The sequence below is a fragment of the Mesorhizobium sp. M1078 genome (genome assembly GCF_040318615.1).
In the GTDB taxonomy this organism is placed as follows: Bacteria; Pseudomonadota; Alphaproteobacteria; order Rhizobiales; family Rhizobiaceae; genus Mesorhizobium.
The window spans coordinates 108199-164306 of record NZ_JAMYMP010000014.1 but is presented as its reverse complement, the minus strand read 5'-3'; the positions used below and the strand labels follow the sequence as shown (position 1 = coordinate 164306).

52 protein-coding genes and 1 tRNA gene (2 of these 53 only partly in view) are annotated in these 56108 nt (G+C 62.9%); 25 read left to right on the top strand and 28 right to left on the bottom strand.

From position 1 onward, the window contains the following. On the top strand, positions 1-1356 hold the 3' portion of the coding sequence (locus NKH38_RS19775) for a SpoVR family protein (protein WP_023670670.1). The gene continues 195 nt to the left of window position 1, outside the view; the window shows 1356 of its 1551 coding nt (coding positions 196-1551); the start codon falls outside the window, past its left edge; it ends in the stop codon at positions 1354-1356. A 40-nt stretch (positions 1357-1396) separates the two neighbouring features. Here NKH38_RS19775 and NKH38_RS19770 read toward each other — a convergent pair whose 3' ends face one another. Genes NKH38_RS19770 through NKH38_RS19760 form a run of 3 tightly spaced genes read right to left on the bottom strand, consistent with a single transcriptional unit; the run spans position 1397 to position 4031 of the window. Next, positions 1397-2293, bottom strand: coding sequence for an HlyC/CorC family transporter (locus NKH38_RS19770; RefSeq protein WP_023731087.1), 897 nt, complete (start codon positions 2291-2293; stop codon positions 1397-1399). Then, on the bottom strand, positions 2290-3423 hold the full coding sequence (gene aroB / locus NKH38_RS19765) for a 3-dehydroquinate synthase (protein WP_023731088.1): 1134 nt from the start codon (positions 3421-3423) through the stop codon (positions 2290-2292). Before aroB ends, NKH38_RS19770 begins: the two co-directional genes overlap by 4 nt. Then, entirely contained in the window at positions 3420-4031 is a 612-nt protein-coding gene (locus tag NKH38_RS19760; RefSeq protein ID WP_023670667.1) for a shikimate kinase, read from the bottom strand. Before NKH38_RS19760 ends, aroB begins: the two co-directional genes overlap by 4 nt. A gap of 172 nt (positions 4032-4203) precedes the next feature. Here NKH38_RS19760 and NKH38_RS19755 point away from each other — a divergent pair, with 172 nt between their 5' ends. The 5 genes from NKH38_RS19755 to NKH38_RS19735 all read left to right on the top strand — a co-directional run bounded on the left by NKH38_RS19755 (position 4204) and on the right by NKH38_RS19735 (position 8166). Beyond that, positions 4204-4356, top strand: coding sequence for a hypothetical protein (locus NKH38_RS19755; protein WP_023670666.1), 153 nt, complete (start codon positions 4204-4206; stop codon positions 4354-4356). A 21-nt stretch (positions 4357-4377) separates the two neighbouring features. Further along, entirely contained in the window at positions 4378-5289 is a 912-nt protein-coding gene (locus tag NKH38_RS19750) for a site-specific tyrosine recombinase XerD (RefSeq protein ID WP_286458628.1), read from the top strand. Positions 5290-5377: 88 nt separating this feature from the next. Beyond that, on the top strand, positions 5378-6328 hold the full coding sequence (locus NKH38_RS19745) for an acetyl-CoA carboxylase carboxyltransferase subunit alpha (RefSeq protein WP_023685389.1): 951 nt from the start codon (positions 5378-5380) through the stop codon (positions 6326-6328). A 233-nt stretch (positions 6329-6561) separates the two neighbouring features. Further along, the gene (locus tag NKH38_RS19740; protein WP_023714988.1) at positions 6562-7857 is read left to right on the top strand and encodes a L,D-transpeptidase family protein; all 1296 of its coding nucleotides are present in this window, start codon (positions 6562-6564) and stop codon (positions 7855-7857) included. Positions 7858-7917: 60 nt separating this feature from the next. Beyond that, on the top strand, positions 7918-8166 hold the full coding sequence (locus NKH38_RS19735) for a sulfurtransferase TusA family protein (protein ID WP_027050749.1): 249 nt from the start codon (positions 7918-7920) through the stop codon (positions 8164-8166). 12 nt (positions 8167-8178) lie between these two features. On the opposite strand, the gene NKH38_RS19730 is transcribed toward NKH38_RS19735, so the two are convergent. Then, on the bottom strand, positions 8179-9276 hold the full coding sequence (locus NKH38_RS19730) for a CobW family GTP-binding protein (RefSeq protein WP_352762194.1): 1098 nt from the start codon (positions 9274-9276) through the stop codon (positions 8179-8181). 3 nt (positions 9277-9279) lie between these two features. Further along, positions 9280-10458 (bottom strand): D-alanyl-D-alanine carboxypeptidase family protein, encoded by a 1179-nt coding sequence (locus NKH38_RS19725; protein ID WP_352762205.1) that lies wholly within the window; start codon positions 10456-10458, stop codon positions 9280-9282. Positions 10459-10691: 233 nt separating this feature from the next. Here NKH38_RS19725 and NKH38_RS19720 point away from each other — a divergent pair, with 233 nt between their 5' ends. Continuing rightward, positions 10692-11855, top strand: a complete 1164-nt coding sequence (locus tag NKH38_RS19720; protein ID WP_023699100.1) for a M20 aminoacylase family protein — start codon at positions 10692-10694, stop codon at positions 11853-11855. Positions 11856-11961: 106 nt separating this feature from the next. After that, positions 11962-12038 (top strand) — tRNA-Arg (locus NKH38_RS19715). Between the two features lie 279 nt (positions 12039-12317). Here the strand turns inward: NKH38_RS19715 and NKH38_RS19710 are convergent. From NKH38_RS19710 to NKH38_RS19675, 8 genes are all read right to left on the bottom strand, one after another. Further along, positions 12318-12728 (bottom strand): TadE/TadG family type IV pilus assembly protein, encoded by a 411-nt coding sequence (locus NKH38_RS19710; RefSeq protein WP_023708223.1) that lies wholly within the window; start codon positions 12726-12728, stop codon positions 12318-12320. Further along, positions 12718-13149: a TadE/TadG family type IV pilus assembly protein gene (locus NKH38_RS19705; protein ID WP_023690708.1), complete on the bottom strand. Its 432-nt coding sequence runs from the start codon at positions 13147-13149 to the stop codon at positions 12718-12720. Before NKH38_RS19705 ends, NKH38_RS19710 begins: the two co-directional genes overlap by 11 nt. A gap of 4 nt (positions 13150-13153) precedes the next feature. After that, positions 13154-14359 carry a pilus assembly protein TadG-related protein gene (locus NKH38_RS19700; RefSeq protein WP_348524259.1) on the bottom strand — a complete coding sequence of 402 codons (1206 nt, stop codon included), beginning with the start codon at positions 14357-14359 and terminating at the stop codon, positions 13154-13156. Positions 14360-14738: 379 nt separating this feature from the next. Further along, positions 14739-15725: a methyltransferase gene (locus tag NKH38_RS19695; protein ID WP_023727273.1), complete on the bottom strand. Its 987-nt coding sequence runs from the start codon at positions 15723-15725 to the stop codon at positions 14739-14741. A gap of 236 nt (positions 15726-15961) precedes the next feature. Next, a complete protein-coding gene (chrA, locus tag NKH38_RS19690) occupies positions 15962-17353 on the bottom strand; it encodes a chromate efflux transporter (RefSeq protein ID WP_023683940.1) in 1392 nt (463 codons plus the stop codon). Continuing rightward, positions 17350-18168 (bottom strand): chromate resistance protein ChrB domain-containing protein, encoded by an 819-nt coding sequence (locus NKH38_RS19685; protein WP_352762192.1) that lies wholly within the window; start codon positions 18166-18168, stop codon positions 17350-17352. Before NKH38_RS19685 ends, chrA begins: the two co-directional genes overlap by 4 nt. A 140-nt stretch (positions 18169-18308) precedes the next feature. Continuing rightward, positions 18309-19097: a 3-hydroxybutyrate dehydrogenase gene (locus tag NKH38_RS19680; protein ID WP_352762191.1), complete on the bottom strand. Its 789-nt coding sequence runs from the start codon at positions 19095-19097 to the stop codon at positions 18309-18311. Positions 19098-19429: 332 nt separating this feature from the next. Then, entirely contained in the window at positions 19430-19966 is a 537-nt protein-coding gene (locus NKH38_RS19675) for a TetR/AcrR family transcriptional regulator (protein ID WP_023693712.1), read from the bottom strand. Between the two features lie 149 nt (positions 19967-20115). On the opposite strand from NKH38_RS19675, the gene NKH38_RS19670 reads away from it, so the two are divergent. Both NKH38_RS19670 and NKH38_RS19665 read left to right on the top strand, forming a co-directional pair. Further along, positions 20116-21420, top strand: a complete 1305-nt coding sequence (locus NKH38_RS19670) for an efflux RND transporter periplasmic adaptor subunit (RefSeq protein ID WP_023670058.1) — start codon at positions 20116-20118, stop codon at positions 21418-21420. After that, on the top strand, positions 21417-24500 hold the full coding sequence (locus NKH38_RS19665) for an efflux RND transporter permease subunit (protein WP_023696405.1): 3084 nt from the start codon (positions 21417-21419) through the stop codon (positions 24498-24500). The genes NKH38_RS19670 and NKH38_RS19665 overlap by 4 nt, the downstream gene beginning before the upstream one ends. A 165-nt stretch (positions 24501-24665) precedes the next feature. Here the strand turns inward: NKH38_RS19665 and NKH38_RS19660 are convergent, their stop codons facing one another. After that, positions 24666-25127, bottom strand: a complete 462-nt coding sequence (locus NKH38_RS19660; protein WP_352762190.1) for a L,D-transpeptidase — start codon at positions 25125-25127, stop codon at positions 24666-24668. A gap of 330 nt (positions 25128-25457) precedes the next feature. Here NKH38_RS19660 and NKH38_RS19655 point away from each other — a divergent pair, with 330 nt between their 5' ends. Both NKH38_RS19655 and NKH38_RS19650 read left to right on the top strand, forming a co-directional pair. Beyond that, positions 25458-25790: a hypothetical protein gene (locus tag NKH38_RS19655; protein ID WP_023670061.1), complete on the top strand. Its 333-nt coding sequence runs from the start codon at positions 25458-25460 to the stop codon at positions 25788-25790. A 34-nt stretch (positions 25791-25824) separates the two neighbouring features. Continuing rightward, positions 25825-25995: a hypothetical protein gene (locus NKH38_RS19650; protein WP_023670062.1), complete on the top strand. Its 171-nt coding sequence runs from the start codon at positions 25825-25827 to the stop codon at positions 25993-25995. Positions 25996-26066: 71 nt separating this feature from the next. Here the strand turns inward: NKH38_RS19650 and NKH38_RS19645 are convergent, their stop codons facing one another. Then, positions 26067-26771: a response regulator transcription factor gene (locus NKH38_RS19645; RefSeq protein ID WP_023670063.1), complete on the bottom strand. Its 705-nt coding sequence runs from the start codon at positions 26769-26771 to the stop codon at positions 26067-26069. Positions 26772-26865: 94 nt separating this feature from the next. On the opposite strand from NKH38_RS19645, the gene NKH38_RS19640 reads away from it, so the two are divergent. Both NKH38_RS19640 and NKH38_RS19635 read left to right on the top strand, forming a co-directional pair. Then, complete coding sequence (locus tag NKH38_RS19640; protein ID WP_023701369.1) at positions 26866-27594, top strand: response regulator transcription factor; 729 nt, start codon at positions 26866-26868, stop codon at positions 27592-27594. 225 nt (positions 27595-27819) lie between these two features. Further along, the gene (locus tag NKH38_RS19635; RefSeq protein WP_352511850.1) at positions 27820-29910 is read left to right on the top strand and encodes a PAS domain S-box protein; all 2091 of its coding nucleotides are present in this window, start codon (positions 27820-27822) and stop codon (positions 29908-29910) included. 234 nt (positions 29911-30144) lie between these two features. Here NKH38_RS19635 and NKH38_RS19630 read toward each other — a convergent pair whose 3' ends face one another. Next, entirely contained in the window at positions 30145-30525 is a 381-nt protein-coding gene (locus NKH38_RS19630; protein ID WP_352762189.1) for a hypothetical protein, read from the bottom strand. 504 nt (positions 30526-31029) lie between these two features. Between NKH38_RS19630 and NKH38_RS19625 the strand changes: the two genes are divergently transcribed. Further along, positions 31030-32232 carry an aromatic ring-hydroxylating oxygenase subunit alpha gene (locus NKH38_RS19625; protein ID WP_352762188.1) on the top strand — a complete coding sequence of 401 codons (1203 nt, stop codon included), beginning with the start codon at positions 31030-31032 and terminating at the stop codon, positions 32230-32232. A 15-nt stretch (positions 32233-32247) separates the two neighbouring features. Here the strand turns inward: NKH38_RS19625 and NKH38_RS19620 are convergent, their stop codons facing one another. Continuing rightward, the gene (locus NKH38_RS19620; RefSeq protein ID WP_023670068.1) at positions 32248-33660 is read right to left on the bottom strand and encodes an aminotransferase; all 1413 of its coding nucleotides are present in this window, start codon (positions 33658-33660) and stop codon (positions 32248-32250) included. Positions 33661-33952: 292 nt separating this feature from the next. Between NKH38_RS19620 and NKH38_RS19615 the strand changes: the two genes are divergently transcribed. From NKH38_RS19615 to NKH38_RS19605, 3 genes are all read left to right on the top strand, one after another. Beyond that, the gene (locus NKH38_RS19615) at positions 33953-34870 is read left to right on the top strand and encodes an ABC transporter permease (RefSeq protein ID WP_352762187.1); all 918 of its coding nucleotides are present in this window, start codon (positions 33953-33955) and stop codon (positions 34868-34870) included. Then, positions 34867-35691, top strand: a complete 825-nt coding sequence (locus NKH38_RS19610; protein ID WP_023690125.1) for an ABC transporter permease — start codon at positions 34867-34869, stop codon at positions 35689-35691. Before NKH38_RS19615 ends, NKH38_RS19610 begins: the two co-directional genes overlap by 4 nt. Before the next feature lie 91 nt (positions 35692-35782). After that, positions 35783-36856: an ABC transporter ATP-binding protein gene (locus NKH38_RS19605; protein WP_023748366.1), complete on the top strand. Its 1074-nt coding sequence runs from the start codon at positions 35783-35785 to the stop codon at positions 36854-36856. A 46-nt stretch (positions 36857-36902) separates the two neighbouring features. On the opposite strand, the gene NKH38_RS19600 is transcribed toward NKH38_RS19605, so the two are convergent. The 5 genes from NKH38_RS19600 to NKH38_RS19580 form a co-directional block, all read right to left on the bottom strand. Next, on the bottom strand, positions 36903-38192 hold the full coding sequence (locus tag NKH38_RS19600; protein ID WP_352762186.1) for a flavin monoamine oxidase family protein: 1290 nt from the start codon (positions 38190-38192) through the stop codon (positions 36903-36905). After that, on the bottom strand, positions 38189-39265 hold the full coding sequence (locus NKH38_RS19595) for an extracellular solute-binding protein (RefSeq protein WP_023730782.1): 1077 nt from the start codon (positions 39263-39265) through the stop codon (positions 38189-38191). The genes NKH38_RS19600 and NKH38_RS19595 overlap by 4 nt, the downstream gene beginning before the upstream one ends. 116 nt (positions 39266-39381) lie before the next feature. Further along, the gene (locus tag NKH38_RS19590) at positions 39382-40464 is read right to left on the bottom strand and encodes an ABC transporter substrate-binding protein (protein WP_023748364.1); all 1083 of its coding nucleotides are present in this window, start codon (positions 40462-40464) and stop codon (positions 39382-39384) included. A gap of 53 nt (positions 40465-40517) precedes the next feature. Next, entirely contained in the window at positions 40518-41180 is a 663-nt protein-coding gene (betI, locus tag NKH38_RS19585; RefSeq protein WP_023711681.1) for a transcriptional regulator BetI, read from the bottom strand. Positions 41181-41207: 27 nt separating this feature from the next. After that, a complete protein-coding gene (locus NKH38_RS19580; protein ID WP_352638698.1) occupies positions 41208-42008 on the bottom strand; it encodes a class I SAM-dependent methyltransferase in 801 nt (266 codons plus the stop codon). Positions 42009-42209: 201 nt separating this feature from the next. On the opposite strand from NKH38_RS19580, the gene NKH38_RS19575 reads away from it, so the two are divergent. The 4 genes from NKH38_RS19575 to NKH38_RS19560 are packed head-to-tail and all read left to right on the top strand — an operon-like array spanning position 42210 to position 46907. Next, on the top strand, positions 42210-43829 hold the full coding sequence (locus NKH38_RS19575) for a phytoene desaturase family protein (RefSeq protein ID WP_023670078.1): 1620 nt from the start codon (positions 42210-42212) through the stop codon (positions 43827-43829). After that, a complete protein-coding gene (locus NKH38_RS19570; RefSeq protein ID WP_352762185.1) occupies positions 43816-45381 on the top strand; it encodes a phytoene desaturase family protein in 1566 nt (521 codons plus the stop codon). Before NKH38_RS19575 ends, NKH38_RS19570 begins: the two co-directional genes overlap by 14 nt. Before the next feature lie 51 nt (positions 45382-45432). Further along, a complete protein-coding gene (locus tag NKH38_RS19565; protein ID WP_352904450.1) occupies positions 45433-46659 on the top strand; it encodes an aminomethyl transferase family protein in 1227 nt (408 codons plus the stop codon). Positions 46660-46661: 2 nt separating this feature from the next. Beyond that, positions 46662-46907: a hypothetical protein gene (locus NKH38_RS19560; RefSeq protein WP_352762183.1), complete on the top strand. Its 246-nt coding sequence runs from the start codon at positions 46662-46664 to the stop codon at positions 46905-46907. A 3-nt stretch (positions 46908-46910) separates the two neighbouring features. Here the strand turns inward: NKH38_RS19560 and NKH38_RS19555 are convergent, their stop codons facing one another. The 4 genes from NKH38_RS19555 to NKH38_RS19540 all read right to left on the bottom strand — a co-directional run bounded on the left by NKH38_RS19555 (position 46911) and on the right by NKH38_RS19540 (position 50080). Continuing rightward, entirely contained in the window at positions 46911-47969 is a 1059-nt protein-coding gene (locus NKH38_RS19555; RefSeq protein WP_352762182.1) for a dipeptidase, read from the bottom strand. A 249-nt stretch (positions 47970-48218) separates the two neighbouring features. After that, positions 48219-48518: a GNAT family N-acetyltransferase gene (locus NKH38_RS19550; RefSeq protein WP_023683956.1), complete on the bottom strand. Its 300-nt coding sequence runs from the start codon at positions 48516-48518 to the stop codon at positions 48219-48221. Next, entirely contained in the window at positions 48511-49143 is a 633-nt protein-coding gene (locus NKH38_RS19545; RefSeq protein WP_352762181.1) for an alpha/beta hydrolase, read from the bottom strand. The genes NKH38_RS19550 and NKH38_RS19545 overlap by 8 nt, the downstream gene beginning before the upstream one ends. A gap of 4 nt (positions 49144-49147) precedes the next feature. Continuing rightward, positions 49148-50080 carry a VOC family protein gene (locus NKH38_RS19540; RefSeq protein WP_023670085.1) on the bottom strand — a complete coding sequence of 311 codons (933 nt, stop codon included), beginning with the start codon at positions 50078-50080 and terminating at the stop codon, positions 49148-49150. Positions 50081-50298: 218 nt separating this feature from the next. Between NKH38_RS19540 and NKH38_RS19535 the strand changes: the two genes are divergently transcribed. After that, positions 50299-51846, top strand: a complete 1548-nt coding sequence (locus NKH38_RS19535; protein ID WP_352762180.1) for an alkaline phosphatase family protein — start codon at positions 50299-50301, stop codon at positions 51844-51846. A 117-nt stretch (positions 51847-51963) separates the two neighbouring features. Here NKH38_RS19535 and NKH38_RS19530 read toward each other — a convergent pair whose 3' ends face one another. Next, positions 51964-53268 carry a PRC-barrel domain-containing protein gene (locus NKH38_RS19530; protein WP_352762179.1) on the bottom strand — a complete coding sequence of 435 codons (1305 nt, stop codon included), beginning with the start codon at positions 53266-53268 and terminating at the stop codon, positions 51964-51966. A gap of 259 nt (positions 53269-53527) precedes the next feature. On the opposite strand from NKH38_RS19530, the gene NKH38_RS19525 reads away from it, so the two are divergent. Then, positions 53528-54448, top strand: a complete 921-nt coding sequence (locus NKH38_RS19525; RefSeq protein WP_023701350.1) for a diacylglycerol/lipid kinase family protein — start codon at positions 53528-53530, stop codon at positions 54446-54448. A 26-nt stretch (positions 54449-54474) separates the two neighbouring features. Here the strand turns inward: NKH38_RS19525 and NKH38_RS19520 are convergent, their stop codons facing one another. Continuing rightward, positions 54475-54702: a hypothetical protein gene (locus NKH38_RS19520; RefSeq protein WP_352762178.1), complete on the bottom strand. Its 228-nt coding sequence runs from the start codon at positions 54700-54702 to the stop codon at positions 54475-54477. Positions 54703-54817: 115 nt separating this feature from the next. Between NKH38_RS19520 and NKH38_RS19515 the strand changes: the two genes are divergently transcribed. Further along, on the top strand, positions 54818-56108 hold the 5' portion of the coding sequence (locus tag NKH38_RS19515; RefSeq protein ID WP_502896613.1) for a sensor histidine kinase. Its footprint extends 284 nt past the window's final position; only the first 1291 of its 1575 coding nucleotides appear in the window; its start codon is at positions 54818-54820; the stop codon falls past the right edge of the window.

The window sequence follows — 56108 nt, the reverse complement described above, 5'->3', positions numbered from 1 at the left end:
ATGTATCGGCATTGGTCGTTCGGCAAACATTTCCTTCACCAGGAGCTTCTTTACCGTAAGGGTGGTCGGGGGCTGGCCTATGAACTGGTCATCAACTCCAATCCCTGCATCGTCTACCTCATGGAGGAAAACACCATGGCGTTGCAGGCCCTTGTGACGGCCCACGCGGCGCTTGGCCACAATCATTTCTTCAAGAACAATCATCTGTTTCAGCAATGGACCGACGCCGGGGCAATCCTGGGTTATCTGGACTTCGCCAAGGGCTACATCGCCCGGTGCGAGGAGCGGCACGGCCTTGCAGCAGTGGAGGCCATTCTCGATTCCGCCCATGCGCTGATGGAACAAGGGGTGTTCCGCTACCACCGGCCGCCAAAGCTCTCGTCGGAGCGACAGCGCGAAGGGCTTCGCGAGCGCCTCGAATACGAAGAGCGCTCCTACAACGATCTGTGGCGCACGCTGCCGCCGTCGCAGAACAAAAACAAGTCCGGCAATGAGGATCAAGGGATGGCGGAGCGCAAGAGATCGCTCAACCTGCCCGAGGAAAACCTCCTTTATTTCCTCGAGAAGAACAGCCTGATCCTGGAACCCTGGCAGCGCGAGATCATCAGGATCGTCCGCGTCATCGCGCAATATTTCTACCCGCAGCGACAGACTCAAGTGATGAATGAAGGCTGCGCCACCTTCGTGCATTATACGCTCATGAACATGCTATTCGATCGTGGCCGGATCGGCGAAGGTGCCATGCTCGAAATCCTGCGTAACCATTCGAACGTGATCTTCCAGCCGGCCTTTGACGATCCCCGGTTTTCAGGCATCAATCCCTATGCCCTCGGCCTCGACATGATGCAGGACATACAGCGCATTTCGACCGAGCCGACGGCGGAGGACCGCGACTGGTTCCCGGACATTGCGGGACATGGCAACTGGCGCGAGGTCCTGCTTGAGGCCTGGGCCAACCACCGCGACGAATCCTTTATCCGCCAGTACCTCAGCCCGAGCTTGATCCGAAAATGGCGGTTCTTCGTGCTTGGCGATGGAGCCGACAAACCGCATTTCGAAGTCGCATCGATCCACAACGAACGTGGCTATCACAAGATACGCGCCCAGCTAGCCCACAGTTACGACCTTGGAGCGAATCGGCCGGACATCCAGGTGATTGATGTCGACCTGCTCGGCGACCGGCAGTTGCGGCTGCAACACAGGGTAAAGGATGGTGTTGTGCTCGAAGGGGCCAGCCGTGACGCGACGCTCCGCCATGTCCGCAGCCTCTGGGGCTACGAGGTCAGCCTGGTCGCAGTTGACGCTCAAACCGGTGCGACAATCCACGAACGGTCTACGAGCCAGATCGCGGCATAAGCTCGGCAAAGAGCGTCCTGTTGCGGGCCTGCTCGTTACCTCAGGCTTCGCCCGCCGGCCTGATCCTGATCCTTGCGATCCGGTTCTTGTCGCGCTTCATCACCACGAAGCGCTTGCCGTGGAAGGTGAAAGCCTGCTTTTCCTCGGGGATCGACTGCGTCTCGTGGATGACCAGGCCGGCAATGGTGGTCGCTTCCTCGTCAGGCAGGTTCCAGTCGAGCGCCCGGTTGAGATCGCGGATCGGCACGGTGCCGTCGACGACCACGGAACCGTCCGCCTCCTGCTTGACGCCCTGAATGTCGACATCGTGCTCGTCGGCGATCTCGCCAACGATCTCCTCGATAATGTCCTCCAGCGTCACCAGCCCTTCGACCTCGCCATATTCGTCGACGACGATGGCGAAATGCGCCTTGGCGCGCAGGAAGGCGTTGAGCTGTTCCTGCAGCGTGGTGGTGTCGGGCACGAACCAAGGCTTCGAAGCGATCTTCATCACGTCGATCCGGGAAAAGTCGTTGCCGACCTCGTTCAGCGCTCGCAGCAGGTCCTTGGCGTGCAGCACGCCGACAATGTTGTCGAGAGAGCCTTTCCACAACGGCATGCGGGTGTGCGGGCTTTGCAGGATCTCGCGTACCACCGCTTCCGGCCCATTGTCGGCATTGACCGAGCGCATATTGGTGCGGTGGACCATGATGTCGGAGACTTCGAGCTCGGCGAGATCGAACAGCCCGCCGACGCGGTCGCGGTCCTCTCGCACCATCTGGCCGTCGCGGCGGAAATCGTCGACCGCGCCGCGCAACTCGTCCTGGGTCGAGCGCTGCGGCTCGATGCGCGACAACTCATAGCCGAACATGGCAAGCAGGCGCGTGCGCACGGCCAGGACCAGCAGGATGAGGATGGCAAGGACGGCGACGACGGTCCAGCCGGGCTCGTTGATCATCGCTGCCGGCTTTCCTGGCCCGGGTGGTTCTCCCTGAGGAACGAAAGCACTTCCGACGCCGGTACATCCTTGGCAATAAAAGCTTGGCCAACGCCGCGCGTCAGGATGAATGTCAGCGCGCCGCGCGACACTTTCTTGTCCTGGGTGATGAAGCCAAGCAGCGCCTCGGCATCGGGCAACTCACCAGGGATGTCGGCCATCCGCCAGGGTAGACCGACGGCGCGAAGATGCGCCTCGACCCGCGCCGCGTCGTCCAGGCTGGCCAGATTGAGCCTTGCGGAAAAGCGGTGCGCCAGCGCCATGCCGATGGCGACGCCTTCGCCATGGACGAGGCGGGCGCCGTCATACTGTGTGGCGCCTTCCAGCGCATGGCCGAACGTGTGGCCAAGATTGAGCAGTGCGCGGTCGCCGGTTTCGAACTCGTCGCGGGCGACGACATCGGCCTTGGCGCGGCAGGCCTCGGCAATCGCCTCCGCCCGTTCCGCACCACCGGCGAACACCTTTTCCCAGTTCGCTTCCAGCCAGGCGAAAAACGCCGGTCGGTCGATCAACCCGTATTTGGCAAGCTCGGCATAGCCGGCGCGAAATTCGCGGATCGGCAGCGTGTCGAGCACTTCGGTATCGGCCAGCACCAGTTTCGGCTGGTGGAAGACACCGACCAGATTCTTGCCGCGCGGACTGTTGATGCCGGTTTTGCCACCGACCGAGGAATCGACCTGCGCCAGCAGCGAGGTTGGAATCTGGACGAAATTCATGCCGCGGCGCACGATGCCGGCGGCAAAGCCGGTGAGGTCGCCGATGACGCCACCGCCGAGCGCAATGACGACATCGCCGCGCTCCAGCTTGGCGGCGAGCACGCCGTCGACCACCTCTTCGAGATGGGCAAAGCTCTTGGTCTTTTCGCCGGCCGGCAAAGTGATGACGGCAGGCTGGATGCCGCGTGTTTCCAGACCGGCCTTCAGCGCGTCGAGATGTGCCGCCGCGACATTATCGTCCGTGACCACCGCCGCCCTCGTGCCGGGCAGGCGGCGCGAAATCTCGGCGCCGGCGCGCGCCAAAAGGCCAGGGCCGATCAGGATGTCATAGGCACGCTCGCCAAGGCCGACCTCGACAGTGACCGGTTCGCTCACAGCCGCACCTCGCCTGGTGCAGTCGGAGCCGGAATGCCGAAATGCCCGCACAGCGCGTCGACAACCTCCGTCGCAATGACCTCCTTGCGGTCGTCGCGTGTCGGCACGGTGATGTTGGACGTGGCATAGACCGGGTAGCGCTCGCCCATCAGTCGCTCGAGCACGGCGCGCGGATCGGCGCTTTTGAGCAACGGCCGGTTCTGCTTCTTGGACACGCGTTCCATCAACAGGTCGATCTCGGCCTTCAGCCACACCGACACGCCATGCCCGGCGATCGCTTCCCGCGTCTGCGCATTCATGAACGCGCCGCCGCCGGTCGACAGCACCTGCGGCCCACTCTCCAGCACGCGCAGGATGACGCGCTGCTCCAATGCCCGGAATTCGGTCTCGCCATAGCGTTCGAACAGTTCCGGCACCGTCATGCGCGACACGGTTTCGATCTCCTGGTCGCTGTCGACGAAGGGCAGCGACAGCATCGTCGCCACCTTGCGGCCGATCGCCGTCTTGCCGGCGCCCATCAGGCCGACAAAGACGATCGAGCGGCTGCCCAGCCTGTCGAGCAGCGCGGCATGGCTATCGCCGGGAGGATTTGCTGGTAACGCGTTCATGAGACCATGCTGTTTCTAAGCCGTCTTTGCCGGCGTATCGACATCAAAAGCCCGTTTGCGTCAAGCATAGCGCCTTTCGCACGCAGAGCCCTTCGTCCTTGAATTGACGGAATTAGCGTCCCATAAGGACACAGGGCTTGGAATCGCAGAGTAAGAAGACGGGCGAAGATTGATGCCGACACTGTTCCGCTTTGTCGTGACGATGATGATTCTTGCCGGCATTGCCTATGGTACGATGGTGGCGTTGGCGATGTTCGTCGAGCCGAAAAAAGCCGAAATCACCGTGCGCATTCCACCGGAAAAGCTGAACCCCAAGAAAAACTGACCCAAAACTGACCCCTGGAACATGAACAGCGCGGCTCGCATCGAAGCCTTTCTCGAGATGATGAGCGCCGAACGCGGTGCCGCTGCAAACACGCTGTCTTCCTACCGCCGTGATCTCGAAGACGCTTCGCAGCAGATTGCCGGCGGGCTTGCCGCTGCCGCCGCAGTCGACATCCGCGCCTATCTCGACGATATCGCGGCGCGCGGCTTTGCGTCGACGTCGCAGGCGCGCAAACTGTCGGCGATCCGCCAGTTCTTCAAGTTCCTCTACGCCGAGGGCTTGCGCGGCGACGACCCGACCGGCACGCTGGACAGTCCGAAAAAGGGCCGGCCGCTGCCCAAGACGATGAGCGAGGCCGATACCGGTCGGCTGCTCGACCGTGCGGCGCTTGAGACAGGCGATGGCGTCAATGGCGACCGGGTGGCGGCACTGCGCCTGCACGCTTTGGTCGAGGTGCTCTATGCCACCGGCCTGCGCGTCTCCGAACTTGTCGGCCTGCCGGTGACCGTCGCCCAGCGCGACGACCGCTTCTTCATGGTGCGCGGCAAGGGCGACAAGGAGCGCATGGTGCCGCTGTCGGCCAAGGCCCGCATGGCGATGCGGGCATGGCTCACGGCCCGGGCGTCGGTGCCGGCTTTCGCCGACAGCCCGTTTCTGTTCCCGGCCGCCGGCGACAGCGGCTTTCTCTCCCGGCAGGTCTTTGCCCGCGACCTCAAAGGCCTTGCCGCGCGGGCCGGCATATCGGCGGCCAAAATTTCGCCGCATGTGCTGCGCCATGCTTTTGCCAGCCATCTCCTGCAGAACGGCGCTGATCTCAGGGCGGTGCAGCAGCTGCTCGGCCACGCCGATATCTCGACCACGCAGATTTACACGCATGTGCTGGAAGAGCGGTTGGTGCGGCTGGTCAACGATCATCATCCGCTTGCCGACTAGGCCTCATATCGCTATGTGAGGGCAACGTGCCCGCGCGGAGCCTACATCTGCGCGATGTTTGCCTTCCGACGCATCGGTCCGCTCAAGAATGTACAATTACCTCGATTTCGAAAAGCCGGTGCAGGACCTTGAACTCAAGATCCTCGAGCTGAAGAAGCTTGCCGAGAATGGCGAGGCGGTCGACGTCGGCGACGAAATCAGCCGGCTCGAGAAGCGCGTGCGCGACGCGCTGCGCGACATCTACAAGGCGCTGACGCCGTGGCAGAAGGTGCAGGTCGCGCGCCACACCGACAGGCCGCATTGCCTCGACTACATCAAGGGTCTGTTCAGCGATTTCACGCCGCTCGCCGGCGACCGCAATTTCGGCGAGGACCAGGCGATCATCGGCGGCTTCGCCCGCTTCCGCGGCGAACCGGTGGCCGTCATCGGCCAGGAAAAGGGCTCCGACACGGCGAGCCGGCTCAAGCACAATTTCGGCTCGGTGCGCCCTGAAGGCTACCGCAAGGCCGTGCGGCTGATGGAACTTGCCGACCGTTTCCAGATCCCACTTCTGACGCTGGTTGACACCGCCGGCGCCTACCCCGGCGTTGGCGCCGAGGAACGCGGCCAGGCTGAAGCCATCGCCCGCTCAACCTCGGCCTGCCTCGGCCTCAAAGTGCCATCGATTTCGGTTGTCATCGGCGAAGGCGGTTCGGGCGGCGCCATTGCGATCGCCACCGCCAACCGCGTCTACATGCTGGAACACGCCATCTATTCGGTGATCTCGCCGGAAGGCGCTGCCTCGATCCTGTGGCGTGACACCACGCGCTCGAAAGATGCGGCGACCAACATGAAGATCACCGCCCAGGACCTTCTGGAAATGAAGATCATCGACGCCATCATTGCCGAGCCGCTCGGCGGCGCCCAGCGCGCGCCCGAAACGGTCATCGCCGCCACCGGCGACCTCATCGCCAAGACGATGAAGGATTTTGCCGGCGCCAACACCGATTTTCGCGAACAGCGCCGCGAAAAATATCTGGCGATGGGCCGCAGCCTCTGATTTTGGCCGGCAGCGCACCGCAATGTGGCGTCAAGGAGCAATTTCGCCACAAAAATGCCGCCGCATTCGGCTCAATAAAAAATCCGTGACACCGGGCGAATTGCGTGGGGGGCGCCGTCCGACGCTTGCGGTAAGGAATTTTCAAGGTTAACGGGCTTAGGGTCCGTCAGTGTTCAGCATGCAGGCCCGGGCGCTATCCGGCCGTGCCGCGAGAAAAAGACATAGCCGTATCCATGTTTACCAAGCTTGCCCGCACTGGACTTCTGATCGCCGCGCTTGGCGTTGCCGGCTGCAACGATTCCTCAATGAAGAATTTTGCGCCGGAAGCCAGCAAGCCGCTGCCGGACAAGATCCTGGCCGACATGAAGGCCAAGGGCATGATCCGCACCTCGTCGGTGATGGCCCGCATCTTCAAGGAAGAAGGCAAGCTCGAAATCTGGAAGGCCAAGACCACCGGCCGCTACGAGATGGTCGCCAGCTACGACATCTGCAAATGGTCGGGCAAGCTCGGCCCGAAATACACCGAGGGCGACCGCCAGGCGCCGGAAGGTTTCTATACGGTCCGCCCGTCGCAGATGAATCCGCGCTCGAACTATCACCTGTCCTTCAACATCGGCTATCCCAACGCCTATGACCGTGCCAATGGCCGCACCGGCGCCAATCTGATGGTGCATGGCGCCTGCTCGTCGTCGGGCTGTTATTCGATGACCGACCCGCAGATCGAGCAGATCTACGCTTTTGGTCGCGATGCCTTCCAGGGCGGCCAGACCGAGTTCCAGATCCAGGCCTTCCCGTTCCGCATGACCGCCGCCAACATGGCGCGCTACCGCAACGACCCGAACTATGAGTTCTGGAAGATGCTGAAGGTCGGTTACGACAATTTCGAGATCACCAAGGTGCCGCCGAAAGTCGATGTCTGCGACAAGCGCTATGTCTTCAACCAGGTGGCGCCCGAGGGCACGACATTCGATCCGACCGGCGCCTGCCCGGCGACCACGCAGCCGGATTCGCTGAAGAGCGCACTCAACGCCTATCAAAGCAGCTATGACGCGGCCTTCACCGGCGCGGTCAAAGCCAGCGTGCCGGCGCCCAAGCCGACCATTGCCGGCATCAAGGAAGCCGCCATCGTTTCCGAATGGTCGAAGCGCCGCGCCCGGGGCGAGCGCGTGCCGATCGAACCGCCGTCGCTGAATTCCGACGGCACGCTGACCGAGACGGCGCGCATGGGCCGCATCGATTCGCCCGCCGGCCGCAAGATGGCGGCGCTGGACGCAGAGAAGGAAGCCAAGCGCAAGGCCGAGGAACAGCGGGTTGCTGCCATCGAGGCTGCGAAAGCCGCCAAGGCCCAGGCACTGGCTGAAAAGCAAGCGGCAAAGGCCCAAGCGCTGGCCGAAAAGGAAGCAGCCAAGCAGGCCCCCCAGCAGCCGGTCGCCACTGCGAGCGTCGAGGCGGCGCCTGCAGAACCGCCGGCGGACGAAAGCCGGATGTCGAAGATCAAGAACAAGCTGCTAGGCATGTTCGGCGGCTGAGGTTTTTCGCCTTGCCGATGCATGTCGCCCAAAAGTGCGCAGCGGTTTTGGGACAAAGACATGCATGAAGACAAACAAACAAATCACACCGCGATCTATGACCTCAAGGGCCTGAACTGCCCCCTGCCCGTTCTCAAGGCGAAAAAACGCCTGGCGGCAATGCAGCCGGGCAGCCGGCTTTGGCTGGAGACCACCGACCCGCTGGCGGTCATCGACATCCCCGCCTTTTGCGCCGACGCTGGCCACCAGCTTGTTGAAACATCAGCCGTCAGCGGCGGCCACCGCTTCCTGGTCGAACGCGGCGCATAGCGAGCCTGACAATCAGCCCCCGGCTATCGCCAGCGGATTGCTCTCCAGCGCCGCGCGATCCGGCGTGTCGATCGACGGCCGGTTGGTGAAGGCGGAAAACAGCCGGCGCACATAATCTTCCGGCATATCGAGCGTGATCAGCACCAGCCTGGTGCCGCGTTGGCCGTCCGGCCAGGCCAGCAGCCGCGCCGGCGGATGCAGGATCTTCTGCACCCCGTGGACGACAAGCGGCCGCGACGGGTCCTCCGCAAGCTCGATGACGCCCTTCATCCGCAAAAGCTTGTCGCCATGCGCAGAACGCAGCAGGTCGAGGAACATCTCGATCGCAGAGAACGGCACCGGCCCATCATGGACCAGCGAGTAGGAGCGCACGCGGGAATCGTGGCGGTGGTGGTGCTCATGTTCGCCGTGGTCATGATGATGGTGGTGCTCATGGGCGGCTTCTTCGCCGAGCCAGCGCCGGACATCGGCGGATTTGGTCGCCGGATTGTAGAGGCCGCAATCGAACAGCGCCGTGACGCCGGTTCGGCCGTCGCCGGCGTCCAGCACCACGGCGCCTGGATTGAGCTGATGGAGTCGCGTTCGCAAAGCATCGACGTCGCCGGGATCGCTGGCCAGATCGACCTTGGTCAGCACGATGCGATCGGCGACCGCCACCTGCTTGACCGCCTCGACATGGCCGTCGAGCGTCGCATTGCCGTTGACCGCGTCGACCAGCGTGATGACGCCATCAAGTCGGAAGGCCTGCACAAGGGCGGGATGCGCCATGATCGACTGCAGCACCGGCGCCGGATCGGCGAGCCCGGTGGTTTCGACGACGACGCGGGCAAGGCGGGCGATACGGCCCGTCTGCAGCCGGTCGACGAGGTCAGCCAGCGTGTCGACCAGTTCGCCGCGCACCGTGCAGCATAGACACCCGTCGGACAGCTGGATGATGCCGTCCGAGGCCTGCTCGACCAGAAGGTGGTCGATCGCCACCTCACCGAATTCGTTGATGATGACGGCCGTGTCGACCAGTGCCGGATCTTTGAGCAGCCGGTTGAGCAATGTCGTCTTGCCGGCGCCGAGGAAGCCGGTGACCACCGTGACGGGTATCGGAAAGCCAGCCATCGCCTAGTTCGCGGCTTTGACCAGCTGGTCGCCCTGCACTGCGGTTGCCTGGCCCACCACGGCCGGTTCGGCGCCCTTTGGCGCCGGAATGTCTGGCCGCCAGCTCGGCAGCGGCACATCGGCGTATTCCTGGCCGCCCTGGTCGAGCATCGCCTTCGGCGCCGGCCCGGTGGCGCCGCCGAGGCCCACGGCAACCAGCGTCGGCACGTGGTCGAGCTTTTCCTGATAGGGCGATTTCGGCACGTCGGCACCCTTCGCGGCCACCGGCGGAGCCGCCTCGGACTGCTCGTGCGGCGCCTTCTTCCTGCAGATCTCATCATGCATGTCGTTGGGTGACATTGTATCGCCATAGGAAGGCATGGCCGCGACCGTGAGCCAGTTCGGGTCGGGCGTGGCAAAGCCCTGGTCGAGCAGCCTGGCGGCGGTCTCGGCACGGCTGATCGCCGATTTTTCGCCGAGCACGACCGCGACCAGCGTGCGGCCATTGCGTGTCGCCGAGCCGATCATGTTGAAGCCCGAGGGACAGACGAACCCGGTTTTCATGCCGTCGGCGCCGGGATAGCGCCCGATCAAGAGATTGTAGTTGGAGATCGCCTTCTTGCCGACGGCAAGGCCTTCGATCGAGAACCAGGGGGCGAATTGCGGGAATTCCTTGCGGATCGCCATCACCAGCAGGGCAAGATCGCGCGCCGTCGTATACTGCTCCGGCGAAAACAGTCCGTTCGGATTGACGAAATGCGTTCCGGTCATGCCGAGCCGCGCCGCCTCCGCATTCATGCGAACGGCGAATCCGGCCTGCGAGCCGCCTATGTTTTCGCCGATGGCCATGGCGATATCGTTGGCCGATTTGACCAGCATCATCTTCAACGCATTGTCGAGCCGCATCACCGAGCCCGGCTTGAAGCCCATCTTGCTCGGCGGTTCGCCCGCCGAATGCTTGGTCACCTTGATCGGTGAATCGAGCTGGACCTCGCCGGCGGCAATCGCCCGGAAGGTGACATAGGCGGTCATCAGCTTGCTCAGCGAAGCGGGATACCAGCGCTTGAATGCGTCCTGGTGCTGCAGAACCTTGCCGCTGTTGAGGTCGAACAGGATCACCGGATTGGCCAAAGCTGGCCCAGCCAGCATGGGTAGCGCCAAGCCGCCCGTTAGCAGTAATTTGAGGATATGGCTGTGCCGCATCATGGAATCCGAAATCGCCTCTTGCCGTAGTCGCCCCTGGCTCCGTAAGATTTCGTTACGCGATGGCCAGCATGACCTGATCCGGCCCTCAATTTCCGGATCACATTGTCTGGGGTGCTATTTACCCTATGTGACGCCAAGATGGCAAAGTGCCAAGATGGCAACAAGCATGGCAATCACAATTGCAATCAAGCAGGCCAGATCGTCTGCTCCAACAGCGAGATGGAACCATTATGCCGATTCTCAACCGCGCCGCCGAGATGCAGGATGAAGTTGCCGGCTGGCGACGCCATCTGCACCAGACGCCAGAACTGAATTTCGATGTCTTCAAGACCGCCGCCTTCGTCACCGAGAAGCTGAAGGAATTCGGCTGCGACGACGTGGTGACGGGCCTCGGCAAGACCGGCGTCGTCGGCATCATCCATGGCCGCAAGGGGCAAGGCGCGACCATCGGCTTGCGCGCCGACATGGACGCGCTGCCGATCAACGAGATCACCGGCAAGCCCTATGCCTCGACCATTCCCGGCAAAATGCATGCCTGCGGCCATGACGGCCATACGGCGATGCTTTTGGGCGCCGCCAAATATCTGACCGAAACGCGCAATTTCGCCGGCTCGGTCGCGGTCATCTTCCAGCCGGCGGAAGAGGGCGGCGGCGGCGGCAACGAGATGGTCAAGGACGGCATGATGGAGCGTTTCGATATTTCGCGCGTCTTTGGCATGCACAACATGCCGGGCCTGCCGGTGGGCCAGTTCGCCATCCGGCCGGGCCCGATCATGGCGGCGACCGCCGAGTTCACCATCACCGTGAAGGGCCGCGGCGGCCATGCGGCGATGCCGCACGGCACGATCGACCCGATCGTCATCACCAGCCAGTTGGTCGGCGCCCTTCAGACGGTCGCTTCGCGCAGCACCGATCCGGTCGAGGCGGTGGTGGTTTCGGTGACGAAGTTCCACGCCGGCGACGCCTACAACGTCATTCCCGAGACCGCCGAGATTGCCGGCACGGTGCGCACACTGAAGAAAGAGATAGCCAAGAAGTCGGAAGAGCGCATCCGCACCATCTGCGAAGGAATAGCCACCGCCTTCGGCGCGACGATCACTGTCGACTATGACGCCAACTATCCCGTGACCTTCAATCATCCGGAAGAAACGGTCTTTGCCGGCGATGTCGCGGCACATGTCGCCGGCGACACCCAGGTCCACCGCGCCATCCAGCCGGTGATGGGCGGCGAAGACTTCTCCTACATGCTGGAAGCCCGACCTGGCGCCTTCATCTTCATCGGCAATGGCGAGACCGCCGGCCTCCATCATCCGGCCTACGACTTCAACGACGAAGTCATACCGCACGGCATGAGCTACTGGGTGAAACTGGCCGAAACGGCGCTGGCAGCCTGACCTGCCCCGACGAAAGGCCGGCCGATTAGCCTTCGGCCGGCCTCTTCATTGCCTTCGGCGAGCCTCTTGGCGAAACGATCGGAAGCGGCTATGTGTCGGGCCGCGTGGTCCCGTAGCTCAGTAGGATAGAGCGGCAGATTCCTAATCTGTAGGTCACAGGTTCGATTCCTGTCGGGATCACCAGCAAGATCAAAGGCTTGGTGACTGAGATAGCCTGTCGGCATGTTGCAGCACTGATGGACTGGTTTTCGGTGATTTTCACGGACGCGACCAAGCAAGCAGCCCGACTTTAGTTCCATAGAAAAAGTCCATCCCTGAGGGTCTCAGGAGCGAGCTTTAAGCATCTACAGCCGCGAAGAGAATCGACCTCTTGCAAGTACAATTCCAGATCGAGCGATGGTTCCCAGTCGATCCGTTACGGTCTGAGTTCGGCGCCGCCAACTCAACGAAGCCGGCCGTATCCTAGCTGGCAACCAGGGGCACCGTGACGGTCGTGGCGTAATTTATCGGATACTGGTCGAAATACGGGAAAGCGATGACGAAGGCATAGCTGGCGGTCAGATGCGCCATCTTGAAACCGCCGCTGGCAGGGTCGGTCGCGATCGTCACAATGACGTTCTTCAGACCCAGGTTCACCAATTTCTGCGTGGCGATGGCCTGGATGTCGCTCTGCGAAAGCGTGTTGTTCAGCTGCAGCGCCCGGGAAGAGGTTTCCAGTGTATAGCGGACGGTCGACACGGCATTCATGGCCCAGCCGAAGGCGAAGATTCCGAACAAAAGCATCACCAGGAAAGGCGCGATCAAGGCGAATTCCAGCCCGGCTGCGCCGGAGCAGTCACGGCGCCACCTGGATCCGATCCTTTCAGCGGACACGGATCACCTGCTGATGACTGATCGCGCGCGGGTCCGGGAAGACACCGAAGTTAAACGGGGGCACCCAGGTGCCCGTCGCCGTTATCTGGACGAAGATTTTCTTTCCGCCGCAGATGGTGGTCTCATCCACGACCGTGGCGCCGCACAAGTAGGAGCGGACCAGCACGACCGCGGCGTCCTCGGGCTTGTCGTTCCAGCTCGAAAGCGCGACCGCCTGCGTCCCGGTGTCATTGGACGCGCCGGCCATCACGAGATTGGCCGCGGTTTTGACGCCCGCGCGCATCTGCAGGTAACTCGTCACGTAGGACCAGCCATCGGCGATGCCGAGGCAGACCAAGCACAGGACGGGCAGCAACATGGCAAACTCCACGGCGGCTATCCCGGATTTGTCCCGGACAATGCGCAAGGTCCGCCCACCCATCCCGCTACTCGACAAGCTGAACGGACAGTGCCGCCGGAATGTCGTCCATCCCGAGGCCTTTGCAGTTCTGCTTGATCGTCGTACTGCCTGACCACTGGATAGTGTCGGCGACGACCTGAGTGCAGCCACCGTTCCCCGAGAAGTTGCCAAGGTAGTTGACCTGCTGCCTGGGAAAATAGATGGCGCCGGTCAAAAGCGAGTCCGCTGTGCCGTTGAAGGTGCTCTGTGCCGCAGTCCCGGTCCTGTCGCCGTAGAACAGCACGCCGGAATAGGCTCCGGAGGTAGGCGCGCTCAGCGTCACCTTGGCGTTGCCGTTCATGCTGACGGTGTTGCTGCCGGCCATGAAGATGGTTACCCCGCTGCCGGCGACGACCGCGTTGGCGTTGACCTTCATACCGCCCTGCACGACGTAGACGCCGGGCTGCAGGGTGACGTTGCCGCTGAGGCTCATGCCGCTACAGTAGGTGCCAGGCTGGAGTGTTTGCGACGTCTTGTTGCCGTTGACATTCTTGCAAGGGTTGCCTGCTGTCGGCGTCGCCAAGCCGGAGAAAGGATCGGCTGCCGGCAAGGCTCGGGTGATGTTGGACTTGCAGACCGTGGTCGCTGGATTGTTCAGCACCATGCCGCCGACCGTGATCAGGCAGTCGGCCTTGAGCACAGCCGAGCCCTGCGTCTTTATGGCGTCCGAGGCAATCGAGTCCGACATGACCGAACAGCCGGTGAGGTTGACGGTGGTGTTGCCGGAAAAGAGCGCAGCCTGGGAGGCCGAGGGACTGAGCGCCAGCACACAAGCCTTGGAGGCGTCATTGATCAGCGCCACCGCCCTTGCCTGTTCGGCAACGGGCGCCTGGTTGAAAATCGCCGTGAAGTAGCGATCGAGATTCTGCTTGACGATGACCTCTACCGCCTTCTTCGCGGTGTTCGGGCCGGACAATGGCGGCGTGTTGACCTGGATCGTGCCCGGCGTGGCAAAATTGTTCGAGGTCGCGGACTGCGTGGCGGCGGCAATGATGGTCGGGTTATCGGAACCCGCGACTTTCTCGAGCGCACCGGCATAGGCCGCGGCATCGGCAACGGCCTGCAGCTTAAGGCTGCTGTAATACCAGAAGGATGTCTCCACACCGAGGCCGGCGCCGCCGACCACGACCGGCAAGGTGAAGGCAACGATGACGGCAACGTTACCGTTCGTGGCGCGCCTTAGGCGGCTCAAAGCAAACCAAATCCGGGTGAACGCGTTGGATGCCATATGTATTAGAAACCACGAATAGATAAACGAATGTCTAAAAACTCCATTCCGATTCGACGTAGTCGAACGGGCTAGCTAGGCGCAAGTTGCAGCGACCGCGCAACATCCTGTCGGAGGTTCCGCCCCAATCGACGAATGCGAAATATGCCGCTATCCCGAACTTTGTTGTCGACCAAGTGACATTTAAATGCCCCCTCTGCGAAGAAGCTATCGAGAAGACAGGGGACACCGCGCTGCCGGTAAGGGGAAAGATCGGCTCACGCCGCCTCAGGAACTTTGTGCAATCCGTCCGGGGCTGGCTCTGAGGGCCACACACGCCCGAAACCAACCACTCCAGCCACGATCAGTCCGTGAGGCGCCCACGAAACAACGTGGTGCCGTCGGTCAGCTGCGACCTGGAGATATCCCGGAACCCAGCCCCGGCCATCCACCCGCGATACTGACCTTCCGTGTACGATTCGCCCGCGCGGTAAAGGTTCAGGAAGGTGAGATTGAGAAAGACACCCTCAGGCGGGCCGAGACGGTCGTCATCGACGACACCCCACCCCGCAATTGCGATCTCGCCTCCTTGGGTGAGGCAACGCGCCGCGTTCAGGATCGAACTGCGCGCCTGGTCCGGCGGCAGGACCTGGACGACAGCCTTCAGGATTGCCAAGTCATGCCGGCCGGTCGATGGCGCGACCGTTATGTCGCCTTCTTCGACAACCACATCGCCGGCACCGTATTCCGACAGGATCGCTGGTGCGACCGCCGCGACCGTCGGGAGTTCCATCAAAGTCGCTGCAATATGCGGCCATCGCTCGCGAAGACCGACCAGAATGGTCCCGGCGCCGCCGCCGATGTCGATCACCGAACTGACCGCCGAGAAGTCCAGTTCACGGGCGAGATTTCGGCCGAAAATCACCCCTCCCGGTGCGAGCATGCGGCTGAAGGCCGCTGCGGATTCTGGCCCCGCTTCGGAAAAGTCGTGCAGCGCGGCCGGCCGATTCTGCCGCAGCGACTCTGCGGTCAAAAGGTCGGCTCCCCAGAGTTCGCGCAGCAGCACATGATCGCCGCCGCGATAGGTCGGCTTGGACGCGTCAAGAAACTCCGACGCTTCGGCTCCGTTGCGAAACTGACCATCCTCGACGTCGAGGAGACCGATGCTGGCGAGCGCGTAGAGGAGCCGCGACAGACGAGCGGGCTCGACTTTGAGCGCTGCCCCAAGGCTGTCGGCAGTCGCAGCATCGCCGCCGAGCCAGGTGAAGATGCCAAGGTCCAGCCCGGCACGAAGCGCCAAGGCGGGGGGCACCCCTGCGATCAGCTTGTCGATCCGATCGGAATCCACCATGTCATATCCCGTTGTGCGATCCAGGATCGACTTTGAACAGCTCGGCCAACCTCGTCAAATCAGTTCGCCAGCGCGCCGCTCTCCGCGTCGAGCAGGTTCAGCTTGGCGGATCGGGTTCGACGTAAAGCGTATCTCCGGGGCCAGCGCTGATCCTACCAGCGCCCGCGACCGTTGTGCGCCGGCCCGGCATACCTCAAAAATCCGGCTGTGATGATGGCTGGTCGCGCCTTCGGACGCTACGCAGGCAAGGCCAGCAGCGCCAGTCCGGCCAGCGCCGAGCCGGCCAATGTCGGCAGCATGCCGATCCTCAGTTTCAGCATGGCGACCATGGCGGCCGCCGCCAGCAGCGCGGCGCGCCAATCCAGCGACGACAGCACCGGTAGCTCCATCCCAAGACCAAAACGGTGCACCGCGCCGAAGACGACATGCAGTGCGAACCACAGCGCAAGGTTCATCACCACGCCGACCACAGCCGCCGTGATCGCACTCAGCGCCGCCGACAGCGCCTTGTTGCCGCGCAGCGCCTCGATGTAGGGGGCACCCAGAAAGATCCAGAAGAAGCACGGCACGAACGTCACCCAGAGCGTCAGCAATGCGCCGAGCGATCCGGCCACAAGCGGTCCCATCGCACCGGCGTGACGATAGGCGGCGACGAAGCCGACGAACTGCAGCACCAGGATCAATGGTCCCGGCGTCGTCTCGGCCAGACCAAGCCCATCGACCATTTCACCCGGCGCCAGCCAGCCGAACGAGGTCACCGCTGCCTGCGCGACATAGGAGAGCGCAGCGTAGGCGCCGCCGAATGTGACCACCGCCATCAGGCTGAAGAAGCCGCCAAGCTGTGCCCAAACACTGGCAGGGCCGGTCAGCGCCAGGATCAGTACGACCGGCCCGAGCCAGATCGGCAGCCAGATCGCGATGGTGCGCGGCGCGTGCCATTTCGTCGGCTTGGTGTGAGCGAGGTCGCCGCGTTCGAACATGACGTCGACGGCGCCCCTGACATCGGGCAAATTGTCCTTGCCGCGTGCGGCTCCGGAAAAACGCGCCGGTGCCAGGCGGTTGCCGATCCAGCCGGTCAGCCCTGCAACCAGGATGATCAGCGGAAACGGCAGCCTGATGACATAGATGGCAAGGAACGCGGCCACCGCGATCGCCATCATCACCCGGTTCTTGAGCGCCCGTTTGCCGATGCGGAGGACCGCCTCGACGACGACGGCCAGCACCGCCGCCTTGATGCCGAAAAACAGCGCCTCGATGACGGGCGCATCATTGTAAAGCACGTAGAAGATGCTGAGGCCCAGCATGACAAACGCACCGGGCAGCACGAACAGGATGCCGGCAACGAGGCCGCCGGCGGTCCGGTGCAGCAGCCAGCCGATATAGATGGCGAGCTGCTGTGCCTCGGGGCCTGGCAGAAGCATGCAGTAGTTGAGCGCATGCAGGAACCGCTGCTCGCCGATCCAGCGGCGATCCTCGACCAATTCCTTGTGCATCAGCGCGATCTGTCCGGCCGGCCCGCCGAAGGAGAGCAGGCCGATCCTTGCCCACAGTTTCGCGGCTTGGCGGAAGGTCGGGACGATCGGAGCCTCGGTAGCCTGTGCATCGTCGTCCGCGGCGAGGGCGCTCATGGCGCTTTGCCCGCGCTGGGCCAATTGTGGGTTTCGTCAGTGGCATCGCGGCACCATCTGAAGAACGCATCGTAGAGCAGCATGCCGGCATCAAGCTGTTCGAGATCGTCGCGGAACATGCGCGACAGCCCGAGCGATGCAGCGAGGAACCCGGCCGCCTGCGGTACGAGATCGAGGCGCGCCGTATCGGCTGCACGCACGATCAGCGCAAGGCGATCGAGCGCTTCGGACCGCAACCCGAACTCTTCGATCATCGTGTCGAAGGTGCAGCGCTCGCCGCGATGGCTCCAGAACACGTCGTCGATGTCGAAGGCAACCGCCCCAAACCGATCGGCGGCCGCCAGCACTTCAGACGGCTCGACAAACAGGAACACCGCCGAGGGATCGACGAAGCGGCGGATCAGCCAGGGACAGGCGATGCGGTCGACCTTGGGGCGGGCACGCGTCACCCAGACCGTGCGGCCCTTGTCGTCGCGGGGCGGTATCTTGTCGGCCTTGACCAGAACCCCCTTGGCCGCCTGCCACGCCTCGAAGCCGCCTTCAAGGGATTCGGCAGCAATGCCCTCATGGCGCAGCCATGCGGCAACGCCTTGCGAAAGCTTCAGCCCCTTCTGGCAGATGACGACAGCATGAGCCCCCGTGAATTCGGCAGCCCAGTTCGAAACAGACTTGAAGTCGCGCCGGCACGAGGCCGGAAGCAGGCGCGGATCGGCGTCGTAGTCTTCGTCGATGCGGACATCGACAAGAACAGGCGCGTCGGACAGACCGACAAGGCGGGAAAGCTGCGCTACGGTGATTGCGGTTGTTGACGGCATGGCGTCCACCTCCAGCGTGAGAGTTTGGACGCGATCATTGGGCTGACGCCTCACGGGGTCGTCGCGAAGGAACCCCTTGCCACAATGCTGGATTGATCCTTCGCCTTTGTCAAGGAAAGAGCGGCGCCGGGGGACCGCGCCTACTGCGCCGTCCAGCCGCCATCCATCGGCAAGGTGGTGCCGGTGATCTGTCTGGCTGCGTCAGAGCACAGGAACAGAGTCAGCGCGGCGAGCTCCTCGACGGTGACGAATTGCTTCGTCGGCTGCGCTGCCAGCAGCACGTCGTGCTTGACCTGTTCCTCGGTCATGCCGCGCGCCTTCATCGTGTCGGGGATCTGTTTTTCGACCAGTGGCGTCCAGACATAGCCGGGCGCGATGGCGTTGACGGTGATGCCGTCCTGCGCGACTTCCAGCGCTACCGTCTTGGTCAGACCCGCTATGCCGTGCTTGGCCGAGACGTAAGCCGACTTGAACGGCGAGGCGACCAGTGCATGCGCCGACGCGGTGTTGATGATGCGGCCCCATTTGCGCGCCTTCATGCCGGGCACCACGGCCTTGATCGCGTAAAAGGCGGCAAGCAGATTGATGCGGATGATGGCTTCCCACTTGTCGTCGGGAAACTCCTCGATTGGCGCGACATGCTGTATCCCGGCATTGTTGACCAGAATGTCGAGGCTGCCCAAGGCCTGCTCGGCTTCGCGCACCATGGCGGTCACCGCTGCGCCGTCCATCATGCTGGCGCCGGAGTAGCGGCACTGGACGCCGAAATCCTTCTCGATGCCGGCGCGCTCCTGTTCGATCGCCGCGGCTTCGCCAAGGCCGTTGATCGTGACGTTGGCGCCCTCGGCGGCGAGGGCGCGGGCAATGGCCAGACCAATGCCGCTGGTCGATCCGGTGACGAGCGCATTCTTCGAAGACAGGGAACCCATGGAGATCTCGCGACTGTTGGGAGGACTACAAAGGCACATAGTTTGTGCGCCGCAACATGACAATGCCATAACCATATGTCGGCGCCATCACAGCCCTAAAACGCGCTTTGCCGGCCTCGCCGAGCGCCGTTTCAAGGCTGACACGGCAGTGTTATGGCGCGGCGCAACATAGTCGGCCGCGCATTCGCGCAGTCATTCCTGAACCATCAATCCAACGAATCAGGGGGCTGTAGCTTGAAATCGCCGATGTCGTGATGCGTACCTATGCCATGCCGCTCACCAACCGTCCTTTCCGCCCGGCCCGTATCGCTTCTTCGATCCGACGCCCTGAGCTATCCCGCAATCTCCAGCAGGGCCGATACCAGCAAGCGGCGTTCGTCGGCGGAAAGCACGTCGGAATCGAAGAGGTTCATGCTGCGCAGCCCTTCGATGGCCAGAAAGCAGACCAGCAGCGTCTTCAGGTCCGGCGTCTCGCTCTTCAGCCGCTGCAGCAGCTGCGACTTGAAGGCTTTTATCGGCGTCAGGAAATCCGGATCCTCGGCGATCGCCGAGAATATCCACGAAGCCGTCGGCTTCGGCTCCTCGCAATCATCCGCCGAGAGCCGGATATAGGTGGCGAGCAGGCTCTCGCCGCTGGCTCCGGCGACACGGCCCGATTCCAGCGCCAGCTCGAACGCGCGCAGGTAATTCTCCACCAGGCCCTGCATCAGTTTGGCCTTGGTCGGAAAGTTATATAACAGGCCGCCTTTCGACACGCCGGCGCGGCTGGCGACGGCGTCAAGCGACAGGCTGCCGGGACCGGTCTCGCGTGCGACATCGGCGGCGGCGGCGAGTATCTTGTCGCGCGAATTTGCCCTTTGGGTCTTCATCGATCCCTTCCCCCGCACCAGCCTAGGCGGAATTGACAAGACCGTCCAGACGGTACAGTAAGTTCGCCGTCATTTGTAATCGGGACCTGGCGTCGATAAGTGTCCCGCTATTCGGCTATTTTGCCGGACATCGGCCGAGGGGACAGTTCGTGAAGCGCTTCATCTCTATCACCGCAATTCTGCTTCTGCTCGCTCTGGTGTGCGTCGGCGTTGTCGGCTTCAACCTGTTCCGCGACAACGCTATCAAACAGTATTTCGCCACCATGAAGCCGCCGGCGACGACCGTATCGACGGTTGTCGTCAAGCCTTCCGACTGGACGCCGGGGGTCGAGGCGATCGGCACGGTACGCGCCGTGCGCGGTGTCGACCTTACCGTCGAGACCAGCGGCATCGTCAAGGACATCCTTTTCCATGCCAACCAGAAGGTGCCGGTCGATTCGGTCCTGCTGCAGCTCGACGATGCCGTCGAACGCGCGGATCTGGTCGCGGCCAAGGCGCAGTCCGTGTCCGACAAGACGGCGCTCGAACGCGCGCTGGAGCTGCAGCGGCGCGGCGTCGGAACGGATGCCACGCTCGACACCGCTCAAGCCGCTGCATCGGCCTCCGCCGCGCAGGTCAACAAGCTGCAGGCCGTGCTCGATCAGAAGCAGCTGACGGCGCCGTTCGCCGGCACCGTGGGCATCCCCAAGATCGACCTCGGCCAATATCTCTCGCCCGGCAACGCAGTGGTGACCTTGCAGGATCTGGACACCATGCGGGTCGATTTCTCGGTACCCGAACAGCAGCTGCCGCTGCTCAAGATAGGCCAGGCGGTGCGGCTCGGCCTCGGCGGCACCGGCGGCGGCGCCGACATGCCGTTTGCCGGCTCCATTCGCGGCATCGATCCCAAGATCGACGCTTCAAGCCGCCTGGTGTCCGTCCGCGGCGAGGTCGCCAACCCTGACGGCAAGCTGACGCCCGGCCAGTTCGTCCAGGTTCGCGTCGAGCTGCCGCAGGAGAAAAACATTCTGTCCTTGCCGCAGACGGCATTGACGTCGAGCCTCTATGGCGACTTCGTCTTCGTCGTCGTTCCGGCGAAGCCGGCGGAAGGCGCCCCAGCCGCGAAACCCGAGGAAAAGCCTGCTGCAGGGGCCGACGCAGCAAAGCCGGCGGCAGATGCAAAGCCGGCAGACGCGAAACCGGCTGCCGAAGACGCCGCGGCGAAGCCCGCGGACAAGCCGGCTGTCGACCCCGCGAAGCCCGCGGCAGAACCGGAAAAGCCGGCGCTCGTGCTGTCGCAGGTGTTCGTGAAGCCCGGCCGCCGCAACGACGGCATGGTCGAGATCATCGAGGGCATCAAGGCCGGTGACGAGGTCGTCACCGCCGGTCAGAACCGTCTCTTCAACGGCATGTCCGTCGCTGTCGACAACACCATTGACCCCAGCAAGTCGGCTAACCAGCAGGCTCAGCAATGAACTTTTCCGACATCTTCATTCGCCGGCCGGTCCTCTCCACCGTCCTCGCCTGCATGATCCTTCTCCTGGGTTTCCAGGGCATCTTCAACCTGTCGATCCGGCAGTATCCCAAGGTTGACGAGACGGCGATCACCATCACCACCGCCTATCCCGGCGCCAGCGCCGACCTGATCCAGGGCTTCATCTCCGCCCCGATCGCGCGGGCCGTCGCCTCGACCGAGAACATCGACTACGTCACCTCGTCCAGCCGGCCGTCTTCGAGCACCGTGGTCGTCCAGATGAAGCTCGGCTCCAATCCGGATGTCGCGCTCACTGAGGTCCTGTCGAAAGTGCAGGGCGTACGCGGCACCTTGCCGGATGCATCCAAGGACCCGGTCATCGTCAAGGGCACCGGCCAAGAGTTCGCGATGATGTACATCTCGATGCAGAATCCGAACATGAGCAAGGAGCAGCTCACCGAATATATCGAGCGGGTGGTGCGGCCGCGCATGTCGACGGTCGAAGGTGTCGCCGACGTGCAGATCTTCGGCGCCGAGGAATATTCGATGCGGGTCTGGATCGACCCGGTCAAGCTTGCTGCGCGTGGCGTCACCGCCGCCGAAGTGCTGGCGGCGATCAACAACTCCAACTTCCTGTCGGCGCCCGGCAACACCGAGAACGAATATGTCGTCTCCTCGATCACGGTTCGCTCGACGCTGCAGACGCCTGAGGCCTTTGCCGAGCTTCCGCTGCGCTCGACGGACGGCCAGGTGGTGCGCTTGCGCGACGTGGCGCGAGTCGAGCTTGCCGCCGAGAGCACCGACACGAGGGTGAGCTTCAATGGCAAGCCCGGCACCTTCCTCGCCATCTTCCCGACGCCGGCCGCCAACCCCCTGACAACGGCGGAGGCGATCCACAAGATCGTGCCTTTGATTCAAGAGACGCTACCGAAAGGCATGACCATCGAAATCGTCTACGATTCCACCGAACAGATCAGCGCCTCGATCGATGAAGTGTTCAAGACCATCGCCGAAGCCGTCGCCATCGTCGTCGTGGTCATCCTGTTGTTCCTCGGCTCATTCCGCTCGGTGATGATGCCGATCGTGACCATCCCGCTGTCGCTGGTCGGCGTCTGCTTTCTTTTGTTTGCGGTCGGCTATTCGATCAACCTTCTGTCGCTGCTGGCCATGGTGCTGGCCATCGGCCTTGTCGTCGACGACGCTATCGTGGTGGTGGAGAACATCCATCGCCACATGGAGGAGGACCACATGTCGCCGATGCAGGCGGCCTTCAACGGCATGCGCGAGATTTTCTCCGCCATCGTGGCCATGACCATCACGCTCGCCGCCGTGTTCGCGCCGCTGGCCTTCACCGGCGGCCTGACCGGCGCGCTGTTCCGCGAGTTCGCGGTGACGCTCGCCGGTTCGGTGGTGCTGTCCGGCCTCATAGCCGTCACCATCACGCCGATGATGGCGGCGCGTCTGCTCAAGGCGGGATCGCACAGTCGCTTCCAGCGCGTCGTCGACGGAACCTTCAGCCGTGTCGAGCATGTCTATGAGCGGGCGGTCACCGCCTCCTTGAGAAATCGACCGGTGACGCTGCTGATGGTCGTGGCGCTGGTTGCGCTCACCGGCTTCATGTTCACCAAGACCTCGAGCGAACTGGCGCCGGAAGAGGACCAGGGCTTCCTGTTGTCGATCGTGACGGCACCGCGTTACGCGACCTCGGACTACACCGAGACCTACGTCAACCAGATCCTCGGCCTGGTGAAGGACATTCCCGAAACCAGGGCGCAATTCTCCGCCGTTGCCTTTGGCGGCGCCACCAACGGCGCCTTTGTCGGCTTCGCCTTCAAGGATTGGGCCGAGCGCCAGCGCAACTCAAAGGAGCTTCAAGCCGATATCCAGGGACGCCTCGGCAAGGTGGCCGGCGTCGAGGCCTTCGTCTTCGCGCCGCCGACGCTGCCGGGCTCCGGCGGCGGCCTGCCGATCTCCATGGTGGTGCGCTCGACCGGTGGTTCCGCCGAGGTCTACGAGGCGGCCGAGCAGATTAAGAACAAGGCGCAGGCCTCCGGCCGCTTCATCGTCGTGCAAAACTCGATGTCCTTTGACGCTCCGCAGGTGACGGTGACCATCGACCGCGACCGCGCGGCGGCTCTCAACCTGCCGATCGCCGACATCGGCCAGACGCTGACGCTGCTGGTCGGCGGCGCCGAAGTGGCTCAGTTCGACCGCGACTCCAACAGCTACGACATCATCCCGCAGGTGCCGAAGGAATTCCGCGACAATCCCGAGAAGCTCGGCGAATATTTCGTGCGTAGCGTGACCGGCGAAATGGTGCCGCTTTCAGCGGTGGTGAAGATTTCGACCAACGCCGCGCCGGCCGCGATCGAGCAGTTCAACCAGCTGAACTCGGCGACGATATCAGCGCTGCCGCTTCCCGGCGTCACCACGGGCGACGGGCTGCAGACCCTGGAGAACCTTGCCAAGGAGAGCCTGCCCGATACCTTCTTCATCGATTATTCCGGCCAGTCCCGGCAGGAGAAGGAGCAGGGCAACACGATCCTTATCGCGTTCGCAGCCGCCGTAATCGTCATCTATCTGGTGCTGGCGGCGCAGTTCGAAAGCTTCCGCGACCCGCTGATCATCATGATGGCGGTGCCACTGTCGATCTTTGGCGCCATCGTGCCGCTCAATCTGGGGCTTGGAACGCTCAATATCTACACGCAGGTCGGCCTGATCACACTGATAGGTCTGATCACCAAGCACGGCATTCTTCTGGTCGAGTTCGCCAACCAGCAGCGCGAGCTGCATGGCATGAGGCGGCGCGATGCGATCGTCGCCTCGGCCAAGGTGCGCTTGCGGCCGATCCTGATGACGACAGCGGCGATGGCGCTCGGCGTCGTGCCGCTGATCGTGTCCAGTGGTGCTGGTGCGGCGGCGCGCTATTCGATGGGCCTCGTGATCTTCACCGGCATCCTGGTCGGAACCATGTTCACCCTGTTCGTGGTGCCGATGTTCTACACCTTCATCGCCAGTAAGGACCTGCCGCACCACGCCGAAAAGCCAGACCCGAAGCTGATGCCGGTGCACGCGGACTGAGCTGCGAACGGCGTCAGCGAACAAACGAAAAGAGGCCGGAAAATCCCGGCCTCTTTTTTTGACTGGATTGATTTACCGCGAAGCCCGATGGAGCTCCAAGGCGGGAACTTGCGGTGCGGCATGACCTGTCCGGCTGCGCTGCACCATCGCTCCAAACGCAGTCTGCTACTTGACGATGACGATGCTGGTGTTGGTCGGGCCGAAGGTTTCGACCAACTGGTAGAAGTCGGCGGCATTGTAGGGATGCAGCCGCACGCAGCCATGCGACGCCGGCCGTCCCAGCCGCTTGATGGCGTTGGTCGCATGCACGGCGTAGCCGCCGCTGAAGAAGACCGAATGCGGCATCGGCGCGTTGTCGTATTTCTTCGAATGCCACATCTCGTACATGCGGGTCGGCTTGAACGAGCCGGTCGGCGTGACATGCGCACTGTCGCCGGTCGAGACCTTCCAGGCGAAAGTCGGCCGGCCATCGACCAGCACTTCCATGGTCTGCTGCGACAGCGAAACACGCGCGACGATCTGGTTTGCCGCGGCATGGGCGGTGCTGTTGGCGGCGCCAAGCAGAAGCGCGGCGCCGGCGGCTGCGGCGGTGACGTTGATGAGTTTGGCGGAAATGGCTTTGTACATGATGGCTCCTCTTTGCCGGTCCTGCCGGCGTCAATTCGGTGGCCGCCTTATCCCTGCGCCATGTTTCAGACTGACTTCGCTGAGGCTCGTTTGTGTTTCGAATCTGTTTCCTCTGGTTAACAAGCAAGGTGGACAAGGAGCGTGCTCCCGTCTTCGCTGCGCACTCCCGATCACGCACCGCCCCCCAAACGAAAGTGCTGATGTCCTTATATGAAAGAAGATTGGCATCGCTCGAAACCGACTTGCAACAAAGCGCGGCCTGGGCGGCATGATCTGGTTACAGGCTCACGGCAAAGTCATCCCAACGAGAACAGCCGGCGCCAACGAAAAATGAGCATCAAATCGACAACCCTGTCCTGGCTCTTCAGGATAAGCATCGCCGCATTTGTCGTCGGCGGCATCGGCACAGTAGCCGGCACCCCGATGACGAAACTGGCGGTGATGAATTCGGGTGAGATTTCGACGCTGCATGCCGCGCTGTTCATAGCCTTGGTCTGGATTGTCTCCAGTCTGCGCATCAACCGTCTCAGGGCCCTCTGGCGGGTCGGCCTCGGGTTGAAGTGGATGCGCGGCCCCTCCGGCAACTTGCTGCCGAGAGGACCGAAGGCCCGCGTCGCAACGGGGGGCTCCGTGGGCGACGCGGGCACTTCGGGTTTATCCTGAAGCACCCGCGGTTCTGAATTTTTGGGGACAACCGATGAAGACGAAATCTGCAGCCTCCGTGCTTTCGGTACTGCTCTATGCACAAGGCCTGCTCGGCTTTGCCGGTCTCGCCACGGTTCTTCTGAAGGACCGCGCGCATGCCGCCAGCGAAATCGTAGTCGCCAGCGAATTGCCGTCGGGACCATCGCTTCTGGTGGTGCGCTGACGCCTATGCATGGCGCCCGAGATTGCGCAGCTTTTTTGGGCGAGCCGAGGAACAATCCAGCCTCCCGACCCTCAGTCGGCGCGCTGCGTCGGCGGGTCGAACCGGTAGCCTGCGCCGCGTATAGTTGTGATGGTTTCGGTGTCGAGCTTGCGGCGCAGCCGCACGATGCGCGAATCGATCGAGCGGTCGAAGGCATCGGCATTTTCGGCGGGCGCCGCCGCAATGATGTCGTCGCGCGTCAGCACCTTGCGCGGGCTGGCCAGAAACAGCCTGAGCAGCGCCACCTGGCCCGGGGACAGCTGTTCTTCCGTACCCGAACGGTGCATGACGATGGCCGACCGCAAATCAACGGTGGCATTTTCCAGCACGATCAGTTCCTGGGCGGACCTGCCGCGCCGCGTCAGCAGGCCGCCGATGCGCGCGGCAAGCTCCCTGACATTGAGCGGACTTTCGACGACATCTGCGGCGCCAAGCTCGAGCGCCAGCACCTTGTCGACCAGATCGGCCGGCCGGCAGATCAGGATGAAATCCGGCCCCGCCTTCCCGTCCGCGCTCTGGCCGCCGCCATAACGCCTGAGCAGGTCCCGCCCCTCCGCCTGGCTGAGGCTGTCGCCGACGATGACGATATCGATGCCTCCGGCCGAAAGCAGGGATTCAGCTTCCCAGGGCTGCCGCGCCTCGCGCACGTCATGGCCGCGTCGGTCGAGATGATCGGCAAGATCGCCGGCCACCACATCGGCGACGGAAACCAGCGCGATGACGGATCGTGCAGCCATGTTTTTCTTCCCGTTCCCCCGCAACCGGATATGAGTGCTGGACATCATGTTTATACCCAATCTACTTTCCGCTGAAAGCGGGAGCGAGGCCATAGTGCGGGCACGGATTGTCATCGTCGAGGACGAGCCCGATCTCCGGGACGCGGTCGCCGAGTATCTCGGCGCCAACGGCTACGATGTGACCCAGGCCGGAAGCGCGGCTGAGGCGCGCGCCTTGCTGGAGACGGAACCGTTTCATTTGGCCATTCTCGACATCGCCATGCCGGGCGAGGACGGACTGTCGCTCGGCCGCTGGCTGCGCTCGAAAATACCGGTCGGCATCATCTATGCCACGGCTGCCGGCACCGCACTCGACCGCATTGTCGGGCTGGAGCTTGGCGCCGACGACTACATCGTCAAGCCCTACGAGTTGCGTGAGGTGCTGGCTCGTGTGCGCAGCGTGCTGCGCCGCGTTCCGCAGCCGAGCCCGCCCCAGGCGGCGAAGACACAAGCCGATGGCGGCCGCCGCCTGACCTTCGGCCCGTTCCAGGCCGACCTCGACGGCAGGCTTGTCACCGGCGCCAACGGCGCCGTCATCGACATGGCCAAGAGCGAGTTCGATGTGCTGGAGGTTTTCCTGACCCGCGCCAACCGGCTGTTGACGCGATCGGCGATCTCCGAGGCGATTGGTTTTGTTGAGGATCCTGAATCGTCGCGCGCCGTCGACATTCGCATCATGCGGCTGCGCAAGAAGATCGAAACCGATCCGGCCAATCCGAAATTTTTGCGCACAGTGCGCGGCGAAGGCTATATCTTCTCGCTGCCGACCGGTGACGGGCACTAGAGCAATTACAGGAAAAGTGTACGCGGTTTTTCCGCCCGGAATTGCGTAAAAACAAAGAGATAGAGCGCTTCTCGGTTTCCGTGAAACGGTGAAACGCTCTAGCAATTCCAGGAACAGTACGTAGCGATTTTCCGTTCGGGATTGCATTGAAACATGGAGCGTTTCACCTTTTTCGTGAAATGCTCCATAGCTGCCTAATCCGACGGCCCTTTACTGATGGCTGACATGACCGCTGAACCAGCACCACGCATGGACCCGCAAGGCGCTCGCCAGAGCGCCGCGATGACGGCTGTGCGAGTCGTCCGCCGGTTGCGCGATGCCGGCGACTGGCAGCGCGAGATGGAAACCATCCTCGAAACGCTCTGCAGCGCCATGAATTGCCAGCGCGGCATCCTGTTCAGGCTGCGCGAATTGCCCGGCCAGGGCTTCGCCCAATCGGTCGCCGCCTACTGGATCGATCCTCGCTTCGGCGGCGAACTGGCTTCGCCGACGGTGATCATGCAGTCGATCGTCGATACCGATCCGCTGCTGGAGCGGATTGGAGAGGACGAGCGGCAAGGCAAAATCTTCGCCGGCCATACGCGCGATCTCGACGGGTTCCTCAGGGCCGATTTCGAAAAGCAGCACATCAAGTCGTTCCTGTCGGTATCGGTGTTCGCGCACGGTCATCTGTGGGGCACGTTCGCGGTCAATGACTGCCTAAACGAGCGCGAATGGACCGAAGAGGAAGAGGCGACGATGCACATCATCGCGCTCGCCATCGGCGACGCCATCGAGCACTCGCCGTCCGACGCCCATGCCAGCGAAGTCATCCGCCGCACCATGCTGCAGGCGTCGCTCGACGCCATCATCGTCATCGACGAGACCGGCTCGATCATCGAATTCAATCCGGCCGCCGAAAAGATGTTCGGCTATCAGCGCAGCGACATCCTCGGCAAGGACCTGCTCGATACCGTGGTGCCGGAATATTACCGCAAGGGCTATGTCTCGGGCGCCGAATACATGTCTGGCCGCGGCGCGCCGATGGTTGGCCAGCGGCTTGAGACCGTGACACAGAATGCGGCCGGCGAGGTGTTTCCCATCGAATTGACGGCGACCGAGATGCGGGTGGCCGACCGTCAGCTCATCTTCGGTTCGATCCGCGATCTGCGCGATAAGCTGCGCGCCGAAGAAGAGATCAACCGCCAGCGCGAAAAACTGCACCAGAACGAGAAGATGGCGGCGATGGGTTCGCTGCTGGCCGGTGTTTCGCACGAGCTCAACAATCCGCTCGCCGTGGTCGTTGCTCAGTCGACGCTGCTGCATGAATTCGCCACCGACCCGCAGACCAAGGTTCGCGCCGAGAAAGTGCGCGCCGCTGCCGAGCGCTGCGGCCGCATCGTCAAAAGCTTCCTGTCGATGGTGCGCCTGCATCCGGCGGCGCAGGCCGAGACCGATCTCAACCAGGTGATCCGCGCGGCACTCGAAGTGACCGCCTATGGCGCACGCTCGAGCGGCATCATCATCGACACCGATTTCGCGCCCGGCCCGCTGCTGGCGATGGCCGATGCCGACCACGTCACGCAGGTGGCCGCCAATTTCCTGATCAACAGCCAACACGCTCTGGCCGGTATCGGCGGCGACCGCCTGATCAAGGTGCGGACATTCCGCAGCGATCGCGGCAACCCCGGGTTTTCGGTCGAGGACAACGGACCGGGCATTCCCGAGGCGATCCGCAGCCGCATCTTCGAATCCTATTTCACCACCAAGCCGGTCGGCGTCGGCACCGGCATCGGCCTGTCGATCTCGAAATCGATCGTCGAGCGCCACAACGGCAATATCTGGTTCGAGGAGGTGCTGCCGCGCGGCGCGCGCTTCGTCGTCCAGCTGCCGGTAATCACCGGCGGCGCGGCAGCAGCCGGCGACAGCCCGGCTCGTTCCAGCGGCTTGCGCTATGCGCTGATCATCGACGACGAACCCGACGTCGCCGGCTCCCTCTCCGACATCCTGGAACTGATGGGTATCAAGTCGCGGGTTGTGCCGGCCTGGACGTCGGCGGCGGCGACCTTGACCGGCCACATGCCGCCAGACATCGTCTTTTCCGACTTGCGCATGCCCGGCACCAGCGGCATTGCCATCTACCGCGAATTGCTCGCCGACAACCTGGCGCTGGCCAAACGCTTCGTGCTGGTCACCGGCGACCTGATCGGCGCCAAGGCCGAGATCGAAGCCTTGCCGGCGCCGCAGCGCCCGCAAATCCTGGAAAAGCCGTTCTCGACGCTGGACGTCCGCGGCGTACTCTCGGCAATAGCCGACCAGGTCGCCGCCGCCGGCTAAGTTTTCGAAGCACCCACGTAGGGTCTATCGAGATTCGGGTCAGGCCGAGTCGAGAATGGTGGTTCCCGAGAACCGGAGCGGAGCGTACTTGAAGTACGCGAGCACCGGAAGCGCAGGGAACCTCCATGCGCAGGCCGGCCTCACCCGAATCTCGATAGACCCTAAAAAAGAGGCTCCCGACCGAGGGAAGCGGCGGGAGCCAAGAACGAGCGCGGGAGGAAGCGCTCGGGAGGTTCAGAAAACGTTGGGTGTCGTGGTCAGCGGCGCTGCGTTGGCGATCATGCGGACGGCACGCGCCTTGTGCACGCCGGACTGGGCGGCGATGACGCGCAGGCACTCCGCGCTCTCGGCGCCCCAGGCCTGGCCCTGGCAGGCTAAATCGATTTCCGGCTCCGGCAGCCGGGCGGTCTTGATGGTGGTCAGCGCGCCCTGGACGACATTGGCCGGCGGGTTGAGCGAAGCGAAGGCCGGACCGGAAGCCGGTGTCAGGAACATGACGGCCAGAGCGCAGGCGCCCAGCATGGAGAACATCGCAACCGGATGGTCGCTGGCGCGCTGACGCAGTGCCGGTTTGGCGCGCCGTTCGTTGCTGGTGATCTCGATTTTCGTATGCATTGCTGCTCCCCTTCGTTTTCTTATGAAACGAACCTAAGCGCGCCTGGTAACGGGCGAATGATGCGCTTGGCTTGCCCGCGTAACAGGTTTGAAACAAGAAATTCGGGCATATCCGGACAGATCCGGTCATGTGCCGACGGCAAGATGCATTTGCGAAGCTGTTTCATGCGCGCAATCAAATGTTGACGACAGGCGGGCCGCGAACGCACCAAGCCCGCTTCCTGTCGGCCGCACTATGAACAAGCTCACACTGCGGATCGAATTTGCGGACGCCAGGTATTTTTCGTCTCGGAGCGAGCCGTGTTTGCAAGCTCGGCACGGCCAAATCCGCATGCCGGACAGCTATTTCACGACCCCGGTTAACGCCCGGATATTCCGGGATTTTCTGGCTTTCAGCCGGCCCTGTTGTGCCGACTTGAAAAGTTGAGATTTCTACAAGCCATTGCATTTCAACGCAAAATATGGTTTTATTGAATGAGTATTCAATAAAAGAAGAGCTTTTTTATGAACCCGCATCTCCGTGACGTGGCGATCCCCAATGATTGGGACCGGCGGGGTCTGCCGGGCTGGAGTTATCACTCCGACGCGCTTCTCGAACTTGAGAAGGAATACGTCTTCCGCAACCATTGGCAGATCGCCGGCCATGTCTGCGACGTGCCGAATGCCGGCGACTATCTGACTATGGACGTGGTCGGCGAGCGGGCGCTCATCGTGCGCGGCAAGGACGGCGTCTTGCGCGCCTTCAACAACATGTGCCGGCATCGCGGCAGCCGCGTCGTCGCCGACGGCCAGGGCACCTGCAAGAACGCGCTAGTCTGCCCGTTCCATGGCTGGGTCTACAATCTCGACGGCACGCTGCGCGGCGCCGCCCGGCCGCGCTCCTTCCCCGAGCTCGACAAGACCGAATTCGGCCTGATGCCGCTCGACCTTGAGATATGGATGGGCTTCATCTTTGTCCGCTTTCGCAAGGGGGGCCCGCAGCCTTCGGTGGCCGAACTGTTGAAGCCGATCGAGGCCGAGATGGCCCACTACAATGCGGCCGAGATGGTGCCGTCCTGGGGCATTTGGACACAGAAAACGCCGGTCAACTGGAAGTCGGTGCGCGACGTCGACAATGAAGGCTACCACGTCGCCATGGCGCATCCGGCGCTGCAGGATCTCTACGGCTCGACCTATTTCGATGAGCCGTTCATCAACGGCGTGTCGCGCTCGTTTGCCACCTACAATCCGCATGCCGGCCGGCGCTGGAGCGTGCGCGAATACATCAAGCTCACGCCCGATGCCTCACACCTGCCGGAGCATCTGCGCAGGGCCTGGATCTATTACGGCATCTTCCCCAACAACGCGCTGTCGATCATGCCGGAATCGGTGCAGTTCTATCAGGAGTTCCCGCTGTCGACCGGCGAGACGCTGCTGCGCGGCGCCATCTACCGCTACCCCGACGAGACCCGGGAACAGGCGGTCGCCCGCTATCTCGCCTACCGCATCGACCGCGATACCATGAACGAGGACGTGCAGCTTTCCGTCTGGTCAAACGAGTCCATGATCTCGGAGGCCTTCGAGGGTTTTTATCTCTCCGACCTCGAATACGGTGTGCGCACCCACCACGACCATCTGCGCAAGCAGATCCCGGTGCTGGGCCTGGAGACGGCGCCGGAGGAGAAGGACATGTGGAACCTCAATGAGGCTATGCGCTCGCAGGTGTAGGGGCGGAACTGCCAGTCACCCCTGCCACACGCCCTCTTTGCGCAGATCGTCCATGGTCCGCGAAATGCCTTCGCGCAGGATCGCCACCATGTCGTCGATCTGCTCTCGCGTGATGATCAGCGGCGGCGACATCACGCACATGTTGATCAGCGGCCGGACCAGGAGGCCGAGTTCGTGGCAATGCGCGTCGATGCGCTTGCCGACATCCTTGTCGAGCTGCAGCGGATCCTTGCTTTCGCGGTCGGCTACGCACTCGACGCAGCCCATCAGGCCCATGCCGCGGACTTCGCCAACCAGCGGCAGTTCCTCCAGCGTCTTCAACTGCGCCTGGAAATAGGGCGCGACATCGCGCGTGTGGGCCAGCACGCTGTCTTCCAGGATATCGAGGTTCTTCAGCGCCACCGCGCAGCCGATGGGATGACTGGTATAGGTCAGGCCATGGCCGAACATCGCATCGGGATGGTTGGAACGGCGCATTTCCTGAAGCAGCCGCTCCGAGATGATGACGCCGCCAAGCGGGAAATAGCCTGATGTAACGCCCTTGGCGAAGGTGATCATGTCGGGGTCGATGCCGAAGCCATCGCCGGAGGCAAAGACATGGCCGAGCCGCCCGAAGCCGGTCACCACCTCATCGGAGATATAGAGGATATCGTTGTCCCTGCAGATTTCGCGAATGCGCTTGAGATAGCCATCCGGCGGCACGACGACGCCGCCGGATGCCTGCACCGGTTCGCCGACGAAAGCACCGATCTTCTCTGCGCCGACGCGGGCGACCGTATCGCGAAACTGATCGACCAGGAAATCGCAGAAGGCGGCGATGTCAATGCCTTTCGGCCGCCGGAACGGGTCTGGCGAGGACAGTTTGACGACCAGATCGTCGGCGCCGTCCATCCAGTCGCGGTCGCGCGGCCGGCCGTTGAGCGAGGCCGACAGATAGGTCGAGCCGTGATAGGCGCCGCCGCGGCTGAGGATCAGCTTCTTTTCCGGCCGCCCGCGCACATTGTTGTAAAACTGCATGAAGCGCAGTGCCGTCTCGACAGCCGACGATCCGCCGGTGGTGAAGAAGGTATGGCTGAGATCGCCCGGCGCATGATCGGCGAGGCGCTTGGCGAGCTCGGCCGACGGCGCATTCATCGTATACCAGGGCGTGTTGTAGGACAGCATCATCGCCTGGTCGTACATCACCCTGGCCAGCTCCTCGCGGCGGTGGCCGACATTGATGCACCACATGCCGGCCGGCCCGTCGATCAGTCGCTTGCCTGTTACATCGGTGATGTAGATGCCATCGCCCTCGCCAATCAGCGCACGCGCTTCATTGCCGACCGAGCCGGCATAAGGCCAGGGCTGGATGAGATGGCGCTTGGCCAGCTCGACCGCATCGCCACCGTCAGCCATTTCCATCGCTCTTAGGTCTCTTGCAGCCGCCATCATTGCCTCGCATCGTCTGAGCGTAATTTCACCGGACAGAAAGCGAAGCGCCAAGGGCAGGAAAGCCGGCATTCTTCACTTCATTTTGAATGTCCGTTCAATCAATATTACAGAAATAGCGCTTGATTTCAATGCACGGATGCGCTCATGATGAAAGAAAGCCGGCAAGCTTGGAGCGCAACCAGCAAAGCGCGCTCCGCAAAAATTGGGAACAGGCAGCCGGCCCGGTCAATGGGAGCATCATGGCGGAACAGTTCGAGCCAGCAACCGAGATCACGCCCGGGTCGCTGCAATGACGGTAGCTGCCGAAGGGGTGCCCACGCGACGCATGACGCGAGCAAGGCGAAACGCCCTTCTGCAGTCCGAATCCGTCCAGGGCCTTGCCCTGATCAGCCCGACCTTGGTCTACGCTTTGATCCTGCTGCTGATGCCGATCCTGGTGGTCTTCGCCCACTCCTTCTGGACGCAGAACTACCTCACCATCGACCATACATTCACGCTGGAGAATTATCGCATCGCGCTGACCGAGCCGATCTACCGCGATCTTCTGTGGCGCTCGCTCTACATTTCCCTGACGGTGAGCTTTTTCACCGTCATCCTCGCCTATCCGATCGCCTATTTCATCTCGTTCCATGGCGGTCGCCACAAGAGCCTGTGGCTGTTCCTGATTACCATCCCGTTCTGGACCAGCTATCTCCTGCGCGTGATGTCATGGAAAGTCATCCTCGGCTATAATGGCGTGCTGAATTCCGGCCTGATGGGCCTCGGCATCATCGACGAACCATCGACCGCGCTACTCTACAATTCCAGCGCCGTCATCATCACGCTCACACACGCCTGGGCGGCCTTCGCCATCCTGCCGATCTTCGTTTCGCTCGAGAAGGTCGACCGCACCTTGGTCGAGGCTGCCACCGATCTTGGCGACGGCCCGCTGCGCTCCTTCCTGCGCGTGACGCTGCCGCTGTCGGCGCCGGGCGTCATCTCGGCCGCTCTCATCGTCATGATTCCCACCGTCGGCGACTACGTCACCCCAAGGCTGGTCGGCGGCAAGGATGGCGTGATGATCGCCAATGCCATCGAGTCGCAGTTCCATAAGGCCTCCAACTGGCCACTCGGCGCGGCATTGTCCGTGACCACCATGCTGGTCGTGACGCTGATGGCGGGCGCCACCGTGCTCATCATCCGCGCGCTGCAGAGGCTGGCGCGATGACGGCGAGGCGGCGCCTTTTCCCCGGCGGCTGGCTGTCCGCCTACGCCCTCCTCTACGTCGTCTTTCTCTATCTGCCGGTGATCTTCCTGCCGATCTTCTCGATCAACACCGCGCCGACGCCAAAATTTCCTCTCACCGGCTATACGCTGAAATGGTACCAAGACCTGCCGAAGACGCCAGCGCTGCTTGACGCCGCCTGGAACAGCCTGATCGTCGGTATCTCGGCATCGGTGCTGTCGACGCTGCTCGGCATCCTCGCCGCCCGCTCGATCACCCGCTACCGCTATCCCGGCCGCCGCACAATCAATGGCCTGATCATGGCGCCGCTGGTGCTGCCGGAAATCATCCTCGCCATCTCCATGCTGCTGGTCATGCTGCAGTTAGGCCTGAGCCTGTCGCTGTTCACCGTCGTGCTCGGCCATGTCCTGATCTGCATTCCCTATTCGATGACGGTGCTGACCGCCGGTTTCGAGGGCTTCGACCGCAGCCTCGAAGAAGCCTCCGCCGATCTCGGCGAGAGTGCCTTCGGCACCTTCCGGCGGGTGACGCTGCCGATGGTAGCGCCGGCGATCATTTCCAGCCTCCTGGTCTGCTTCACCATCTCGCTCGACGAGTTCGTCATCGCTTTCTTCCTGACCGGCACCGAGACGACGCTGCCGATCTATATCTGGGGCCAGTTGCGCTTTGCCGCCAAGCTGCCGGGTGTGTTGGCGCTGGGCACGCTGCTGCTGGTTGCCTCTTTCGTTTTGATGACCGTTGCCGAGATCCTGCGCCGCCATGCGGCCAGACGCACCCAGAGCGAGGGAGGCCTCTATGCCTGAGCAGTCCCGGGCCGAACGGCCTCAGGATGAGCCATCCAAGCAAGATAAGTCCGAGCGGGCCCAATCTGATCGACCCCAAACCGACCGAGCAATGATCGAAATCCGCAGCGTTACCCGCAGCTATGGGGCGTTCAAGGCGCTCGACGACGCCTCGCTGACCATCAAGGAGGGCGAGTTCTTTTCGCTGCTCGGCCCTTCCGGCTGCGGCAAGACCACGCTGCTGCGCATGATTGCCGGTTTCGACAACCCGACCAGCGGCTCGATCTCGGTCGGCGGCCAGTCGATGGAAGGCATCCCGGCCAACCGCCGGCCGACCAACATGGTATTCCAGAGTTATGCCATCTTCCCGCATCTCAATGTGGAGCAGAATGTCGCCTATGGGCTGAAACGGCTCAGGCTGGGAGGAACGGAAGAAAAGCGCCGCGTCGAGGAAGGGCTGGCGCAGGTGTCGCTCACCGGCCTCGGCAAACGCCTCGCCACCGAGCTTTCCGGCGGCCAGCGCCAGCGCGTGGCGCTCGCCCGCGCCTTGGTGATGCGGCCCAAGGTGCTGCTGCTCGACGAGCCGCTGTCGGCTCTCGACAAGAAATTGCGCGAGCAGATGCAGGTCGAACTGCGCCGCCTGCAGCAGGCGGTCGGCATCACCTTCGTGCTGGTCACCCATGACCAGTATGAGGCGCTCGCTATGTCCGACCGCATCGCCGTAATGTTCGGCGGCAAGATCGCCCAGGTCGCCTCGCCCAAGGAAATCTACCAGCGGCCGGTCAACCGCCAGGTCGCCGATTTCCTCGGCGGCATGAATTTCGTAAAAGCGCAGATCATAGAGGAGAATGCCGCCTCGCTGGTCGTCGACACGCTGGGCTTCGGCCGGGTCAGGACCGACAAGCCGAAGGCCTTCGTGCGCAATGGCGGCGGCGCCATGCTGGGCATCAGGCCGGAGCGATTGCGCGTGCTGTGGGACAACGCGACGGCGAAATTCGAAGTGGCCGGCAAGGTGGTCGAACGCCACTATTTTGGCGAGATCACCCATCTCATCGTCGAGATACCCGGATTGGAAAAGCCACTGTCGGTCACCGAGACCAACGACTTCGGCGCCGACGATATCCCCGTCGGCACTTCGATCCGCCTCGGCTACGATCCGGAGGCCTTGGTGGCGATGGCGGACTGAGCATGATCCCGAAAAGTGGAAACCGGTTTTCGGAATAAGATCATGCTCAACTAAGAATTTTAAGTTCCGTCGCGATCTGTTTGGCTGCGATCCGCCCCATCACGATGGCGCCTTCGACATAACCCGGGAATGACGGCGACAGTTCCGACGATGCGAAATGAACAGGATCTGCGCCGGCACGGATCGTGCGCTCGGCATCCCTTGCCGTCACATCGACAATAAGGTCGCTGTAGGCGCCGCCGCTCCAGCGGTCATCGATCCAGTCGCGCTGGCTGAAATCGATAATATCGGCCGCCTCCGGGCCAAGGGCATCAACGAGCCTTGCCGTGACCTCCGCACGCAGCGCCGCGTCCGCGAGCGGACGCCAACGCAACGCCAGTGGTCCGCCGACGAAGACGACCAGCGCGGCATGTTGCGCATCCTTGCTGGCGTCACAGGCGAACAGGCCCGGCAGGTCGCGCCACATCACCATGCCGCACAGGTCGCGCTCGCGCCAGAACGGCGTGGGATAGCGCACCAGGATCTTGATCACCGCACCGCTTTCCCAGACGCCGAGCGCCTTTGCGAGAGCCGGCGGCAGAGCGGGCGCGAAATCCAGCTTCGCGGCCGTCGCCGGCGGCAGCGCGACCAGCACTTTTCGCGCTTCGATGGAGTTGCTCGCCGAGACGGCACGAACCCGTTGCGGCCCGTGCTCGATGCGCGTAACCGGTTCGTTCAGCCAAACCCTGTCGCCGAGATCTCCCGCCATGTCGTCGGCCAGCGACTGCATGGTTTCGAGCAGCGAATACTGCAGCTCCGGCACCTCGTTGGTGATGCGGCGGTCATTGTCGATGAGGTACCACAGCGGCACCTTGTGCATCGCCAAGCACCACAGGCCTTCGATCATCGAGCGGAAAGCCGTCTTGGCGTCAGTGGGATCATGCTGGCGTTCGAGCCAGGCGGCAGCGCTCATGCCGGCGATCGAGGGATCGTCCGGCTCGATCGCATTCATCCGCTCGCGGATTGCCATCGCGCCATGATAGGTCCGTTCGGCCTCTTCGACCGACAGCGATGGATGGGTGATGAAATCGCCATTCACATAGGTTTCGACGAAGGCCTTGCCACGGGACGCGGCCAGCGCCGTCACCTCCGGCATGTCTTCGCAGAAAAACTGGCCGCCGCTGTCGATGCGCTCGCCAAGCCCGTTGCGAATAGCCTCGACCCTGCCGCCGACGCGGTCGCGTGCCTCGAGCAGCACGACATCGATGCCGGCCTTTCTCAGCTCAAGCGCAGCCGACAGGCCGGTGAAACCGGCGCCGACGATGACGACATCGGTTCTTTCAGTCCTGTCGCTCAATAGCCGGCCTTGATCTTCTCGAATTCCGTGACCATGCGCTGCTTGAGCTCAGGCGGCACCGGCTGCTGGAACAGCGTCTTGTCCAAGAACTTGTCGAGATTGTCGAAGCCACGGTCGCTCAGCACCTGATGGTCGATCGCGGCCATCCCGGCGCTGTTGCCGTGGCCGTAGCCGAAGGTCTTGACCAAGTAATCGGACACGGCATGCGCGTTGACCGCACTGAGGAAATCATAGGCCTGATCGAGCTTGCCCGGCGCGTCCTTCATCAGCACATAGCCGCACACCCAGGTGGATATGCCTTCCCTGGTGTCGCGGTTCATGGCGATCGGCATGCCTTGGCCCTTGAGCGTCACGAAGGTCTCATTCCAGCCCCAGACGAGGTCGACCTCATTGCCGGTAAAGGCCTGGTTGAGGTCGGTGTCGTCGGTCCAGTAAAAGCGGATGTTCTTGTGGACGTCACGCAGGAAGGCGGACGCCTCCTGGAACTGCGCGTCGGTCATCTTGGTCCAGTCCTTGAGGCCGATGACCAGGCTGGCCAGCGCATAGGCGTCATCGACATTGTCGCCGATGGTGACGCGGCCCTTGAATTTGGGATCGGCGAAAATCTTCAGCGACTGCGCTTCCTCCGCCGTGACCTTGTCGGTGCGGTAGAGCAGCGAAGTGTTGCCCCAGTCGAACGGCATGAACCAGGCCTTGCCGTCGGCGGTGACGGCGAGATCCTTCATCGCCATGATGCCGGGATTGAGATCCTTCCAGCCGGCGATCCGGGAGGTGTCGAGCGGTTGCAGAATGCCGGCCGCGCGCCACTTGGTCACGCTTTGCGAGCAGGGGTGGGCGATGTCGGCCTTGAAGCCGGCGCGCATCTTCTGGAACGCTTCCTCCTCGTCGCCGAAGAAAGCAAAGGTCGGCTCGGCGCCGTATTTGGCGGTGTAGTCGGGGTGCAGCAACGGATCTTCATAGCCTGACCAGTCGAACACGACGAGGTCGCCGCCGCCTTCGGCATAAGCAATCACGGCGCCGGCGCCGACTGTAAGAGCAGCGGCAAGGGCGAGGCGGCGAAGCATGGAATTCATGGCGCGAAACTCCTCATCGCGAAAAGCGGCCGGGCGACGTTACGGAATTTCAGCGGCCTTGGCGAGACCGTCTGCCCGGCGCACTGACAGGCAGACGGAGGAGGCCGGACAGAGCTTTAGTAGCCTGCCTTGATCTTCTCGAATTCGGCGATCATCTTGAGCTTGAGCGACGACGGCACGGGCGATTGGAACAGGGTCTTGTCGACGAATTTCTGCACGTCGTCATAGCCCTTTTCTTTCAGGATCGCCGGGTCGACGCCGGCCATGCCCTTGGCGTTGGCCTGGCCATAACCCCAGTCCTTGACCAGCACCTTGGCGGTCTCGGGATCGTTGATCGCGTTGAGGTAGTCATAGGCCTTGTCGACATTGCCGGGTGCGTCCTTGAACAGCACGTAGCCGCAGACCCAGGTCGAGATGCCTTCGTCCGTATCCTTCTTGGACTTGATCGGCACACCGGCAGCGACGGATTGTACCGTGGCATCGTTCCATGCCCAGGCGAGATCGACCTCGCCGCCGCTCAGCAACTGCACGACGTCGGTGGTATCGGTCCAGTAGGAGCGGACATTTTTGTGCACCTGACGCAGGAAGTCGGAAGCCTGCTTGAACTGGTTGTCCGTCATCTTGGTCCAGTCCTTAAGCCCGATGGCAAGGCTGGCCAGCGCATAGGCGTCGTCGACATTGTCGCCGATTGAGACCCGCCCCTTGAACTTGGGATCGGCGAAGGCCTTCAGCGACTGCACATCCTTCGCGTCGATCTTGTCGGAGTTGTAGGTGAGCTGGGTGTTGCCCCAGTCCCACGGCATGAACCAGGCCTTGCCGTCCGAAGTGGTGGCCAGATCCTTCATCGCCATGATGCCGGGATTGAGATCCTTCCAGCCGGTGATCTTCGAGGTGTCGAGCGGCTGCAGCAGCCCCGCCTCACGCCACTTTGTCACGCTCTGCGAGCAGGGATGGCCAAGATCGGCCTTGAAACCGGAGCGCACTTTCTCGAAGGCTTCGTCCTCGTCGCCGAAGAAGGCGAAGGTCGGCGAGTCGCCGTTCTTCTCGACATATTTGGGGTGGAAGCTCGGGTCCTCATAGCCGGACCAGTCGAACACGATCAGGTCCTTGTCGGCGGCGACCGCAATCGCCGCGGCCGAACCAGCCAGCGTCGCCGTCAGCGCCAATGTCAGTGTCAGGCGTCGGGTTATTCTTTTCATGCTGTTCCATCCTCTTTGTCATTGCATTGCCGACTCGACTGGCCGGCTTCTGGTTATCCGTAGTGCTTGGGAAAGGCGGCTGCGAGGAACGCGTTGGCCGCTTGCAGCGCGGTTTCGCGCGTGGTGTCTTCGGTTCCCATCATCAACCGCAGCCACAGGCCTTCCAACATGGCTGACAGCGCCAGCGCCATCACCTGCGGCTCATAGGCATAGCCGCCGCTCTGCTTGAGCGTCGCGCAGAGGTCGATGAAGACCTGCTGGTAATATGCGTCGCGGGAACTGCTCAGCGCCTGATAGACCGGCCGCGACTTGGCCTCGCCCCAGAAAGCGAGCCAAGCGGCGAGCTTGCGCTTGTTGCAGATCGAGCGGTCGAAGTCGGCCCAAACCAGAATCTGCAATTGGCGGGCTGGGTCATCACCGGCTTTCCGCAGGGCAGCACGCCAATGTGCCGAATACTCGTCATACATATACTGCAGGGTGGCGATCAGCAGCTTCTCTTTGCTCTCGAAATGAAAGTTGACGATGCCGCGCGACAGGCCGGCGCCATCGGCGACATCGGCCATCGTCGTCTCCGCGTAGCCGCGCTTGGCCAGCGAATCGATGGTCGCTTCGATCAGCTGCTGTTGCCTGACCTCCTTCGACGCCTTGCGGCCGCGTTTTTCCGGTTCGGTTTCTCCAGACGTGTCGGAGGATCGCTCTTCGCGCGCAGCTTTCATCGGTGCCGTCATGCTCCACATTGCCGGCTATCCCACGACAGCCGGCTTCCACCCGCGAAGATGAGTGGGACGGTGCTCGCCACTGTCAAGCACCTTCTTCATGGCCTCCCAGGTCTTGATGTTCTTGTCGATATAGGCCGCTCCGACCGCGGCTGCCGCCGTCTCGTAGAGCGGGCCTTTCAGCCTTTCCAGCTCGCCGCGCGCGACCTTGCGATACCAAGAATTGCGGTCTCTGACGGCGACATCGGCAAAGCCGGCGCTGCGCATCGCTTGCGCATAGCGTGCCGGCGAGGCCATGGCGAAGGACAGGCCTTCGGCCGCGACATAGGCCTTCATCTCAGATGACGGCTCGCCGTCATGGCCGATCAGCCAGTCGGAGGCGGCAAAGACGCCGCCCGGTTTCAGCACGCGGAAGATTTCGGCAAACAGCGCGTCCTTGTCGGGCACATGCAAAAGCGCGTCCTTGGAGAACACAACATCGAAGGCGCCATCGGTGAAAGGCAGCGCTCCGGGCGGCGCCTGGACGAAGCTGGCGCGGTCTGAAAGCCCTCGTACAGCAGCCCGCTTTCTGGCCGCCTCGATCACCGGCCGCTCGATGTCGAAGCCGGTGGCATGAGCGGCACCGTGGCGCTCGACCAGATGCAGCGCGATGCCGCCGGAGCCGCAGCCGATGTCGAGGATCGTCTTGCCCCTGAGCGACAGCCCTTCGACCACCCGGTCGACCTCGTCTGGTCCGCCCGGCGACAGATAACCCTCGCCCCACAGCGCCTCGAGGAAGCGGATCGCGGCGTCGTCATATTCCGGCTCGCCATCTGCCGTTTCGATCATCAGACCTTAAGTCCCATCAGCCGAATTGCGCAGGTTCGAATGCCGGCAAAGCGTAGCGTATTAACAGGAAAACGCAATATCATTTGTTGAACATTCATTCAGAATGGCTGGACAGAATAGCCGCTGCCGTGCCAAATTCCGCGCATTCGGCGACAAATCACGCGAAAATGAAGGGTCGAGCACCATGAAGGCTGGGCGCGAATGAAAGCTTGGGATGCGATCGTCATCGGCGGCGGACACAACGGCCTGGTCAACGCCTGCTATTTGCAACGCGCCGGGCTCGACGTGCTGGTGGTGGAAAAGAACGACTGGGTCGGCGGCGCCGCCACCAGCCGCGAGCTGACGCCGGGCTTCCTCTACTCCAACTGCTCCTATGTCTGCTCGCTGTTTCGCCCCGAGATCATGCGCGACCTCGAACTGCCGCGTTTCGGCTTGCAGGTTATTTCCTATGAAGGCGGCGCCGTGTTCACCCGCGACGGCGACTACCTCGCCAACTACCGTGACCACGATGCGCACCGGCGCGAATTCGCCCGCTTCTCCAGGCGCGACGCGGAGGCCTATGACCGCTATTCGCGCGACGTGACGCGGCAGTGCCGTTTCATCCAGCCGCTGCTGATGCGCACCGCACCGGACCCGGCCAGTCTCAAGCCGCGCGACCTCGGAGAGCTTCTCTATCTCGGCAAGAAATTCGTCGGCCTGTCATCAGAAGAAATGGCGCTGACGCTGCGCTTCTGGACCATGTCGATCTCGGAATTCCTCGACGAATATTTTGAGACCGATGTCATCAAGGCGAACTTCGCTTTGTCCGGCATTATCGGTACCGCGCTCGGGCCGATGTCGCCCGGCACAGCCTACGTGCTGCTGCACCATTATATGGGTGAGGTCGACGGCTCGGTCGGCGCCTGGGGCTATGCGCGCGGCGGCATGGGCGCCGTCACCAAGGCGCTCGCCGCTTCATTCAAGGCGTCCGGCGGCGCTATCCGTACCGGCGCCGAGGTCGACCATGTGCTGGTGAGCCGAGGCAAGGCCAAGGGCGTGGTGCTGGCCGGCGGCGAGGAGGTCTACGGCAAGCTCGTCGTCTCCAACGCCGACGTCAAACGCACATTCCTGAAACTGGTCGAGGAGAAGGAACTGCCCGACATTTTCCTGCGGCGGGTCAGGAACTTCAAGATCCGCGGCTCCTCCGGCAAGGTCAACATCGCGCTGGATTCTCTGCCGGAATTCCCGGCACTGCCGAAGGATTCACCCGTTTATCGCGGCGACATGCATTTCACCGATTCCATGGAGCGTATGGAGCGCGCCTATGACGACTGGAAGGCCGGTCGCTGGTCGGCCGACCCATTCCTCGACATGGTCATCCCAACGACGCTCGACCCGACCATGGCGCCGCCGGGCAAGCATTTCATGAGCTGCTTCGTGCAGTACGCACCGCCCAAGGTGAACGGCCGCGACTGGACCGATGCCGACCGCGACGGTTTCGCCGAAAGCGTAGTTGCGCAGATCGCCGAATACTCGCCAGGCTTCCGCGACCGCATCGTCCATATGGAGGTGCGCACGCCGCGCGAGATCGAAGCCGAGGTCGGCCTCACCGAAGGCAACATTTTCCAGGGCGAGCTGACCTTCGACCAGCTGCTGTTCAACCGCCCGGTGCCGGGCTACGCACAATACCGCTCGCCGGTCGGCGGGCTCTATATGTGCGGCTCCTCGACACATCCCGGCGGCGGCGTCATGGGCGCACCGGGCCGCAATGCGGCAGCCGAGATCCTGCGCGACCTCGCCAAATCGACCTCCCATATGAGCCCGGCCCATGACGTCATTTGATGCCATCATCATAGGCGGCGGCCATAACGGCCTTGTCGCTGCCGCCACTCTGGCGAAAGCCGGCCGCAAGGTGCTGGTGCTGGAAGCGGCCGGCGATGTCGGCGGCGCGGCGCGCACCGAAGAGTTTGCGCCAGGTTTTCGGGTCTCCTCGATCGCGCATGTGCTGAACCGCCTGCACCCCGACGTGGTGAAGACATTGGAGCTGGAGAAACACGGGCTGCAGGTCACCCGCGCAGACTTCATTCCGTCGGTCGCCTTGGCGAGGGACGGCCCGCCGCTTGTCCTCCATGGCGCCTATGGCGAAGTGCTGACCGGCTCCACTCCGTCCGAGCAGTCCGCCTGGAAGGAATTGCGCGCGCAACTCATGCGCTATGCCGGCATCCTGAAACCGTTCCTGTCGCGGCGCCCGCCCGATCTCGGTGGCATGTCCCTGCTTGAAACCGCAGCGCTCGGCCAGACGGCCGTGGCGCTGAAAAAGCTCGGCAAGGAAGACATGCGCGATTTCCTGCGGGTGCTCCTGTTGAACGTCGCCGACCTGCTCGACGAACAGCTTGCCGATCTCAGGCTGAAGGGCCTGCTTGCCTTCGACGCCACGCTTGGCAGCCACCTCGGCCCGCGTTCGCCGACCTCGCTGCTTGGCCTCTATTACCGGCTGGCCGGCGAGACTGACGGTGCGGCCGGGGCACAGATGCTGCCGAAAGGTGGTATGGGTGCGGTCGTTGCCGCCATTCGCGCGGCGGCGGAGAAAGCCGGCGTCACCATCCGCACGGCAGCGCCCGTGGCCAGAATAGTCGTCGACAAAGGGCGCGCCCTCGGCGTGACCCTCGACGGCGGCGAGGTGCTGCACGCCAGAACGATCGTCTCCGCCATCAACCCGGCGACGACCATGCTCGATCTCGTCGGCCCGCGCGAGATCGACACGGGTTTCGTGCGCAAGGTAAAGAACATCCGCATGAGGGGCGACGCGGCGAAGCTCCATCTGGCGCTCGAACGGCAACCGCAATTTTCCGGCGTCGGCGCCGATAATCACAAGGGCCGTCTGGTCATCGCGCCCTCGGCCGACCATGTCGAGCGCGCCTTCAACCCGTCAAAATATGGCGAGTTCTCAGCCGAACCGGTGATGGAGATCACACTGCCGTCGCTCTCCGACCCGTCGCTCGCGCCAAGCGGCGCCTACGTGCTGTCGGCGATCGTGCAATACGCGCCTTATGCGCTGAAAGAGGGTTGGGATGCCGGCAAGCCGAAATTCCTCAAGGCTGTTATGGCGCAGCTCGAAGCGTACGCCCCCGGTATCGGCAAGTCCGTGCTGCATGCCGAGCTTTTGACGCCAGCCGATATCGAAGCCAATTGCCGCATGCCGGGCGGCCATTGGCACCACGGCGAATTGCAGGCCGACCAGATGTTGATGTCGCGGCCCGTCTCCGGCTGGTCAGGCTACGACACGCCGATCGAGGGGCTGTTCCTGGCCGGCGCCGGTTCGCATCCGGGCGGCGGCGTTTCGGGTGCTCCCGGTTTGAATGCGGCGCGGCGCATCATCGCGATGAAGGGATGATCTGATGTTTCAGCCAGTCAACGCCGCACTTTACGGCGAAGGAATGCCGTCATGACGAGTCCGATCAACAACGCCGCCCGCACCACAGCGCAGTCGCATTTCCGCACACTGCGTCTCGGCACGCCGTTCCAGCCGCGCATCGATGCGCTGGCCAAAACTCAGGACTGGTACAATTGGGCCGGCTATCGCGCGCCGCATTCGCTGTGGGACGAGGAACTCGAATATTTCGCCATCCGCAGCCAGGCGGCTTTGTTCGACATCTCGCCGATGACCAAATACCGCATCGAGGGGCCGGATGCCGAAGCCTTCCTCGATCGCGTCACGCTGCGCGATGTCACCAAGCTGAAACCGGGCCGCGTCCACTACACCGCATGGTGCGACGACGAAGGTTTTGTCCTCGATGACGGCACGCTGTTCCGGCTGTCGCCGACCCGCTTCCGCCTGTGTTCGCAGGAGCGGCACCTGCCCTGGCTGCTGGACAGCGCGACCGGCTTCGAGGTGACAGTCGAGGAAGAGACTGGAAGCGTCGCTGGTCTCGCTCTGCAAGGCCCAACCTCCTTCGCCGTGCTGCACGAGGCGGGTTTCGCCGGCGTTGAAAAACTCAAAGTGTTCGATCTCGCCGAATTCCCGCACGATGGCGGCACTATCACCATCTCGCGCACCGGCTTCACCGGCGATCTCGGCTACGAACTGTTCGTGCCGGCCGAAAAAGCGCTCAGCCTCTGGGACCGCCTGATGACGGCAGGCGAACTGCGCGGCATCCGCGCCATCGGCTACGCCGCCCTCAACCGCGCCCGGCTGGAAGCCGGCCTGATCGTCGCCAATGCCGACTTCACCACCGCAGACCATGCCATTCGCGCCGACCGTCTGCGCATGCAGGACGAGATCGGTCTCGGCTGTATGGTCGCCCTGGGAAAAGGCCATTTCAATGGCCGCCGCGCCATGCTCGAAGCCCGTGCCAAACGCAAGCTGCTTTACGTGCTGGTCGGGCTGGAGATCGAAGGCAACATCCCGGCCGAACACGCCATCGTCTATCACAAGAAGCATCAGGATGTCGGCCTGGTCAGCGCCGCCATGTGGTCGCCGATGGCCAAGCGCAACATTGCCATCGCCTCGCTGACGCGTCCCTATGGTGATACGATGGTGGAAGACCTCTGGGTCGAGATCTACGCCATGCGCGAGTTGCAGTATCAGAAGCTGATGAAGCGGGCCAAGGTGGTGGCCCGTCCCTTCATCAAGCTCGACCGCCGCACCGCCAATCCACCGGCGGATTTCTGACTATGGCCGACCAACAAGATGATGCGGCGGAAGCCGCAGAACAGTGGCAGCTGGTCAACACGCCGCTCGGCGAGAAATGGTCGGGTCGCACCCGCTATGCCGCCGCCTTGTACTTCTACAAGCGCGGCGAAATGAGCGCCGAGACGCTCGAAGTCTACCGCATCTGCGCGCGGCTGGACTGGGAGAACCCGCTGCCGATGATCAGGGATCGCGGCGGCCAGGATTGGCTGAAGCGCATGGGCGCTTAAGCCTCAGCCTATGGTTCTTTCGAGAACGCTCAGCCAGTTGCGATAGGCGATCTTCTCGATCAACGCGCGTCCGAAACCGCGCGCGGCCAGCGCATCTATCAGCTTCGGCAGACCGGCAACGTCGCCGATGACGGCCGGAATCATCGCCCCGTCGAAATCCGAGCCGAGACCGACGCCGTCCTCGCCCAGCGCCTGCAGCAGCGAGTCGACATGGCGCACCATGATGTCGAGGCTGGTGTCCGAATTCGTCCGTCCGTCTTCACGCAGGAAGCCGGTGGCGAAGTTGAGCCCGACCATGCCGCCGGTCTCGCGGATAGCGCCGAGCTGCCAGTCCGTCAGGTTGCGCGAATGGGTGCACAGCGCATGCACGTTGGAATGAGTGGCGACCAGCGGCGCATCGCTGAGCGCGGCGACATCGCGAAAGCCCTTTTCGTTGAGATGTGACAGGTCGACCATGATCTTGAGCTGATTGCAGGCCTTGACCAGCGCCTTGCCGGCATCGGTCAGCCCCGGTCCGGTATCGGGCGACGACGGAAAGCGGAACGGGACGCCATGGCCGAAGGCGTTGGGTCGGCTCCAGACAATGCCGAGCGAGCGCAGGCCGGCTTCGTAGAGCACGTCGAGCAAGGTAAGTTCGGGATCGATCGCCTCGACGCCTTCGATGTGAAACACCGCCGCGATCGAACCTTTCGCCATCGCCTCGCGAATGTCGCCGGCACTGCGGCAGACGGTCAGCGCCCCCGCTCGCTCCAGCCGAAACAGGATCGAGGCCATGCCGATGGTGGAATTGAGCGCATCAGCGCGTGGCAGTTCCGGCGGCAATGGCTCATTGTCGCTCGGCGCCGGCGGCACCGCAGAGCGTTTGCTCTTCTCGACCGGCGGTGGAAAGATCGCGAACATGCCGCCGGCAAAGCCGCCCTTCTTGGCGCGCGGCAGATCTATATGACCGCCCTGCGTCCCCTCGATGAACAGCTTTTCGACGTCTGTGTCTTTCGACTGGTACAGTCGCAGCAGCGTGTCGTTGTGGCCGTCGAAGACGGGGACGAGATCGGGTTCGGTCATTAGGAAGCCATTCGGTCAATTGGCAGGAGCGGACGAACCGCGGCGAACTGTGTACTTAGGCAAGAAGGCCGAACTGCGCAAATGCCAGAGAGGTGTTCGCTCTTGTGGCTGAGCGACTCCGACCACCTGCCGGGTCCCCGCTGCTTCGCAGCGTCCCGGCGTTCGCCGGCCTTTCATCGTGCCACTGGCACGATGAATTCGCCTTCGGCGACCGGCAACTCACCCCACAAGGGAAGAAGGGAAAAAGGTCTATTGCTTCAGCACATCCGCCCATTCCGGATGGCGGCGGAACTGGGCGTTGGCGAAGGGGCAGAGCGGGATGATCTTCTTGCCCACTGCCCGCGCATCCTCGACGGCGCGGGTGACGAGCCGAAGGCCGGCGCCCTGGCCGCGAAACACGTCCGGCACTTCGGTGTGATCGATGATGATCTGGTGCTCGCCGACCTTGGTAAAGGTCATCTCCGCCTCGGCGCCGCCGGGTCCGCGCAGCACATAACGTCCCTTCGAGCCGCGGTCCTCGAGTTCGATCTCAGGCAATTCGTCAGGCATCGCTTGCTCCTTCAACCGGCACGGCAGCGAAAAGCCGCCTTGCCGCTTCGATCTCGTTTGGCCGAATTTCGTGGCCGCCATCGTGCCACTCCACTGTGACATCGGCGCTATCGGCACGCAAATAGGCTTCCAGCCGCGACGTCAGATTGGGCGGGCAAATCGGATCGCGTTTGCCGGCGGTGACCAGGATGCGGCGTCCGGCAAGGCTGCCCTGCACCTGCGGTTCGAACGGGATCAGCGGGTGCATCAGCACCGCCGCATCGAACAGCTCGGGCGCGGCGAACACTACGGACGCCAGGATGTTGGCGCCGTTGGAATAGCCGAGACCCAAGACCGAAGATGGCCTTGCCGCTGCCACCTGCGCCTTGATGAAACCGGCCATCTTGCCGGTCGCCCGCGCGAGGTCGTCCATGTCGTAGACGCCCTCGCCGGTGCGGCGGAAGAAACGCGCCGCACCATGCTCGGAAACATCGCCGCGCGGCGATACGATCGTCGCCTGTGGCGCGAGGTCGCGCCCGAGCGACAGCAGCTGGCTCTCGTCCGCGCCGGTGCCGTGAAAGACGAAGAGCAGCGGGCCGCCGGGCGAACCCGGCAGCGCCTTATGGATGTAAGCTTCCTTGCTCATCGTCTCAGCCTTCCAGCTTCTGCAGATGCTCTTCAAGATAGGGCCGCAGATGCTGGTGCTGCGTCGGCAGTTTCAGGGCTTCGCCGAGATGGGCGGTGTCCTCGTCGCGGTCGAAGCCCGGCTCATTGGTAGCGACTTCGAACAGCACGCCGCCCGGCGTTCGGAAGTAGATCGCCCAGAAATAGTCGCGGTCGATTACCGGCGTTACGCCATAACCCGTATCGATCAGCGCCTTGCGCACTTCGAGTTGCTGGGCGCGGTTCTCCACCGCGAAGGCGACATGGTGGACCGAGCCGGCGCCGAGATTGGCAAAGCCCGCGGTAGGCAGCGATTCGATATCGACGACATCAGCGCCGTTGCCGTTCTTGATGGCGAGCCGGCTGACACTGCCGGACTTGTCCACTTGCTCATAGCCCATGAACTTCAACAGCTCTTCCGTGGCGCCACCATCCTTCAATCTGAGCGAGACCGAGTGGAAGCCGCGTATCGCCTCATCAGCGGGAATGCCGCCTTTCAACCATGGCGCGCGGCTGTCCGCCTTGTCTTCGACCAGCGCGAAACCGTCGCCGTCGGGACCGGCGAAGGCCAGCCGCTTCTCGCCGAACGTCTCTTCGCGGGAGACACCCGCAACGCCTTCATCGGCGAAGCGCTTTTCCCAATAGCCGAGCGTGCCGGCCGGCACCGAATAGGCCGTGGTACCGACCTCGCCGACGCCGTGGCGGCCCCTGGCAATGTCCGGGAACGGAAAATAGGTCATCACCGAGCCGGGCGTACCGTGCTCGTCACCATAATAGAGGTGATAGACATCTGGCGCGTCGAAGTTGACGGTCTTCTTGACCCGGCGCAGGCCGAGCTTGTGCGTGAAGAAATCATTGTTCTGGCGCGCATCGCCGGCCATCGACGTCACGTGATGCAGGCCCTTGATCTGGTCGAGCATTGGTCTTGCTCCTTCCCTTGGGTTTGCGGCCCTTGCCGCTGTCCACGCCTATATGAGGGGCCGCCCAACAATGGCAAAGGCGGCAAACTCAGAATGGACTGTATCCCAATAGTGAACAGCAGGAAATTTTCGTTCACCATTTAAGCAAGACCGACAGGCTTGCGCCGCAGCCAAATTCCGGTTCATTGAACGTCTTCCCGACGTGACAGGATAGAGCATTGGCCGCGAAAAGCAGACGCCCGAACATCCTATTGATCTCCTGCGACCAATGGCGGGGCGATTGCCTGTCGGCTGCCGGCCATCCCGTGGTGAAGACGCCGAATGCCGATGCGCTCGCCGCCGAAGGCGTCCGTTTCAAGCGGCATTACGGCGGCGCGGCTCCCTGCTCGCCGGCCCGCGCGTGCCTCTACACCGGCCTTTACCAGATGAACAATCGCGTTTGCCGCAACGGCACGCCGCTCGACGCCCGCCACGGCAACATGGCGCTTTCGGCCCGCGCCCTCGGCTATGATCCGACTTTGTTCGGCTACACCGACGTCTCGCCCGATCCGCGCACGATGGCGCCGGGCGATCCCCGGCTGAAAAGCTATGAGGGCGTGCTGCCCGGCTTCAGCGTGCGCCAGTTCCTGCCTGAGCATCAGAAACCATGGCTGTCATGGCTGAAGGCACGTGGCGTCGACACCAGCGCGGGCTCTCCCGGCATTCACCGTCCCGTGGGCGGGGAAGCGGGCGACGCCGTGACCAATGCGCCGCCTGTTTATTCCAGGGACGAGACGCCGACCGCTTTTCTTGCCGGCGAATTCATTCGCTGGCTAGACGAACAGGATGCGCCATGGTTCGCGCATGTCTCCTTCATCAGCCCGCATCCGCCCTTTGTCGTGCCGCAGCCCTACAACACGCTGTATGATCCGGCGGACGGACCGCCCTTCCGCCGTGCCGAGACTTGGCAGGCAGAGGCGCAAAGGCATCCCTATCTGGCTTACGACCTTGGTCGCCAGAAGCGGAGAAGCTTCCGCCCCGGCACCGACGGCCACGTGCGCGATTGGGGCGACGACAACATCCGGGCCATCCGCGCGATCTATTACGGCATGATCTCGGAGATCGACGCGCAGCTTGGCCGCATCTGGCAAGCGATCAAGAGGGCGAATGCATGGGATGACACCATCATCGTGCTGACTTCGGATCACGCCGAGATGATGGGCGACCATTTCATGCTGGGCAAAGGCGGCTTCTTCGACGGCAGCTATCACATCCCATTGATCGTGCGCGACCCGGGTCACGGCAATGCAGCCGGCTCGACCGTCAACCACTTCACCGAGGCCGTCGACATCTTCCCGACCTTGCTCGATCTGCTGGACGCCGACGCCCATCTGCATCTCGACGGCCGCTCGCTAAAACCGTTCCTGCAAGATGAACCGGCTAAGGATTGGCGCGACGCGGCGCATTGGGAGTTCGATTTCCGCTCGATTGCCAGCGGTGAGGCCGAACGGCATTTCGGCATCGGCTCGCGCCAGTGCAACCTCGCCGTCATCCGTACGGAAAAATTCAAATACGTACATTGCGGCGGCGGCCTGCCGCCGCTGCTCTTCGACATGGCGAAAGATCCCGGCGAACTGATCAACGTCGCCGCTGACCCGGCCTACCTCAGCGTGCGGCTTGAATTTGCCGAGCGGCTGCTTGCGTGGCGCGCCGAGCATCTTGACCAGTCGTTGGCGCTTGCAGAGCTGACGGACGAAGGGGTGGTGGGTATGTGGGTATGTGGGTAGGCAGTAGCAGTAGGCAGTAGGCAGTAGGCAGTAGGCAGTAGGCAGTAGAATGTTCTGGAGGCCTGATGCCCTCGTCACTCGGTTTCGCCTACTGCCCAATCCCTACTGCCTATTCCCTTACTGTACCATCATCCGCTGCTGATCGCGCTTCTCGGCATAGCTGCCCTTGTCATAGGCGGCCTGCGCCTGCAGCTGCTCCTTGGTGAAGTTGGTGTAGAGATAATTGTTGCCGTCCTTGTCGGTCATGAACTTGAGCTTGTCCATGCCGACCGCGACCTCCTTGGCGCCGATGCCTAGAAAGCCGCCGACATCGATGATGACGGCATCCGGCTTGCTGTCGGGCGTGAGCACGACGTCGCCGATCTCGCCGACCTTGGCGTCGTTGGCGCCATAGACGGTGGTGCCCTTCAGGTCGTCGCCTCTGATGTTACCGACCGGCATTTCTGTCAGTGTGGACTTGTCGATCGCTGCCGTTTGCGTCGGATCGGTGGCTTTTGTACCGGCCGGAGCTTCCGCGGTCTTGTCCGCGGGCTGAGCATTGTCAGCCGGTGCAACGGCCGTCGGGGCAGCCGGAGCAGTCGGTTGCGTCGCGTCGGACGTTGTCGTCACCGGCGCCGGATCATAGGGCTTGCGGTCGAAATCAGGCTGCGCCTGCAGTTCCTCCTTGGTGGTCTGCGCCACCAGCCAGCGATCGCCGTTCTTTTCGGCCCACTGCGCCTTGGCGAAATCATAGGTGACATTCTTTTCACCCATGCCAAGGAAGCCGCCGACGCCGATCACCAGCGACTGCGCCTTGCCATCCTTGGTCAGCACGATGTCGTTGACGTCGCCGATATTCTGGGCATCGTCGCCAGTGCCATTGTAGACATTCTCGCCGATGATGTTGGTTGCGAGATTGCCGTCAGCGCGTTTCACCGCCGGTTCTGACGGCGCGGCGTTGAGATCAACCGGCTTCTGCGGGTCGTTCTGCGCCGTGGAAGCAGTGGCCGGGGCCGGATCGTAGGGCTTGCGGTCGAAATCGGGCAGCGCCGTCAACGCTTCTTTCGTCGTCTCGGCGACGAGCCAGCGGTCACCATTCCTCTCGACCCATTGCAACTTGCCGTAGTCGAAGGCGACGTTCTTGCTGCCTATGCCGAGGAAGCCGCCAACGCCGATAATGGCGGATTTCGCCTGGCCGTTTTCATCGAGGACGACGTCGCTGACGTCACCGATCTTCTGCGCATCGTCGCCAGTGCCATTGTACACCGACTCGCCGATGATATTGGTCATCAGCGCGCCGTCGGCCTGTTGCGGCGCCGGCGCGATGGTGGCAGGGGCTTCAGCCGGCGCTGGGGTCGTCGCCGGGGTCGTCGTTGACTGCGCAAACGCACCGGTAGCGATCAGCGTTGCGAGTGCGGTCGTCGCGAACAGTGTGCGGATCATGATTAAGTCTCCTCTTGCGTGATCTCGTGCGCGCCGCAATCGGCAAACCACTTGCCGGGAGACCGAAGGCGGCGCCTCCAATGGGATCACAACGTTGTGACAAGGCGCTTGTTCCGAAAAAACGGGAGCATCGAAATACCCTGGGCAAGTCCGCGGAATCGCCCGACATTCCCGCCCGGCCGATGGAACCTTTGCCAAGCTTGCCCGTTTCAGCCTGCGGCTGGCATTCCGGCCGCTAAAAAAGAATACGGAGTGGGGCATGCGATTTGCAGCGGTGCTGAACCGGGACGGCGGCACCTTGCGGACCACCGATCTTTCAGCGCTAACCGACCGGATGCGCCAGACGCTCGAGGCGGCTGGTCACTCCATCGAGATCGACATCGTCGCCGGCAAGGAGATTGTCGCGGCGCTCGACAAGGTCGCCGCGCGGCGCGACTTCGACGTCGTGCTGGCCGGTGGCGGCGACGGCACCATTTCGGCCGCCGCGGGGCGGCTGATGAATGGCAAGAAGGCGCTGGCCGTCCTGCCTGCAGGAACAATGAACCTGTTCGCCCGCGGCCTTGGAATTCCGCAGACCATCGATGGCGCGCTGAAGTCCTTTGCCGACGGCGAGATCATGGCGGTCGATATCGCGAGCGCGAATGGCCGGCCGTTCGTGCATCAGTTCTCGATCGGACTGCACGCCAGGATGGTGAAGCTGCGCGACAATATGGAATTCGCCTCGCGCCTGGGAAAGATTCGCGCTTCGGCCAAGGCCGCCTGGACTACGATCAACAATCCTCCCGCCATGAAGGTGACATTGACGGTCGGCGAAGCCGAGATCGTGACCCGCATCAGTGGCATCGGCATTTCCAACAATCTGTTTGGCGAAGGCCATCTGCCTTATGCCGACAATCCTGCCGGCGGCGTGCTCGGCATCTATGTCACCGTGGCGCGGCAGCGTGGCGAGCTGGTCAGGGCGCTCTTCGACATGGCTCGAGGCAGGTGGCGCGACAGCGATCATGTCGAAACTCATCAGGCCGACAAGGCAATCGTGAAGATCCATACCGGGAGCAAGAAATTCGGCGCCGTCATCGACGGCGAACTGGTCAAGCTGGAGCGCGAAACGACAATCCAGATCCACCCTGGCGCACTGAACGTCCTGGTTCCGGCGCAAGCCGCCCAGGCGAAGGCCGCCTGATGCGATTACGGATGACGCGGAAAACCCTAGCCGCCCGACTGCCCCTCGCCGGCTGGCGCGCTCTGGTTGGCCGGCGCGCTCTGGCCGGTGGGCTGCCCCTGGCCTTCAGGGGTATCTGGATCGATCTTTTGGCCATAAATCTCGGCCGCTCCCCAAGCAATGAAAGCCAGGAGCAACGCGGCGACCAATATGCGCAGGCCGTGCCAACCCCAGCGCCCCTGACGGGCTTTGTTTTCAGGGGCGATCTTGATCATTGGCGACGTTCCTATCGCGCAACCGGGATGGTTGATAAAACCATCGCAAGCGAAACATGGTGGGGTAACGATTGCTTGCTACAAAAGTTCCGGCGCGCGACGACGGCCGCGCGAGATGCGCGCCACCGCAGGTGGGGCCTGCAAGCGAGGGGGCTTGGTGGATAGCAAGGTGGCGAAGCAGGCTGGTTTGCCGGTTGAGGTCCGCCGCGCCGTGGCGGCGCCGGAGCGGCTTGCCGTACTGCATAGGCTTGACGCGATCGACACCGACTCCGATCCCGACTTCGATCGCATCACCGGCCTTGCCGCAGCCGTGATGCAGGCGCCGATCGCGCTCGTCACGCTGCTCGACACCGAACGACAGTGGTTCAAATCCTGTGTCGGCTTCAACGAGACCGAAACCGCGACCGACATATCGTTCTGCGCCCATACCATTGCCGCCGGCGACGAGCCCATGGTGGTGCCGGATGCCAGCATCGACCCTCGCTTCTCCGGCAACCCGCTGGTCACCGGCGAACACCATGTCCGCTTTTATGTCGGCGCGCCGATGGTGGTCGCCGGCGCGCGCGTCGGTACGGTGTGCGTACTCGACCGTGAGCCGCATGAATTTCCGTCCGCTGCCGCGCTCGATCATTTGAAATCGCTGGCCAGCCTCGCCGCCAGCCTGTTTACCCTCAAGGACGCCACCCGCAGCGGCGCCATTGCCACGGCTGCTTTGGCGCAGGAGGAAAAGCGCCGAGCCATAGCGCTCGATGCCGCCTCGCTCGCCAGTTGGGCCTGGGATATCCGCACCGACATGATCGAATGCGACGTGCGTTTGTCGGAGCTGTTCAACCTGCCGCGTTCGAACCGGCTGCGGGCGCGCGACATTTTGGCCGCCATCGACCCGCGCGACGTCTACCAGACCGAGACGCGCTTTCGCGATGCCCTGACCGGCAGCGACGACTATTTCGGCGAATACCGGGTCAAAGGCTTCGATCCGCCGCGCTGGATAGTCACCCGCGGCCGCGTCATCGAGCGCGACGGCGAAGGCAAGCCGACGCTTATCTTTGGCGTCAACTACGACATCTCGGAACGCAAGCTCGGCGAGGACCGGCAAAGGCTGCTGCTGCGTGAGCTCAACCATCGGGTCAAGAACACGCTGGCCACGGTGCAGGCGCTGGCGACGCAGACCGTTCGCCACGCTCGCCGCCCAAGCGAATTCCTGGAAGCCTTCGGCGCCAGGCTGCAGGCGCTGGGCGCTGCCCATAACCTGCTGTCGGATCGCGAATGGCGCGGCATCGGTATTCGCGAACTGATGCAGATCGAGGTCAAGCCGTTCGATTCGGCAGAACGGCCGCGCATCGTGATCTCCGGTCCGGAGCTGCTGCTTTCGCCTGACCAGGCGGTGGGGCTCGGCCTGATCATGC

Excerpts from the sequence above, each read along its gene's own strand:
- NKH38_RS19705 (WP_023690708.1), bottom strand. The coding sequence starts at position 13,149 with ATGGGTGGGCGGACCTTGCGCATTGTCCGGGACAAATCCGGGATAGCC.
- NKH38_RS19565 (WP_352904450.1), top strand. The coding sequence starts at position 45,433 with ATGACGAGTCCGATCAACAACGCCGCCCGCACCACAGCGCAGTCGCAT.
- NKH38_RS19755 (WP_023670666.1), top strand. The coding sequence starts at position 4,204 with ATGCCGACACTGTTCCGCTTTGTCGTGACGATGATGATTCTTGCCGGC.
- NKH38_RS19550 (WP_023683956.1), bottom strand. The coding sequence starts at position 48,518 with ATGCCTGACGAATTGCCTGAGATCGAACTCGAGGACCGCGGCTCGAAG.
- NKH38_RS19750 (WP_286458628.1), top strand. The coding sequence starts at position 4,378 with ATGAACAGCGCGGCTCGCATCGAAGCCTTTCTCGAGATGATGAGCGCC.
- NKH38_RS19655 (WP_023670061.1), top strand. The coding sequence starts at position 25,458 with ATGAGCATCAAATCGACAACCCTGTCCTGGCTCTTCAGGATAAGCATC.
- NKH38_RS19680 (WP_352762191.1), bottom strand. The coding sequence starts at position 19,097 with ATGGGTTCCCTGTCTTCGAAGAATGCGCTCGTCACCGGATCGACCAGC.
- NKH38_RS19740 (WP_023714988.1), top strand. The coding sequence starts at position 6,562 with ATGTTTACCAAGCTTGCCCGCACTGGACTTCTGATCGCCGCGCTTGGC.
- NKH38_RS19520 (WP_352762178.1), bottom strand. The coding sequence starts at position 54,702 with ATGATCAAGATCGCCCCTGAAAACAAAGCCCGTCAGGGGCGCTGGGGT.
- NKH38_RS19630 (WP_352762189.1), bottom strand. The coding sequence starts at position 30,525 with ATGCATACGAAAATCGAGATCACCAGCAACGAACGGCGCGCCAAACCG.
- NKH38_RS19595 (WP_023730782.1), bottom strand. The coding sequence starts at position 39,265 with ATGAATTCCATGCTTCGCCGCCTCGCCCTTGCCGCTGCTCTTACAGTC.
- NKH38_RS19695 (WP_023727273.1), bottom strand. The coding sequence starts at position 15,725 with ATGGTGGATTCCGATCGGATCGACAAGCTGATCGCAGGGGTGCCCCCC.
- NKH38_RS19720 (WP_023699100.1), top strand. The coding sequence starts at position 10,692 with ATGCCGATTCTCAACCGCGCCGCCGAGATGCAGGATGAAGTTGCCGGC.
- NKH38_RS19525 (WP_023701350.1), top strand. The coding sequence starts at position 53,528 with ATGCGATTTGCAGCGGTGCTGAACCGGGACGGCGGCACCTTGCGGACC.
- NKH38_RS19570 (WP_352762185.1), top strand. The coding sequence starts at position 43,816 with ATGACGTCATTTGATGCCATCATCATAGGCGGCGGCCATAACGGCCTT.
- NKH38_RS19575 (WP_023670078.1), top strand. The coding sequence starts at position 42,210 with ATGAAAGCTTGGGATGCGATCGTCATCGGCGGCGGACACAACGGCCTG.
- NKH38_RS19675 (WP_023693712.1), bottom strand. The coding sequence starts at position 19,966 with ATGAAGACCCAAAGGGCAAATTCGCGCGACAAGATACTCGCCGCCGCC.
- NKH38_RS19770 (WP_023731087.1), bottom strand. The coding sequence starts at position 2,293 with ATGATCAACGAGCCCGGCTGGACCGTCGTCGCCGTCCTTGCCATCCTC.
- NKH38_RS19745 (WP_023685389.1), top strand. The coding sequence starts at position 5,378 with ATGTACAATTACCTCGATTTCGAAAAGCCGGTGCAGGACCTTGAACTC.
- NKH38_RS19590 (WP_023748364.1), bottom strand. The coding sequence starts at position 40,464 with ATGAAAAGAATAACCCGACGCCTGACACTGACATTGGCGCTGACGGCG.
- NKH38_RS19545 (WP_352762181.1), bottom strand. The coding sequence starts at position 49,143 with ATGAGCAAGGAAGCTTACATCCATAAGGCGCTGCCGGGTTCGCCCGGC.
- NKH38_RS19615 (WP_352762187.1), top strand. The coding sequence starts at position 33,953 with ATGACGGTAGCTGCCGAAGGGGTGCCCACGCGACGCATGACGCGAGCA.
- NKH38_RS19660 (WP_352762190.1), bottom strand. The coding sequence starts at position 25,127 with ATGTACAAAGCCATTTCCGCCAAACTCATCAACGTCACCGCCGCAGCC.
- NKH38_RS19555 (WP_352762182.1), bottom strand. The coding sequence starts at position 47,969 with ATGACCGAACCCGATCTCGTCCCCGTCTTCGACGGCCACAACGACACG.
- NKH38_RS19725 (WP_352762205.1), bottom strand. The coding sequence starts at position 10,458 with ATGCGGCACAGCCATATCCTCAAATTACTGCTAACGGGCGGCTTGGCG.
- NKH38_RS19635 (WP_352511850.1), top strand. The coding sequence starts at position 27,820 with ATGACCGCTGAACCAGCACCACGCATGGACCCGCAAGGCGCTCGCCAG.
- betI (WP_023711681.1), bottom strand. The coding sequence starts at position 41,180 with ATGAAAGCTGCGCGCGAAGAGCGATCCTCCGACACGTCTGGAGAAACC.
- NKH38_RS19530 (WP_352762179.1), bottom strand. The coding sequence starts at position 53,268 with ATGATCCGCACACTGTTCGCGACGACCGCACTCGCAACGCTGATCGCT.
- NKH38_RS19560 (WP_352762183.1), top strand. The coding sequence starts at position 46,662 with ATGGCCGACCAACAAGATGATGCGGCGGAAGCCGCAGAACAGTGGCAG.
- NKH38_RS19620 (WP_023670068.1), bottom strand. The coding sequence starts at position 33,660 with ATGGCGGCTGCAAGAGACCTAAGAGCGATGGAAATGGCTGACGGTGGC.
- NKH38_RS19650 (WP_023670062.1), top strand. The coding sequence starts at position 25,825 with ATGAAGACGAAATCTGCAGCCTCCGTGCTTTCGGTACTGCTCTATGCA.
- NKH38_RS19760 (WP_023670667.1), bottom strand. The coding sequence starts at position 4,031 with ATGAACGCGTTACCAGCAAATCCTCCCGGCGATAGCCATGCCGCGCTG.
- NKH38_RS19645 (WP_023670063.1), bottom strand. The coding sequence starts at position 26,771 with ATGGCTGCACGATCCGTCATCGCGCTGGTTTCCGTCGCCGATGTGGTG.
- NKH38_RS19685 (WP_352762192.1), bottom strand. The coding sequence starts at position 18,168 with ATGCCGTCAACAACCGCAATCACCGTAGCGCAGCTTTCCCGCCTTGTC.
- NKH38_RS19580 (WP_352638698.1), bottom strand. The coding sequence starts at position 42,008 with ATGATCGAAACGGCAGATGGCGAGCCGGAATATGACGACGCCGCGATC.
- NKH38_RS19625 (WP_352762188.1), top strand. The coding sequence starts at position 31,030 with ATGAACCCGCATCTCCGTGACGTGGCGATCCCCAATGATTGGGACCGG.
- NKH38_RS19730 (WP_352762194.1), bottom strand. The coding sequence starts at position 9,276 with ATGGCTGGCTTTCCGATACCCGTCACGGTGGTCACCGGCTTCCTCGGC.
- NKH38_RS19540 (WP_023670085.1), bottom strand. The coding sequence starts at position 50,080 with ATGCTCGACCAGATCAAGGGCCTGCATCACGTGACGTCGATGGCCGGC.
- NKH38_RS19610 (WP_023690125.1), top strand. The coding sequence starts at position 34,867 with ATGACGGCGAGGCGGCGCCTTTTCCCCGGCGGCTGGCTGTCCGCCTAC.
- NKH38_RS19605 (WP_023748366.1), top strand. The coding sequence starts at position 35,783 with ATGATCGAAATCCGCAGCGTTACCCGCAGCTATGGGGCGTTCAAGGCG.
- NKH38_RS19735 (WP_027050749.1), top strand. The coding sequence starts at position 7,918 with ATGCATGAAGACAAACAAACAAATCACACCGCGATCTATGACCTCAAG.
- chrA (WP_023683940.1), bottom strand. The coding sequence starts at position 17,353 with ATGAGCGCCCTCGCCGCGGACGACGATGCACAGGCTACCGAGGCTCCG.
- NKH38_RS19665 (WP_023696405.1), top strand. The coding sequence starts at position 21,417 with ATGAACTTTTCCGACATCTTCATTCGCCGGCCGGTCCTCTCCACCGTC.